Annotated in this window: 45 protein-coding genes and 1 tRNA gene (1 of these 46 only partly in view); 13 read left to right on the top strand and 33 right to left on the bottom strand. The window is 34.7% G+C overall.

What is annotated here, in order from left to right:
* The first annotated feature begins 501 nt into the window (after nt 1-501).
* From HMPREF9456_RS12990 to HMPREF9456_RS13025, 8 genes are all read left to right on the top strand, one after another.
* Nucleotides 502-1527, top strand: coding sequence for a helix-turn-helix domain-containing protein (locus tag HMPREF9456_RS12990; RefSeq protein ID WP_006843996.1), 1026 nt, complete (start codon nt 502-504; stop codon nt 1525-1527).
* A gap of 785 nt (nt 1528-2312) precedes the next feature.
* Nucleotides 2313-2900 (top strand): DUF3575 domain-containing protein, encoded by a 588-nt coding sequence (locus HMPREF9456_RS12995; protein ID WP_245531023.1) that lies wholly within the window; start codon nt 2313-2315, stop codon nt 2898-2900.
* 6 nt (nt 2901-2906) lie between these two features.
* A complete protein-coding gene (locus tag HMPREF9456_RS13000) occupies nt 2907-4370 on the top strand; it encodes a DUF3868 domain-containing protein (protein ID WP_006843999.1) in 1464 nt (487 codons plus the stop codon).
* A gap of 65 nt (nt 4371-4435) precedes the next feature.
* Nucleotides 4436-6070: an Mfa1 family fimbria major subunit gene (locus HMPREF9456_RS13005; RefSeq protein WP_006844000.1), complete on the top strand. Its 1635-nt coding sequence runs from the start codon at nt 4436-4438 to the stop codon at nt 6068-6070.
* A 98-nt stretch (nt 6071-6168) separates the two neighbouring features.
* Entirely contained in the window at nt 6169-7140 is a 972-nt protein-coding gene (locus tag HMPREF9456_RS13010) for a FimB/Mfa2 family fimbrial subunit (protein WP_006844001.1), read from the top strand.
* Between the two features lie 37 nt (nt 7141-7177).
* A complete protein-coding gene (locus HMPREF9456_RS13015; RefSeq protein ID WP_006844002.1) occupies nt 7178-8476 on the top strand; it encodes a fimbrial protein in 1299 nt (432 codons plus the stop codon).
* Between the two features lie 12 nt (nt 8477-8488).
* Nucleotides 8489-9427 carry a fimbrial protein gene (locus tag HMPREF9456_RS13020; RefSeq protein WP_006844003.1) on the top strand — a complete coding sequence of 313 codons (939 nt, stop codon included), beginning with the start codon at nt 8489-8491 and terminating at the stop codon, nt 9425-9427.
* Nucleotides 9428-9495: 68 nt separating this feature from the next.
* Nucleotides 9496-12951 carry a DUF11 domain-containing protein gene (locus HMPREF9456_RS13025; RefSeq protein WP_006844004.1) on the top strand — a complete coding sequence of 1152 codons (3456 nt, stop codon included), beginning with the start codon at nt 9496-9498 and terminating at the stop codon, nt 12949-12951.
* 309 nt (nt 12952-13260) lie between these two features.
* Here HMPREF9456_RS13025 and HMPREF9456_RS13030 read toward each other — a convergent pair whose 3' ends face one another.
* The 4 genes from HMPREF9456_RS13030 to HMPREF9456_RS13045 form a co-directional block, all read right to left on the bottom strand.
* Entirely contained in the window at nt 13261-14358 is a 1098-nt protein-coding gene (locus HMPREF9456_RS13030) for an LptF/LptG family permease (protein WP_006844005.1), read from the bottom strand.
* A 13-nt stretch (nt 14359-14371) separates the two neighbouring features.
* Nucleotides 14372-15502 carry a tRNA guanosine(34) transglycosylase Tgt gene (tgt, locus tag HMPREF9456_RS13035; RefSeq protein ID WP_006844006.1) on the bottom strand — a complete coding sequence of 377 codons (1131 nt, stop codon included), beginning with the start codon at nt 15500-15502 and terminating at the stop codon, nt 14372-14374.
* Nucleotides 15503-15515: 13 nt separating this feature from the next.
* Nucleotides 15516-16859 (bottom strand): hemolysin family protein, encoded by a 1344-nt coding sequence (locus HMPREF9456_RS13040; protein WP_006844007.1) that lies wholly within the window; start codon nt 16857-16859, stop codon nt 15516-15518.
* 107 nt (nt 16860-16966) lie between these two features.
* Entirely contained in the window at nt 16967-17347 is a 381-nt protein-coding gene (locus tag HMPREF9456_RS13045) for a VOC family protein (RefSeq protein WP_006844008.1), read from the bottom strand.
* Nucleotides 17348-17569: 222 nt separating this feature from the next.
* Here HMPREF9456_RS13045 and HMPREF9456_RS13050 point away from each other — a divergent pair.
* Nucleotides 17570-17643, top strand: a tRNA-Arg gene (locus HMPREF9456_RS13050).
* Nucleotides 17644-17760: 117 nt separating this feature from the next.
* Here HMPREF9456_RS13050 and HMPREF9456_RS13055 read toward each other — a convergent pair.
* The 8 genes from HMPREF9456_RS13055 to HMPREF9456_RS13090 are packed head-to-tail and all read right to left on the bottom strand — an operon-like array spanning nt 17761 to nt 27707.
* Nucleotides 17761-18324, bottom strand: coding sequence for a PepSY-associated TM helix domain-containing protein (locus HMPREF9456_RS13055; RefSeq protein WP_006844009.1), 564 nt, complete (start codon nt 18322-18324; stop codon nt 17761-17763).
* Complete coding sequence (locus HMPREF9456_RS13060) at nt 18293-18841, bottom strand: hypothetical protein (protein WP_006844010.1); 549 nt, start codon at nt 18839-18841, stop codon at nt 18293-18295. Before HMPREF9456_RS13060 ends, HMPREF9456_RS13055 begins: the two co-directional genes overlap by 32 nt.
* Nucleotides 18842-18850: 9 nt before the next feature.
* Nucleotides 18851-20080, bottom strand: a complete 1230-nt coding sequence (locus HMPREF9456_RS13065; protein ID WP_006844011.1) for a DUF4857 domain-containing protein — start codon at nt 20078-20080, stop codon at nt 18851-18853.
* Between the two features lie 30 nt (nt 20081-20110).
* Complete coding sequence (locus tag HMPREF9456_RS13070) at nt 20111-20782, bottom strand: hypothetical protein (RefSeq protein ID WP_006844012.1); 672 nt, start codon at nt 20780-20782, stop codon at nt 20111-20113.
* 23 nt (nt 20783-20805) lie between these two features.
* Nucleotides 20806-21681: an ABC transporter ATP-binding protein gene (locus tag HMPREF9456_RS13075; protein ID WP_006844013.1), complete on the bottom strand. Its 876-nt coding sequence runs from the start codon at nt 21679-21681 to the stop codon at nt 20806-20808.
* A gap of 49 nt (nt 21682-21730) precedes the next feature.
* Entirely contained in the window at nt 21731-23344 is a 1614-nt protein-coding gene (locus tag HMPREF9456_RS13080) for a DUF6850 family outer membrane beta-barrel protein (protein ID WP_006844014.1), read from the bottom strand.
* A gap of 12 nt (nt 23345-23356) precedes the next feature.
* Nucleotides 23357-24688, bottom strand: coding sequence for a DUF4876 domain-containing protein (locus tag HMPREF9456_RS13085; protein WP_006844015.1), 1332 nt, complete (start codon nt 24686-24688; stop codon nt 23357-23359).
* Between the two features lie 52 nt (nt 24689-24740).
* A complete protein-coding gene (locus HMPREF9456_RS13090) occupies nt 24741-27707 on the bottom strand; it encodes a TonB-dependent receptor (RefSeq protein WP_006844016.1) in 2967 nt (988 codons plus the stop codon).
* Between the two features lie 260 nt (nt 27708-27967).
* Here HMPREF9456_RS13090 and HMPREF9456_RS13095 point away from each other — a divergent pair, with 260 nt between their 5' ends.
* From HMPREF9456_RS13095 to HMPREF9456_RS13105, 3 genes are all read left to right on the top strand, one after another.
* Nucleotides 27968-29614, top strand: coding sequence for an ATP-binding cassette domain-containing protein (locus HMPREF9456_RS13095; protein ID WP_006844017.1), 1647 nt, complete (start codon nt 27968-27970; stop codon nt 29612-29614).
* A complete protein-coding gene (locus tag HMPREF9456_RS13100; RefSeq protein ID WP_006844018.1) occupies nt 29607-31205 on the top strand; it encodes an ATP-binding cassette domain-containing protein in 1599 nt (532 codons plus the stop codon). The genes HMPREF9456_RS13095 and HMPREF9456_RS13100 overlap by 8 nt, the downstream gene beginning before the upstream one ends.
* 165 nt (nt 31206-31370) lie before the next feature.
* The gene (locus tag HMPREF9456_RS13105; RefSeq protein WP_006844019.1) at nt 31371-31841 is read left to right on the top strand and encodes a pyridoxamine 5'-phosphate oxidase family protein; all 471 of its coding nucleotides are present in this window, start codon (nt 31371-31373) and stop codon (nt 31839-31841) included.
* Between the two features lie 137 nt (nt 31842-31978).
* Here HMPREF9456_RS13105 and HMPREF9456_RS13110 read toward each other — a convergent pair whose 3' ends face one another.
* Genes HMPREF9456_RS13110 through HMPREF9456_RS13120 form a run of 3 tightly spaced genes read right to left on the bottom strand, consistent with a single transcriptional unit; the run spans nt 31979 to nt 37416 of the window.
* On the bottom strand, nt 31979-33220 hold the full coding sequence (locus HMPREF9456_RS13110) for a TolC family protein (RefSeq protein ID WP_245531024.1): 1242 nt from the start codon (nt 33218-33220) through the stop codon (nt 31979-31981).
* Between the two features lie 32 nt (nt 33221-33252).
* Complete coding sequence (locus HMPREF9456_RS13115; protein WP_006844021.1) at nt 33253-36354, bottom strand: efflux RND transporter permease subunit; 3102 nt, start codon at nt 36352-36354, stop codon at nt 33253-33255.
* Between the two features lie 9 nt (nt 36355-36363).
* Nucleotides 36364-37416 carry an efflux RND transporter periplasmic adaptor subunit gene (locus HMPREF9456_RS13120; RefSeq protein ID WP_026177092.1) on the bottom strand — a complete coding sequence of 351 codons (1053 nt, stop codon included), beginning with the start codon at nt 37414-37416 and terminating at the stop codon, nt 36364-36366.
* A gap of 170 nt (nt 37417-37586) precedes the next feature.
* On the opposite strand from HMPREF9456_RS13120, the gene HMPREF9456_RS13125 reads away from it, so the two are divergent.
* Nucleotides 37587-38465 carry a helix-turn-helix domain-containing protein gene (locus tag HMPREF9456_RS13125; protein ID WP_006844023.1) on the top strand — a complete coding sequence of 293 codons (879 nt, stop codon included), beginning with the start codon at nt 37587-37589 and terminating at the stop codon, nt 38463-38465.
* Nucleotides 38466-39010: 545 nt separating this feature from the next.
* On the opposite strand, the gene HMPREF9456_RS13135 is transcribed toward HMPREF9456_RS13125, so the two are convergent.
* The 18 genes from HMPREF9456_RS13135 to HMPREF9456_RS13220 form a co-directional block, all read right to left on the bottom strand.
* Complete coding sequence (locus HMPREF9456_RS13135; protein ID WP_006844025.1) at nt 39011-39886, bottom strand: hypothetical protein; 876 nt, start codon at nt 39884-39886, stop codon at nt 39011-39013.
* 2 nt (nt 39887-39888) lie between these two features.
* Nucleotides 39889-40935 (bottom strand): Gfo/Idh/MocA family protein, encoded by a 1047-nt coding sequence (locus tag HMPREF9456_RS13140; RefSeq protein ID WP_006844026.1) that lies wholly within the window; start codon nt 40933-40935, stop codon nt 39889-39891.
* Between the two features lie 28 nt (nt 40936-40963).
* The gene (locus HMPREF9456_RS13145) at nt 40964-41923 is read right to left on the bottom strand and encodes a WaaS/CpsH family glycosyltransferase (protein ID WP_245531025.1); all 960 of its coding nucleotides are present in this window, start codon (nt 41921-41923) and stop codon (nt 40964-40966) included.
* Nucleotides 41924-41928: 5 nt separating this feature from the next.
* The gene (locus HMPREF9456_RS13150) at nt 41929-42882 is read right to left on the bottom strand and encodes a WaaS/CpsH family glycosyltransferase (RefSeq protein ID WP_006844028.1); all 954 of its coding nucleotides are present in this window, start codon (nt 42880-42882) and stop codon (nt 41929-41931) included.
* On the bottom strand, nt 42875-44011 hold the full coding sequence (locus HMPREF9456_RS13155; RefSeq protein ID WP_147591765.1) for a lipopolysaccharide biosynthesis protein: 1137 nt from the start codon (nt 44009-44011) through the stop codon (nt 42875-42877). Before HMPREF9456_RS13155 ends, HMPREF9456_RS13150 begins: the two co-directional genes overlap by 8 nt.
* Nucleotides 44012-44181: 170 nt before the next feature.
* Nucleotides 44182-45147, bottom strand: coding sequence for a WaaS/CpsH family glycosyltransferase (locus tag HMPREF9456_RS13160; protein WP_006844030.1), 966 nt, complete (start codon nt 45145-45147; stop codon nt 44182-44184).
* Nucleotides 45148-45152: 5 nt separating this feature from the next.
* The gene (locus HMPREF9456_RS13165; protein ID WP_006844031.1) at nt 45153-46376 is read right to left on the bottom strand and encodes an O-antigen ligase family protein; all 1224 of its coding nucleotides are present in this window, start codon (nt 46374-46376) and stop codon (nt 45153-45155) included.
* Nucleotides 46377-46378: 2 nt separating this feature from the next.
* Complete coding sequence (locus tag HMPREF9456_RS13170; RefSeq protein ID WP_006844032.1) at nt 46379-47212, bottom strand: NAD-dependent epimerase/dehydratase family protein; 834 nt, start codon at nt 47210-47212, stop codon at nt 46379-46381.
* 62 nt (nt 47213-47274) lie between these two features.
* The gene (locus HMPREF9456_RS13175; RefSeq protein WP_245531026.1) at nt 47275-47817 is read right to left on the bottom strand and encodes an acyltransferase; all 543 of its coding nucleotides are present in this window, start codon (nt 47815-47817) and stop codon (nt 47275-47277) included.
* Between the two features lie 52 nt (nt 47818-47869).
* Complete coding sequence (locus tag HMPREF9456_RS13180; protein ID WP_006844034.1) at nt 47870-48493, bottom strand: acyltransferase; 624 nt, start codon at nt 48491-48493, stop codon at nt 47870-47872.
* A 33-nt stretch (nt 48494-48526) separates the two neighbouring features.
* Entirely contained in the window at nt 48527-49591 is a 1065-nt protein-coding gene (rfbB, locus tag HMPREF9456_RS13185; protein ID WP_006844035.1) for a dTDP-glucose 4,6-dehydratase, read from the bottom strand.
* 54 nt (nt 49592-49645) lie between these two features.
* Nucleotides 49646-50239 carry a dTDP-4-dehydrorhamnose 3,5-epimerase gene (gene rfbC, locus HMPREF9456_RS13190; RefSeq protein WP_006844036.1) on the bottom strand — a complete coding sequence of 198 codons (594 nt, stop codon included), beginning with the start codon at nt 50237-50239 and terminating at the stop codon, nt 49646-49648.
* A 3-nt stretch (nt 50240-50242) separates the two neighbouring features.
* Nucleotides 50243-51127: a glucose-1-phosphate thymidylyltransferase RfbA gene (gene rfbA / locus HMPREF9456_RS13195; protein WP_026177089.1), complete on the bottom strand. Its 885-nt coding sequence runs from the start codon at nt 51125-51127 to the stop codon at nt 50243-50245.
* Between the two features lie 46 nt (nt 51128-51173).
* Nucleotides 51174-53588: a GumC family protein gene (locus tag HMPREF9456_RS13200; RefSeq protein ID WP_006844038.1), complete on the bottom strand. Its 2415-nt coding sequence runs from the start codon at nt 53586-53588 to the stop codon at nt 51174-51176.
* A gap of 18 nt (nt 53589-53606) precedes the next feature.
* Nucleotides 53607-54407, bottom strand: a complete 801-nt coding sequence (locus tag HMPREF9456_RS13205) for a polysaccharide biosynthesis/export family protein (protein WP_006844039.1) — start codon at nt 54405-54407, stop codon at nt 53607-53609.
* Nucleotides 54404-55561, bottom strand: coding sequence for an MraY family glycosyltransferase (locus tag HMPREF9456_RS13210; protein WP_006844040.1), 1158 nt, complete (start codon nt 55559-55561; stop codon nt 54404-54406). Before HMPREF9456_RS13210 ends, HMPREF9456_RS13205 begins: the two co-directional genes overlap by 4 nt.
* 33 nt (nt 55562-55594) lie before the next feature.
* Nucleotides 55595-56128, bottom strand: coding sequence for a UpxY family transcription antiterminator (locus HMPREF9456_RS13215; protein WP_006844041.1), 534 nt, complete (start codon nt 56126-56128; stop codon nt 55595-55597).
* Nucleotides 56129-56553: 425 nt separating this feature from the next.
* Nucleotides 56554-57671, bottom strand: the 3' portion of a protein-coding gene (locus HMPREF9456_RS13220) for a tyrosine-type recombinase/integrase (RefSeq protein ID WP_006844042.1). 91 nt of this gene lie beyond the right edge of the window; 1118 of the gene's 1209 nt are visible here — the last part of the coding sequence; its start codon lies off the right edge, out of view; the stop codon is at nt 56554-56556.

Consider the following 57671-nt stretch of genomic DNA (forward strand, 5'->3'; position numbering starts at 1 on the left):
TTAGGGCATATCTCGACCAATTATGAGTAATAACAAGCTTATATTTTAAACTATATCAACAATGTAGCCATTATCTGGTAAAAAATCAGAGGAAATTATCACTTTCCATCTATCATCCTCCTTCTATAGTTATTAATATTATAAAAACAAAGAAATCCTTATTTTTTTCAAAGTCAATATTTGCATCATAAAACTCATAAAACAACGATAAATGCATTTTAAGCAATACAAACAGACAAAACACGAATTAGGATTATATAAATAATACAATATGGTTTTAAAATTAAGAATAATAGGATTTTAGAAAAAAAAATATGTATAATACTCAAAAAATGAAACTACACATCATTAAGCAATCTGTATTTTTGCAATTAGACAAAAGAATACACTTTAATTAGTCACAAACATTTAAGTCTTAACTCAACTTAGGCATTGAGATTATAAAAAACACACTTTTTCTTTTGATAAAATACTAAATACTAATATTATAGAGGAAATAAAATGAATAATTTAGATTTTAATAATGTGAGGGAGACAAAAATAGATAACACAGTTCATAAAAAACTAATTAATGCCATCAGAACAGTAATTGTAGAAAAAGAAACACTAACTAAATCAGATAAAGAAAAAGTAGCTTCAGTTCTTGCAGATATCCTCTGCCTTGGAAAAGAGTCGGTCTATAGAAGGCTTCGAGGAGAAGTACGCTTTTCTTTTGACGAAGTAGCATTGATTGCCAAGACCTTATCCTTCTCAGTTGACAATATTGTTGGATCCCAAATAAATGAGAAAGCTATTTTTGAGATTAATTTAATAGATGCAAACCAAATAAACAGTGCATATACTAAAACATTGGAGAATGATATCAAGATTATCAAGAATATAAACAAAACTAGAGATTCAGTGTTAAAGTGTGCTTTTAGCAACCTACCTTATCTATTTTATCTACATCATCAAAACTTATCAAAGCTCAGACTTTTTAAATACGCTTATCAAATTAAGAAAAGTCAACCACTACCATTCAAAGACTTTATTATTGATAAGGAGGTTTTTAACACCCAAAAGATATTAACCTCGGAATTAAAAAAAATAAGACATTCGAGCGTCATCATCAGCCATGATATATTCTCGTCTATCATTAGAGAAATCAATTATTTCTACAATCTCAATTTGCTAGATGAACATGATTTAATCTCTTTAAAAGATGAATTAAACGATTTGTTAAACGAATTATATACATATACCGTATCAGGACAATATGCAAACGAAGCCGACCTCTTTCTTTATTTATCGAATGTGAATATTGAATCATCGTATGTACTACTTGAAGGTAATGGTATCTCTCTAGCACATCTCGCTATCTATGGAATCAGTGGCATGAACTCTCAGAATAAAAACATTAAAAATGTTCATAATGAATGGATTGAATCATTAAAAAGATACTCTACACTTATTACTTTTGGTGGAGAAATTCAAAGGCACAATTTTTTTAAAGAACAAAAAAATATTATTAATTCTATACATCCTTAATTCCACATTTTATCTATACGAAAAGAGAATCAGCGACAATATAAATCAATAACCTAATATTCGGTTTAAAGTTAACTAGACACACCTTGCACAGAATCTACACATAATAGTGCAAGGTGTTTTTATATACACATATCAATACCTATCCGTCACCATACAAGTAATACATTAATATACAAGAACTAATTTAAAATAACACAGCAAAAAGGCCATTCAAATAAATAGAGAAGACTTGACTTTGTGATATTTTTTTCTTCAGCAAAACTAAGGCTTCACTTTATCTAAATTATCTATAAAATAAATAAAAATACATATATGTATTAAAGAATTATAAAATGCATTTACGTACGCATTAATATATTTAAACAACATTTTTTGCATTTTAATAAACACGCAACATCTCATTATGCTATAATAACCAACAAATACATGGAAATTAGAAACTAAAAAAAGCAATATTATACAAAAATGTACATGAAATAAAGTTATATAAGTAGATATTTGCACAAAGCAAAATAACATAAACAGCCTTTTAATTATTTAATTTTCAATAATTTTTTTCTATATATTATGAAATACAAATAAATAGTGGCTACAAATAATAGAATAAAATATTAAGAATATGCGCAAATTTTATATTAGGTACGGTTTAAATACAAACTGTAAAGATAAATAAGGCTTTAACAATAAAAGAATAGAGTTAATTGATTTTATTTTTTATAAAATTACAGGAAATGCCTTTCGAGTTTACTAACAAAACACTGGTCATTATATATCTCAAAAAAATGAATATTTATCAACAATTAAGAAGTGCCTGTTTAGCCTTTTTGATTTTTTTTAGCTTTTCTACTGTTGCAAAAAGTCAGGAAATCGCTATAAAAACAAATCTAGCTTATTGGGCAACAACAACGCCTAACTTAGGGCTCGAAGTTGGTTTAAGTAAAAAGAGTACGCTAGAAATTGGCGGAGGATTAAATGTATTCTCTTTTTCCGATAATAAGAATTTTAAACATTGGCTTGTTCAACCCGAATACCGTTGGTGGTTTTGTGAATCATTTAACGGACATTTCTTAGGAGTACACGCGCATGCTTCTCAATTCAATGTCGGAGGCTGGGATATTCCTATCGGACGTCTAGATGCTCTTAAAGATAAAAGGTACGAAGGTTATCTGTACGGAGGCGGTATCAGTTATGGTTATCAATGGGTGCTCAGTAACCGTTGGAATTTTGAATTCAATATTGGAGCCGGTTATGCTCGTATTCACTATGATGAATATCCATGCGAAGAATGCGGTACAAAGCTCGATGAAGGAAATTATAATTACTGGGGAGTAACCAAGCTAGGCCTATCTTTTATTTATTTCTTAAAATAAAGATTCATGAAAAGAACAATAATCTTAAAAATATATTTGTTTGTATCGTTGGCGGGATTTATAATACCTGTACACTCACAAACACAATCTGAAAAAGTAAAAGTATCCGGGGAGCACTTTATTAAACAAGATAATAAAGTAGCCATTAAAATGGATGTCATTCTGGATGAAATACATGTAAATAGAAATGACATGGTTATTTTAACTCCAATACTTAAATCGAATCAAAACAAACTGGATAGCCTAAGTCTCCCTCCGGTAGTTGTAGCAGGAGGCTTACGAAATAAAATATTGAATCGTAACAGCACATTTGGAAAAGATCTTCCTTTTAGTACTGAGCCTAATGCTATTATAAAAAGGAATAATAATACAGCTCAAACTGTAGATTATAATATATCTGTGCCTTACAGAGCATGGATGGACGATGCTTCCATATCGATATTAAAAACTACCTCTGGTTGTGCTAATTGTTATACCGTATCAGACGATCAGCTAATAGCACAAAACATACTACCAAAAAGAGATCTAGCATCTTATCAACTTTCGTTTATTGTACCTGAAGTAGAGGTAAAAGCTCGAAAAGACCGACATACTGCAACATTTAATTATATTGTCGATCGTTATGAGCTACTTCGTGATTTCGGAAACAATCAGAGTGAGTTCGATCAAGTAGACAGAGTTATTGGCGAAATACAAAACAATAATGATCTACAGATAACTGAATTTAGTATCGCAGGATATGCTTCTCCCGAAGGCGGATTTGAGCATAACAAAGTATTATCAGAAAACAGGGCTAATTCTTTTGCCGACTATCTTGTTACAAAATTTGGTATCACCCGCAATAAATTTACTGTAGAGGGCTTTGGCGAAGATTGGGCAGGGTTGAAAAATGCTGTTTCTGCATCTAATTTATCTGATAAGCAAGCTATTTTAGACATAATAGATAAGACCTCAAATTCTGATGCTCGCGATGCAAAATTAAAGAAGCTATCGAATGGAGAAACTTACCGTACATTATTGAGTAACTATTATCCGCCATTGCGCCGCACAGAATATGCTATTGCTTATGTTGTTCGTCCATTTAATGTTGAAGAAGCGAGGCAGATTATTAAAACAAACCCAAAACTGCTTAGTCTGAATGAAATGTACTTGGTGGCTGACAGCTATCCGACTAGCAGCAAAGAATTTAGAGAAGTATTTGATATTGCAGTAAGATTGTATCCTGAAAGTGATATCGCTATAATGAACTCTGCCGCCGCAGACATTGAAGGCAAAAACCTAGATGCAGCAATTTACCGTCTAAATAAAATAGAACGTAATCCCAAAGCATGGAATAACCTAGGTGTAGCCCATATATTAAAAGGAAATACAGAAAAAGCTTTAGATTATTTTGCAAAAGCAGCCGATAGTGGCAGCATCGATGGAAAGAAGAATCTTGAAACACTAAAAAAAGCAATCAATATCAAATAAATATAAGCAAAATACATAATTGTAAAATTTCAGAAAGTAAAACATGACGTAATAATTTAAAAAGAATGAAAAAAACAAAACTATTCTTAATAGCTGTACTAGTCCTAGGGCTTGCTTTTACAGCCTGTAGCGATGATAACAATTTAAATTCACCTACAGAACAAGAGGCTACTACAAATGTTAGTATCACTCTTAGCATGTCTTCGAATACAAGAAAAAGTTTACCGGACGACTATCGTTTGATTGGAGAATGGGCCGGAAGAGATGACATTACCAAAGTCGCTATTTATCTTATTGACGGTGCTTCTGTAACTGCTCAGTCTTTTAATGTAGGAACTGATTATAAAAAAGAAGTAGTAAGTGGACAAGTGACTCTAGTTCCTCAAGAATCGGCTGCTATTAAAACAACTGCCGGTGTTAAAAAAGTTTATGTATTAATAAATGGAACAACAGAGGTTGAAAATGCTTTGGCTAAAACACCTGTTGCTGAATTCGAGAATGCATACGCTCAAGCGGCCTTGTATATAGCTAATTCAGGTACAAGTACAACAGTAAGTACTTCTGCCGAAAAATTAGCTGTAAAAAATGGAACAACAGACGAAAAAATTCTTATGACATGTGTTGAGCCTAAAACAATCGATGTCATTAACAATGTATCTGCTGCTGAAACTACTGCCGCTACATCTCCTAAAAACCGTGTTAGCCTAGTGGTAGAAAGAACTGTTGGACGTGTTATGGTATCCACACAAGGACTAACTTATAATGTTCCAGCAGGAAACGGATCGACTATCTTAGGTACAATCTCCGAAATCAAATGGGTATTGGCACAAGGAGAAAGTTCTCTTTATCTTCAACGTAAAGCTGATTTTGCAACACCTAATTTTGGATGGGTACCAACCACCGATGCACAATATTGGGGTACCGAAATTACAGGTTCTAGTTCGAAGTATGATTACTCAGGTTTGTTCGAAGAATATGATCCAACAACTCAGTTTGGAGGAACTAGTGTTGCTACGATGAGTGACTATGCAACAAATCCATCATCAGCCATAACTGATGAATTAGAAGCTAGTTTATCGGGTAAATTTATCCTACCAAACACTCACGCTTATGGAGCAGGAAATGATTCCGGTTACAAGAAAGGTAACACTGCATATGTTCTTATCAGGGCTAAATTCACTCCTTCTGCTGCGGCTTTTGCTGACGGAGAAACTTATACAGCAGGTGAAGATTTCTTCGTAGGAGCGAATGGTAAATTTTATGTGAGCGCTGCAAATGCAGTAACACCAAGCAAAGGTGGTGTAATCGGACAAACTGTAGCAAGATATGTAAAAGGCAAGGTATTGTATTATGCATGGGTTAATCCTGATAATATTCCTACATGGTATAATTCCCCGGTTGTAAGAAATAATGTATATCATATCCATATTACAGGATTTAAAAATTTAGGAACTAACTGGAATCCATTATTCCCTGAAGATCCGAATAATCCAAAAGGAGAACCGGTAGATCCATCAAATCCGAATGGTCCTAAAAAGCCATTGAATCCGGATCCTAAACCAAGCGTACCAGGTGTAGACGAACCGGAAAATCCAGTAGACCCAACTGACCCGTTGACTACTCCTGAAACATGGATGAGTGTAGATGTTACTGTATTACCGTGGAAACTTCATTCTTACAGTATTGATCTGGGAATCTGATTTATAGAAAATTTATAATTCTAATTATATCTGGGGGAAGTAAGGATTCCTTTTTCCCCCAGTCTTTTAAAACATCAATTATATACAAAATGCAACAAATGAAGAATTTGCGAATTAAGATATTGATGACCGCGTTAACATTAAGCGCAATTTTTTGGGGGTGCGATTCTCTTATTTATGACGACTTAGCAGACTGTCCCCAAGGTGTGTATGTGAAGTTTTTTTCAATGACACCTTGTGCTGTAGATTCAACGTTCATAGGTGAAGCATCATCACTCACAGTGTTTGCGTTTGATGAAGAGGGTAAACTTGTAACGTCAGTAAGCAAGCAGAATGTAACTCTTAACCGCGATTTTGAAGTGCTTGTTCCTGTTTCGAACGGAAACTTCTCATTTATTGCATGGACAGGAGTAAACGAAAACTTTACAAGAAGCACTTTCTCATCAGGCATTACAACTAAAAAAGATGTAATGTTAGCAATTAAGTCATCAGAAAGCAAAGCGGTCAGTTTAAGTAATACTGAACGCATTTGGCAAGGTGAAAGTCCTACGGTATTTTTGCCCGATCCTGAAAAAAGTGGATCATTATATAAGCATACTAAAATCAATTTGCGCGAGTTAACGAATCGTGTTAAAGTGATTGTCGAATTTGATGCAACAATCACAGAGTTGAAACCTCAAGATTTAGCTGTGGCTGTTTCATCTGCAAATGGAACTATAAATATAGATGGTTCTATGCCATACAATTCCCCTATAATATATTATCCTCTGCAAAATACTGTTTACACAAATAATAGTGTAACATGGAATTTCTCTATGTTGGAGCTTGTAACCGGATATCGTAATAATTTAACTATCAATTATCCTAAAACAGGTCAGCAAGTATTTAACGGTGACCTTATAGGTAGTATTTTGATGAATACTGTTAATGGAGGAATTAATCTGAATTGTGAAAACGATTTTACAATAAAATTTGTACTTAAAGATTACTGTGCAGAATGCGGAACAAATTTCAGTTGCGCAATCTATGTAAATAACTGGCTTGTACATAGCTATAGCACAGATTTATAATTATAAAGCATTCTTTGCTTTAATAATCTATATGATTATGACAAGATTATACTTAATATATATATCACTTTTAGGACTTTCTTTATCATTTGCAGGTTGTGATTCTCTAATTTATGATGATCAAAAAAAACCGCAATCCGAGCCGGTAGTTTATCTCTCGGTAACTAAAGCTCAGGCAGAAGGATTAGAGACTTTGAATGCAGATGATATAGAGTATGAAGACCGGGTTCATGACTTGGCTATGCTAGTCTTCGATTCATCTAGCGGTACAAAGGTGGGCGAATACTTTGATGAAAATATTCCTCTTTCAGAAAAAGATAAGTCTTTTATTGTACAATTGAATCCGGGACCGGGCCAACGTGATTTTTATTTTGTAGCCAATATGCCTATCGCAGCCTTAAAAAGCATAACCACGCGGTCTGCCATGGAATCATATATAAATACCTTTAGAGATTTAGACACAGACTTATATCTAAATGCTACTGAAACGAAAGGATTTCCAATGTCTCGAATATATAAGAATCAGACTATTACTCAAGGTGGAAATATTTACTCACCCCTACCCTTTCGTCCTAATGGCGAAGACAGAGTAAATCTTATTCGGGTATTGGCAAAACTTGAGGTAAAAATAGACGGTTCTACAACTAATTTGGGCGTAAAAAATATATATTATAAAAATGCTTACCGACAGTTTAGTTTACAGTCTCCATTAACACCAATCGTACCGATTTTTTACGAAGATAAACCTTTAAAAAAGGTAGATAACTCCTTTATATATTACATGCCCGAGGCTCTGATGTCAGCTCCTAGCTGGTCTGCAAGCTCTCATAAGCCTGTCAATTACTTTGTTATTGAAACATTGAACGGAACGCTATACGAAATTCCGATCATAACGTATGACGGTACCATAGCTGAGAGTGATTATTTGTCTTTTGCCACAGGAAATCAAACAGAAAAACCAGATTATAATATTTACCGCAATCGTCATTATTTTTTTAGTATAAAAAAATTACAAACAATCGAGATCATTTATAGTATAGACCCATGGAAGATTAAGCAAAGTGCAACTTATATGGGATATGGCTACAATGTAGGAATTGATGAGGACGGAAAAATAACAATAAGTAATACAATAGAAGCTTGTGCTCCACATGATATTGTACTAAAGACAGTTGCACCGTTCAAATTTTCGGATGATACGACCGAAAAATCGTTTAATAATTTTGACCCTACTGCATCTGTAGAATATGACCTAAGCTCTATTCCTAACGTAGGAGACGGATCGTACCTTCAGGTATATTACAACGATGCATTGGTAAAAACTTTTAGCAAATAAGAGATAAAGACTATGAAAAAAATAATATATGTAACATTCTTTCTGAGCCTTTTCTTTGTTGCTTGTTCAAAAGAAGAGACCCCGGAACCAGGCTTCGATAACAACAATATAGAATTGTCATTAAGTATAAATAATTACATTAAAAATATAACGAAAGCCGAAAGTAATGGAACGGAAGAAGAGCAGACTGTAAATGATTTATATGTATTCCTTTTCCCTACTACAGGTTCTCAGACCTTAATTAAATATTATATTTCAGGAGTGACATTTACCGGAGGCTCTTGGAATAGCAGCACTAAGAAAGTCTCATTGAATCTTACACAGGCTGAAGCTGGTAATAGAAATGTATACATAATAGCAAACTGCTCTACAATTAAAACAAACCTTGATGGAGTATCAGCGATAGAAGACCTACAGGCTATTTGGCAAACAGTAAATAATCCATGGTCTGCGAACATTACACCCCCATTGTTAATGTCTGGGAATAAGACTCATGATTTCAATACGAACTATCAACTCAATAATGTATCGTTAGTTAGGGCTCTAGCAAAAGTTCAACTGAATGTAAAACTTTCTGCACAGCATTATAGTATTCCTGTAGTAGACAGCAAAGCTCAATATAGTTACAAATACATTGATTTCGATAAAAATACGTATGTATTTAAACCATCTACAAAAACAGATAATCTCGTAAGTTCTAACGACTGGACAGCTTGGAGTGCAACGGGTTCAGTTTCATCCTATACTTTAGATCAAGGAAATGTTACAAACTTGACATTAACCACTTATATAAATGAAAGAGATAATGCAAGTAGTGCCATAGAGATAAAATTACCATATCAGGCTACGGGCGCATTACCTCCTCCTGAATTTGGTGATGAAACATATAAATTGTTACTGCCATCCAAGATTGAGCGTAATCACTGGTATGTATATGATGTGGAAATTTAAAATATAATAATATTCTCTAGCCCTTTATTAAAAACTTCAGAGTATAATGATTGTAAAATATCAAGAATATGAATAACTTTTATAGCCGCCTAATAGTCGGAATATTATTAATAATTACAAGTGAATTCATTTTTATACCGCAAGCAAAAGCCCAGTTTACAATTACTGAGAACTTTAAGAGCGGTAGTGTGAGTAGCAAAATTACACTTGGGGGAAACCCTACATCAATACTTACTTCAGGTATATATGATCCAATAAATGATGGTTGGTTACGGCTAACATCAGATAACAATGATCAAAGAGGGTTTGCTTATATTAATACCACCTTTCCATCTTCAATTGGAGCATATATTGAATTTGAATATAAAACTTGGCGTAGTAAAGCTGACAACACTTATTTTGGAGCCGATGGTATCTGTGTGTTTCTATTCGATGCTACTCAGACTTTTTCTATCGGAGCTTTTGGCGGATCATTGGGATATGCCAACAGAGTAAGTGGATCAACTACTGAAACTGGTCTTTCGGGAGGTTATATCGGTATAGGATTAGATGAGTATGGCAACTTTGTACGAAATAGTGAAGGAAAAAATGGTGGAACTGCTGATCTAGCTCCTAACTCGATAGCACTTCGTGGGCCTCAAAAAAACTCAAAACCATATAGATACCTAACACATACTCAACTTCAAACAAATAGTTCTAGTAATACTAATTCAATTGATTATAATACAGTAACCTCTACACGGCCAACAAACAGTCAATTTTATAGAAAAGTCAAGATATATATTGAACCGATAGGTACTATATCTGTCCCAAAATACAGAATTAGAGTCCTTTGGACAACAACACCTAATGGAACTGACACTCAGCATATTTCTTATGAGACAACAGATCCTATTCCTGCCTTGCTAAAACTAGGATTCGGAGCTTCCACTGGTGGAGGTTTTAATTATCACGAAATCAGAAATTTATACATAACAACACCAGGTAATGTACGCATAAATAAAGAAGTAGATAAACCAAATGTTATAATTGGAGATGATTTAACTTATACATTAACTGTAACCAACGAGACTCCTGCACCATTAACAAATCTAGTATTAAATGATACTATTAAAGATGGGAATGGAAATGCTTTAAGCCTCTCCGATTTTGAAATTTCGAGTATTACTTTTAATAATAAAGGAAACTCAGGCAATACCGCTAGCGGTTTCACTAGTGGTGTAGCTAAAACTTCGGGCTTTACAAATCCATTTTCTACTACTTTAGCAATGGCTCCAAACAGTACTGTATTCTTTACGGTTGTAGGAAAAGCCAAAAAGATGCCAGCTGGAGGGATTGTAAAAAATTCAGTAGAAATAGATCCTACGGGAAGTGGAATTAGTGACACAGACTTAACAAATAATTATGCCACAGTCAACACAACTATTCTCAACCCTAATGTTGACCTTAAAATAGAAAAAGGGGTTAACAACAACGGTATTGCTCGATTAAGCGGAAATACTTACACTATAACTGTTAGTAATGTGAGTTCCACAAATAAACCTTCCAGTGAAAGAGTTACTGTTACAGATAATATCCCAGCCGGACTCAATGTAACTAGTTATACAGCACCAGGATGGACTGTTTCTAACACTGGTAATAACTATACGTTCACCCGTACAGATGCTCTAGCATCAGTTTATGCTTATCCATCAATTGTATTAAATGTAACACCAACAGGTACAGGCCCTTGGGTAAATACTGCTAATCTGAGTTACACTTACGATACGGATACTAGCAATAATAGTAGCAGTGTAAGTTTAAGATGGTTGAATTATTGGCGAGGGAATATTGATACAGATTGGGCTAAAGATGCAAACTGGACAGCCAATTATGTTCCTATGTCGGGAGAAAACATTGAATTTGCAACAGTTTCCAACAACGGACCTTCAGGTAATGGAAATGGTGCGGGTGCAGCTGTTAATGATCTGTATTTAGACAAAGACCGAATTATTGGCGATCTTACCAATAACTCGGATATGAGTCTCGTAGTAACGACTCAAAATCAATTGACGATAAACGGAACTGTCAACGACAATAACTTTGATAAAGGAACTATCATCGTCAAAACATCTCCGGATGAAGCTACAGGCACACTTATTTTCACCAATCCTGCAACGAACTTAGCTGTAAATGCAAATGTCGAGTTCTATAACAAAGCATACGAATGTTCAACTTGCGGATACTATAAAAGACAGTGGCAATATTTCGGGATACCTGTTAATAGCTCTGAATTTCCTTCTACCGGACTAGAAACTGTAAACCAATGGGTAGAGCCTTACAGTGGAGACAAATGGCGTCCTGCACCATATAACCCGGATACTCAATTAAAAGCATTCAAGGGTTATGAGATGACAAATAGTGCGACTTCTTTACCTGACAAAATATATAATTTCACAGGTACACTAAATGTAGGTGATGCGATTGTCCCATTAACAAAAACATTGAATGTAAATTATTCTGGTATGAATCTGATCGGTAACTCGTACACAGCAGCAATTCCGATTTCAACAGATGCAATTACTTTTGGCACCGGACTATTGGAAGAAGAAACAGTATACTTATTCAATACCGGAACACGTGACCAATGGCGTAAGCTAAACGGATCTACTGCTACAGGTATTAGCGGAGGACAATACCAAGCTGTACCATTCAGCTTGGCAGGTCAGGCAACTTTACCTGATAGGATCTTATCGATGCACACATTCATGTTGAATGCTAAAACATCCGGTTCTATAACATTAAAATACGCTAAATTAGGAAAGAACGAATTGATTAATCAATCAGCATGGCGTTCATTAAAAAGTAGTAGTAGCGAAGCTTATCCTCATATTATTATGGACGTAATAGGTGATTCATCAGCCGACCGCGTATGGTTGTTCGAGAATCCGGCAACTACAAACGGGTTTGATAATGGTTGGGATGGATACAAGTTACTAGAAAATGGTTTGACTCAGGTTTACGTATCAGGTACAAACAAAGAGAAGTTTCAAATAGCAACAGTACCACAGATAACGGGTACAACCTTTGATGTGAAAACTTCAATAAATGAAAACTATACATTAAACTTATCTGTTACTCCGGATATAGAAAATCGTAAGCTATACCTTCGAGATTTAACAACAGGGCACATCTACCCTATTGTTAATAATGGAGAATATGCGATTAATGGAAAAAGTAGTTTAGATAAAAATCGCTTCGATATTGTTTCCAGCAACTCTGTACTAACTGACGATGATGAAGGTTCATCATTAATCAATATTACGGTAAACAACAATGTTATCGTAGTAACAAATATGTCTGAAGTAGATTGTCTGGCTATTGTATACGATCTGAACGGTAAAAAAATATTCAGTAAAAACGTTAAGAAATATAGCTTCGAAAGCTTCACAGACGCCTACTTTATTCAAAACAGCGTTTATATAGTTAAAGTAGCAGATAATAAACAAACAGTAAAAAAGACTAGCAGGATATTTATGAAATAAAAGCTAGAGTTATAGTTCTGATTAAAACGGAAAATAAAGAAAGAGACATTCTTAAAATATACTATCAACCAAGATAGTAGTGTAGTTTTGTAAAAGTTTTTGAGAACCTATGAGTCGTGAGATTCGTAGGTTCTATTTTTATTATTAACGAGTAGATATTAAGGATGATGAGCTATATCTAGATCTCTATTCACTAGATAATCTATAGCATATCTTTAACGCCATCACTTACCAGTGACAGAGAAGCTTAATAAAACAAACTTAGATGAGAATCAGCTATTCGTAAGAGCTAAAAGAAGAAAGTAGATATTAATTTGGTGCCTTAGAATATAAGTATGCTGCTATAAACATAAATACAATATTCGGTATCCATACAGCTAGCATTGGTGGCATTGTACCTGAAACAGCAAAAGAGGAGCTTACCGTCTGAAACATGATATAAGTTACACTCAATCCTAATCCGATTCCTATATTAAGCCCCATTCCGCCCTTCATTTTCCGAGCAGATAAGGATGCGCCTATTATGGTGAGTATAAATGCTGAAAATACTGATGCAAATCGCTTATGGAATTCTATCTCGAATTGAGTAATACTTACACCTCCGACATTTGCCAATCCCTTTTCTTTTTGTCGTTGTATATACGAATACAACTTAGGCGTTGACATTTGCTCAAAATCATTTACCGACACAAGAAAATCACTCGGTATAACATTCAGTGTGGTATCTATCCGAGTCCCGGTTGTGATTTTCTCTTTCATACCATGAAATTCGCGTATAGAATAATTATTAAGAACCCAGTGATATGCTGTATCATATTCTATTCTGCTTGCAACCAGCCTCGATTTTAGTTCTTTGCCTTCAAATTTATCTAAAGAAAGATTATATCCTAGTCGTGTCTTATTATCAAAACGTTCGATATAAAGAATAACCCCTTTATCAACTTGCATTTGTATACGACTTGCATAATCGACACTTTTATCCTTTATATATTTGTTCTGAAATTTTATACGCGTTTCGTTGGCTGGAGGAATTATAAAACTACTTAGAATGAATGATCCTACAGCGATAATACCTGCTGAAATCATATAGGGCTTCATCAATCGTTTGAAACTCATCCCATTCGATAGCATTGCTATAATTTCAGAATTATCAGCAAGTTTGGACGTAAAGAATATTACCGCAATAAACACAAATAATGCACTGAAAAGATTTGTGTAATACGGTACAAAATTCATGTAGTAGTCGAATACGATTGCTTTTAAGGGAGCATTATTACTTAAAAACTTATCAAGTCGTTCGTTTATATCAAACACTACAGATATAGAAATAATAAGAATAATTGAGAATATGTATGTTCCCAAAAATTTCTTTATTATGTACTTATCAAGTATTGATAGTATTTTCATTCTATTCAGTTAATCACAAACGTCTTGAAACATTCTCAATCATCATTCTTTTCCAACTCAAAAAATCACCTGCTATTATATGCTGACGGGCTTCTTTGACAAGCCATAAATAAAAAGCCAGATTATGTATAGAAGCTATCTGCAATGCTAGAATTTCATTCGTTATAAATAAGTGACGAAGATATGCTTTTGTGTACAAAGTATCAACAAATGAAGCTCCATTTTCTTCTATTGCAGAAAAATCTTTAGCCCATTTCTGATTCCGCATATTCATAATCCCATTGCGAGTAAATAATTGTCCGTTACGTCCATTACGTGTAGGCATTATACAGTCAAACATATCTACTCCACGTTCTATAGCTTCGAGAATATTAGCCGGAGTACCTACCCCCATCAGATAACGAGGTTTGTCTTTTGGTAAAATTTCATTTACAACCTCTATCATTTCGTACATCTTCTCTGTAGGCTCTCCAACAGCTAACCCTCCAATAGCATTCCCGTCTGCACCTTTAGACGCTACATTCTCTGCAGCTCGTCTGCGTAAATCAGGATATACACATCCCTGTACAATAGGAAATAATGCTTGTTTGTAGCCGTATTCACATTCGGTTTCATTAAAACGTTTTATGCATCTATCAAGCCATCGTTCTGTGAGGTCTAGTGATTTTTTTGCATAAGTATAATCTGCATCACCTGGTGTACATTCATCGAATGCCATCATTATATCAGCGCCGATAGTACGTTCGATATCCATCACGTATTCAGGGGTAAATATATGTTTCGAGCCATCGATATGAGAGCGAAAAATGGCGCCTTCTTCGGTAAGCTTTCTATTATGAGCCAAAGAAAAAACCTGAAATCCCCCACTGTCAGTCAAAATAGGTTTATTCCAGCTATTAAATCTATGTAACCCTCCTGCTTGTTTTAAAATATCTAACCCCGGACGTAAATACAGGTGATATGTGTTTCCTAAAATTATTTGTGCCTGTATATCATTCTCGAGTTCAGTCATATGAACGGCTTTTACCGCACCTTGCGTCCCGACAGGCATGAATATAGGAGTCTCTATTTGTCCATGATCTGTCGTTATCAACCCTGCGCGAGCACTAGACTGATCATCGGTATATTGAAGTTCAAAATCCATTCTATTTTTTTATTCAAATCTGAGATGTTTTGGCTTGTTCTGTATCTTCAGATTGTTCATCTTGAGCCAGATCTTTGAGTTGCACTAAAACTATCGAAGCCTTATTTTTCTTTACTACAGTAAACTGATAGTCTTCGGCCTCAAGCTTGTCGTGAGTATTAGGAATACGACCAAACTTATCTATTAAGTAGCCGGCCAATGTATCGTATTGCTTATCCTTATCGATAGGATGTGGTAGTTCATCATTAATATCGGATATAGCTGCCGTAGCAATTACGGAATATGTATTATCTCCGGTTTGTTCTACAAAAGGAATTTCATTGTCATACTCATCTTGAATCTCACCTACCAATTCTTCGAGAATATCCTCCATCGTAATAACCCCTTCTACCCCACCATACTCGTTAAGCACCATTGCTATTTGCTGATGCTTTACTTGAAATTCTTTCAGTAATTGACCAATCCTTTTAGTCTCAGGAGTAAATGAAACAGGACGAATAATAGAACGTATATCTACAGTTCCATTTATCCGCATCTTTTTCAATATATCTTTTAGATGAACAACACCAATCGTGTTATCTATATTATCTTCATAACATGGAATGCGGGAATATCCTTCTTCTATTACAAATTCGAGGGTTTTCTCATCATAATCGTTAGCATCAATAGCCACAACTTGAGTGCGAGGTACCATTATCTGACGTGCTGTCCGTTCTGAAAAATCAAACGCATTTTGAATAATATCAAATTCGGCACTATCTACATTTCCGCTTTCCTTAGCCTGATCAACAAGGTAGCGCAGCTCATCACTACTATATACTTCTTGCTCCGAAACGGTATGTAAACCAACTAGTTTCAGTATAAAATTGGCAATACCATTTAGCATCCATATAAATGGTCGACATAACCAATAAAAAGCATGCAAAGGATATGCTACAGCCAATGTTGTTTGTTCCGATCGCTGTATTGCTAACGATTTAGGAGCTAATTCACCTAAAACAATGTGGAGTATAGTAATAATAACAAATGCCGTAATAAGAGAAATAGTTGAAAGAATATTCGGTGCAAGCTCCAATCCGAATAGTCCTATCAATTCTTTTATTATTTTAGAAACAACAGGCTCACCAATCCACCCTAAAGCCAAGCTGGCAATAGTAATACCAAACTGAGTAGCTGCAAGATATGCATCAAGATGTGAAACTATACGCTTTGACAAGATTGCAGTACGACTGCCTGCCTGAGCTTTCAGTTCCAGTTGAGAAGATCTTACTTTGACAATTGCAAATTCGGCTGCAACAAAAAAACCATTAAGAAAAACAAATAAAAGTGTAATTAGTATCGATACGACAATGTCCATATTTTTATATGAATGGTAATAGCTACAAAGATAATATAAATGTATATTTGTTTAACAAAAACGAATAAATCAATATCAATTAGTATTAATAAATTGTTGGAAATATATTATCTATTGATAGGTAAAACTTCAATCCAGTAATCATCGGGGTCATTTATAAAATAGAGTCCCATGCTATGATTTTCGTAACAAACACATCCCATCTCTTTGTGAAATTCTCTGATTTTATCATAATCACCATCGACTCTTATACATAAGTGGCTTTCATTTTCTCCCAATTCATAAGCTTGAGGATGGTCTCTCAGCCATGTTAATTCCAAAGAAAAAGGGCTAACACCATCTCCCAAATATACAAGAATAAAAGATCCGTCTGAAGCCTCTTTACGTCTCATCTCTCTCAGCCCTAATGCTTTTTTATAAAAACTGATGCTTTTATCCAAATCTGTTACATTTATATTGAAATGATCAAATCTTCCTTTTATTTCCATAATTCTTTTTCTTTTAATAAAAATACAAATATAATATGAATAAAATAAACGGTTGACTTTATCTCTTGTCTTTTGATAATCTTTTACATATAGATTATTATAAATATTTGATTTAGATGACTCTAATTTATTTAAGCACTAAAAATTGAAAACTTTTGAAATAAAGTCTTTTTCTTTTTATAAAAAGTACTATCTTTGCACTCGCTTAAAAGCAAAAGGTGAGGTCCCGTAGCTCAGCTGGATAGAGCAACAGCCTTCTAAGCTGTGGGTCAAGCGTTCGAATCGCTTCGGGATCACTTGATTTATTCAGAACAGCTATATATTTTGTTGATATATAGCTGTTTTTTTAGGCGGGAATATTAACTACAAAAAAAGAATATGCTCAAAAATAAACATACTCTTTTACCTAGAAATCAAGAAAGCACGATATAAAGGACTGGAATTATAAGTCCCAGTAGTAGGTACCATTTACCCCGTCCACTAATACCATTTTTCCCTTTTACCATAATAAGACCTGAGAAAGCAAAGAAAATGAGAGATAGGGCAAAGAAATCTGCCATAACACTCCAGCCCTTTACTTTATTGTAGTGAAGCTTATTTATCCAATAAATGAACTGTCGTTTGCTATGCTTTTCGTAATCCAGTATTCCACTGTCCGAATTATAAACGCCAACTCCAGCGTCTAGCATCAATCTAAGATGCTGATCATCTATTGATAGAATTTTCCGCAAAGGCGGAACATCATTCCTATCGTTCCACCAATATGTCAATTCTTGTGAACTGAGTCCTTTTTCAGCTTGTAGTGTTATCTCTTCGGTATGGAAAGCCGGATCTTTTCCGTTCATATGGTTCAGAAGAATTCCTGATATCGCATAAACGAGACTTACACCAACCATCAGAAATCCTAAGTCCCTATGAATAATCCTTGCCCAACGGCGCAATGTTCTACTGCTCGACGATACTGAATTCTTCTCCATCTAAATAGTAAATGGCGTAATAATCTTTATTGTTTTTCTTCATCCAATCACGCATCTCGCTAATATTAGCAAGTTCGGCCTGGCACGTTTCGGCAGAACCGTCTTCTCTCACTTTCTTTTCGTTTACATCCTTTTCGTACTGATCTATATATTCTTTAGTCAAGCGACGTTCTTTTAATACTCCGGTGATTGCTAATTCAGATCCTACCAATTCGCGATTGAAACCACCTATATTTCCTTTAGCTTCTACCCGCATAGATACATTTTCGTTGTCACCCACAATAAAACAACGTTTACCCGAATGCTTACATGTGTGCGTTACACTACCTTTAACTATTACTTTTTTATTTACTAATTGGTCTGCCTCAGCCAATAAGCTATCTAATGGATACATGGCAAGACCCGATACTTGAGCTACAGATGCCGAATCTGCATTATTTCCTTTATTTTCTGTGTTCTTGCTTGTGCAAGAGACTAAACAAATAGCCATATAGGCTAATAACATAATTTTTTTCATATACTTTATTTATTTTTTTGGATTAGGCAAGATTAACAAGGCTACTAAGCCAGCTATACCGGTTAAAAAGATATATATTCCATTAAAAATCTTCCTTTTAGGTGAACCCGTTATAAAAATAACTGTCAAGAATGCTATAATTAGATTTACTGCAAAGCCATAAATCCCTATATAGTGAAAATAGGGTTGTATATAGCTAGTCTCTGATTCTTCGAGAGTTAAATATACAGGAAATGTCCATTTAGAAACAGCATCCCATCTACCCGGTGTACGATCAATAGTATGCTCTCCAATTCTTTTTAGGGTTTCGGCATCTAATGCATAAATCCTTTTAGCAAAAGGAGTCACGACGGAAACAGTCCAATCGAACATATTGCCCATCAAGATTACTTCGTCTTTTTGCATATCTATCGGATCTATATCGAATTTCACCGTTTTATAATTAGCTCCATCATTTTCGATAATAAATAGTTCGCCTTTTTTGCTGAAAAGAAATCCATAGAATCTTTTATCGGCAACTTCCAGCATCGAGAAATATGAAGCCTGTATCTTTTCCCCGATTTTTGTATTCTTTATATAAGGACGGTTGTTAACCATCTTCATATGGAATAATTGATTGTTAGCATCCAACACAAAATATCCTTCATCGTAAGGCTTACGTGGATTTGGATTTCCTATAAGCCATTGGGCGGGATACTGAAACTCTTCTTTGTCGAGAGCCTCTTGAAAAAGCCTACTTTTTTCAACTTCCAATGTATTGGTTTGCGCATCAATAAACTCAATGTTATTTTTAAGACGAAACACATCGTTCGGAATTTCTAACCCTACACGCTTAGGCATAGTTTCTAATAAAATATAAAGCCCATTGACCGGAGTATTTATATCTGATGGCTTATATTTATAAACAAGCGATTTAGACCGAAGTAATTGTGGGGTTATTTTTTGCCCATTGATACTATCCGGCAATTTCCCATCAGTCATCAACTGACGATAATTCAACATTGGCATCAGGGAGTCGAACTGCGCTGTATTATATTTGTTCCCCTTCAAATCTTCCATGGGGAATTTTTTGTTTTTGTAATCTATTAGGCCAATATCTTTCAGTATTGTACTGTAATAGGCAAAGGGATATTGGTCAGAGTTATATGTTGCTTTATTTACCAAAGCAGGAATTGCCCACATTCCTATTAAGGTTATGAACAGCAGTATAATTATATAAATAATATTTTTAAACTTCATTTCTGTAACTTTCTATCAATTAATATTCCGTTATTGTGCTCCATCTTTAAACCGATACATAGAATAGAAGGGAAAGAAAAAGCAAAGAATAATTAAAACTACAAGATATGGCATAAATGGTACATAGGCTCCTGAAACAGAGCGGATGAATAGGAAAGAAAGAAAACCAATAGAGGCCAATGTATATCCTATCCGTTGACGCCATACGGGTTCAAGGCTTATCCATGCAGCAAATAAGTATCCAAAAATACCTGCAAGCAAATAGGGTAGATTACTCCATATCATTGCTTTTATTATTTCTAAAGGATAATAGAAGGAAAAAGAAAACGATAATATAAGATAGCTTAATAGAAAGATAAACAATAAAATGCCTATTCCAAAAAAGAGTAAGACAGACATAATTTTTGTTTCTAACATCGGTAAATGCAAAGTCAATTTAAGACGCTTGTCATGCATTTCAGGGACAAATTGAGAGATACCTAATAAAAGACCTGCCAAAAGGGGAATCCATTGTGCAAATCCGGGGAGAATGGGCATGTCTTTAAGTATCACTGTCGACCAAATTTGTACAGCACCTCCAATACGAAATTGTTGTCCGGTATTTATCAGTGTGTAAATAATCAGAGCAACGAAGATAATCCCTATTAAGGTAACTACACGTCGGGTTTTAATCCATTCTTTAAATAAAAGAGCTTGTATCATATTTGTTTTTATTCTATTTCTTATTAATATTTACCTGTCAAACCTATAAAAGCATCTTCTAACGTCAATGCTTCTTCTTTTACCTCAGCAACAGCAAAAGGAGCTAATTTTTGATTCACAGCTTCTATTCCGTCAAAGGAATAAGTTTCCCAGAAGGATCCGATCTTTTCTGTATTCCATAATCCATCTACAACACCTACCTCTTCCCTCTTGGTTGTAAAGCGATAGCGTTTAAATTGATTCATGATGTAACTTGTAGGTTGGTGAAGTAATATTTTACCATAATCAAGAATAATACAATCATCGATAAGCATTTCCATATCTTGTATTATATGGGATGTAAGGAAAATCGTTTTATCTTCGGCTGTGGCATATTCTTTCAAATATTCGATGAACAAGCGGCGATAGCCGGGATCTAATCCCATGGAGAAATCGTCGAGAATCAACAAATCGGGATTTTGCGCAAATAGTAATCCGAGAGCTACTTGAGAACGTTGCCCGCAAGACATCGTACTTATCTTCTGAGTTTTAGTTACCTGTAGTTTTTTCAGCAATTCATAATACGCATCTCTGTTCCAATTCGAGAAGAAACTACTATAGAATTTCTCTATTTGTACAACATTAAAATACGTATGCTGTATATGCCCTTCGAGCAAAAGACCTATACGAGCTTTGGTCTGTGGCGTAAAGTGATCCATCTCTTCACCAAAAATTCGACACACACCTGCTTGTGGACGTAGATATCCGTTGAGGATATTTATAATTGTGGTCTTTCCCGTTCCATTTTTTCCGAGTAACCCTAATATCTTACCTTCCTTGACTTCAAAACTCAAGTCTTGGTAGATAAGTTTTGTCCCATAATAGTGTGTTATTTTGTCACACTGAATAATTGTATCCATAATTGGTTCTTTTATGATAGTTGTTCTTAGTGATTCCTTATTCTATTTATTAAAAGCCAACTCCTACCGATAGAGCCAGCTCATTAAAAGTTTTACCAATGTATTTGGTAGAAGAGGCATTTGTAAAAGCATAATTAAATTGTGCATACCCTTTTATCTTGCCTGGAAAAAGTCTTGAATAACGAAAGCTTACATTTCCTCGGACACGGCCTGTCGTCAGATATTCGAATTCCCGGTAGATATAACGATCTAAACTAACAGAGGTAGATCCTTGAGTGGAAGAATCATAAGCCCCATCTTTCTTTTCGTTACCTCCTCCTGAAATATAACCGAATCCAAGAGTTAAACTATACTGATTTAATGATTTTAGAATATTACGACTCGCGGACATTCCTACACTCCATTGATTTATATCTTGTTTGCGGTAATTCGGATAAATAGAAACAGTTTGCTTCATATTATTTGCTTCTCCATTAATCTTCAATATCCATATAGGAGAATAATCTTTTACGCCAAGATATGCCGTATATCCAGCACTAAATTTCCATATTGTCTTATTCAACATTTCTTCTTGGCTCGAATAGTGAATCACCGTAGTTCCATTTGATAGCGTACTTTTTTGATATGAATTTTCATAGTTCTTGAGCAATTCTCTACTTATATTAAATGAGAGTATGTGGCGATCGTTACTATTTAGCAATGTCAAATTACCCCGATACTCATTTATTTTAGAAGTATGTTCTGTATATACGACGGACGATGTGCCACGCTTCCCATAATATCCGTCTCTCCACCTCAAAGTCAATTCATTAAAAAACAAAATATTAGGAGATAATGTGAAATTTAATTGAAGGGATGCTGCTTGAAACTCTTCAAATAGAGGTTTGCGAGTATTAGCCTCAGTATAACTATCATTTTTACTGAATCGTACTTGATGCCCATAAAAAACACCAAAGTCTATCAATGAGTTAAACTGTTGATCTGTATTGCCATATGATTGAAAACGTATTTCTTCGATCCTACGTCGATATGTGTAATTAATACCAGCTTCCCAAAATGGAGATATCCGATAAGCAGCTCCTAATGTAAGAATTAAGTCCATTTCTCTGTTTTCATGACGAAGATCTTTAAATTTGGCATAATTAGAAGTTTTATAATCTAATTTTGTTCCTACATTAAATCCTCTCGCAAGTTCCGTACTAAATGCCCCTATCAGATGATATATATCCAACGCCTTTTTCCCCTGCGTACTATCTGCATATTCTACGATGTTGAATGGGGTTACATAAGGATCAATAAAAGTAGCTCCCCCCATATTTTTGCCTTCAAAATGGCTATAATTTACATTTCCATAAAATATTGTTTTGGAATTTAATCGATATAAAGATTTCACATCTGCTCCAGATTCGAAACTATTATCAGACTGAAAGTAGTTTCTTAATTTACCGTTTTTCTTATTAAAATAAGCTTCGGCATAAGAGAGATTGTCGATAGTAATAGTATGAAGCCCGGCTGCATTATCAGAATGCAGCCAGGGATTTGATTCTTGTACATACTCATAACTTTCCCATCCTGTTTTTTCGTATTGGGCAATTAGCTTCTTTGGTATACAAAATCCAACAAGAAGCAAAAGAATCGTTATATTATGTACTTTTTTAGCCATTATTTTTGTGTATTAATCTTTCAGCGAAGCTTTCTTACGTTGATGAAAGTCGTTTGTTGAATTATTGGTATCTTTATATATAATGCGCGCACCATTTTTTATTGAGGCTTCGGCATCGATTGTACTTGGATCGGTTGTTCCATCTTGTTGGTCAATTGTTCCCAATGAATAATTATAAACCAACTTTCCTGCATTACTTTCAACTGCCTCCGTTGCTTCTTTATCTACATTACGGTATATTGAGTACCCAAAACCATTAATCATTGTTACATAGCCCGCATCAACTGTAGAGGTTAATCGCTTAACGCCATCAACTCCTTGTCCTTTTATTTCTACACCATCAAGAACCCATTCTACCGGAACCTTTAAGCTTACTAATGCCGTACTTCCGAAATAATCTTCTCTTTTTGTTGCATCACTGGCAAATGCTGCCGGAGTTGTTTCTTGTGTATTAAAAATAAAGAATGCTGGAGATATAGTACTTAGAGGCCATGCATTACCCGCTCCATAAACAGATGCTGACAAGTAATGACTTGTAGGAATAACAGAAGCCGGGGAAGGATAAGAAGTTGTATTTGTATATTGTCCCGAGATATCATATGTACAATAATATTCAGAGTTCGCTAAATTTACCGAATTACTATAGGTCGTAGTATTATCAACTGCATTTTTTAACGCAATTACAATTTGTTTTCCGGATGCTATTTTTACCGGATTCTTAAAATACCAGATAGCTGCTCCTGCCGGAACCCATCCCTCTGCCTCATACGAAAGTTTTCCGTTCGAATAGTATTTATTAGCAGATGTAAAATTATAAGGTATAGTTGTACCTAACGCCGTATTTTCTAAGCTCAAATCAATACTTGAGTTATTATACAAAACAACATATGCATCATTCTGAAACTTTCCCGATCCATCATTCTTTTGACATCCTCCAACATATAATTCTTTGATAACTATTTGTCCTGTCTTGGATGCATTCAATTTTAATTCAACAGGAGCGGTACTAACCCAATTATTACCAATCGTAAGATTCGATTGACCATTCAAAACATAAGAGCTTCCACCAACTGCCCTATTATCAGTCGCTGTCACCTGATAGATGCCTGTAGAGACTTTAAAGGATGCCACTCCCGAAGCGTCTGTAGTAGCGGTATATGCTGCAGTGGTAGTTGTATTAACCAGTTTAACAATAACATCATCTGATGAAGTGTAATCATCCGGATAAACCAGCTTAACAGCCACATCATAAGTTTGATATTTATCATTATCATCAGTGTCATTACAAGAAGTTCCTATAGTAAGAACTGCTATTAGTAAGAAAAATAATTTTTGTAAATTCATAAGTTACTTTTTATATGTTTATATTTATTTTGCATATTCCTCAATCATCCTTTTACAGTTTGATACGGAGAGTCAGTCCGTAATAAAATTCAGGTAAATAACCTGAGCCGAATAAGGAATATCCACTGTTACTTTGTTTATTCTTAACCTTAGCAACATTATTAAAAAAGTTATTTGCCAGAAATGATATTGAAACATGGTCACCTAACTCTTTCGTCACATTCAGATTTGCTGAAAAATATGCGGATATATCTGTGGGCTTGAAATAATAATTGACATTTGACCGAACCACCATTCTTGCCAGCTCGTTGAATAAAGCGGAATCATTATCTTTGGCCCATAAGAACTTTTCTTTAAATGGAATTTTTGTATTCATATCATCCAAGCTCACATAATATAAAGGATAAAGAGCAACGAAATAATCCCCTTTATAGATATTTGTCTCTGAATTTGAAGGGATGTAATCACTTCTGTTGTCTATTACAAAACCTCGTGAACCTGTAGATGATTCGCTCAATTTTTGCTTATAATCATACAAGCAACTTTCCAATCGAAGAGATACTATGAGGCGTATTGCTGGTATATGAGTACTTATCGAAAGATTATTTGTTATTTTTTTAGAGAGGCTGCCATTAGCAACTTCATCTGTACCTTCATATAGACCGATATATTTATAAGGATTTCCATCAGCCATATTTTGAGAAAGGCTAGGCGAATATGCTATCAACTTTGTTTTTAACCCCTTATAATAGTTATAAGATCCATCTACTTGGAATGAAGTATGAATAGAGGGGATTTTTCCGAAATTAATTACCCATTCCAGCCCTCTTTTCGAAAAATCAGATTCATTGTAATAATAACTATTGGTCTTAAATGTATTCCTTTCTTTATAAGCTAACTGTTGGCTAGGCAAATTTCCTGTCAAATCTGAGACGGTAACTATTCCGGTAGTCTTATCTATTGCGTATGAACGGTTAGCTTCAGGAATTAAATTATTTTCAAGTGCTGTCTGATCTGTAAATTTATAGGAATACGGAGTGTATAGCGTAGCTTCAGCATAGGGATTTATTGTCTTACTATTATAGGCTAGTAACGAAATATCTACTTGTCCAATACGAGCATTAAATTCTAATTCTATTAAACGGCTTCTTTGCCATTTAAGATTCGGATTGTAAATAGTTGTACTGGGCATCGTACTGTATGCGTAATACGTTGTGTTTCCTGCCGTTGTACCTGGTGTAAAGACTAATCTATCCTGATAGGTAGGAGTTGGATTTAATATATAAGAAGAAGGAAGCTTTACAGCATCTCCAAATCCTGCACGTAAACTCATTAAAGAAAGAGTGTTTTGGGGGCGATTCCAAAATATATATTTTGCACTAATCCGAGGTGACAAACTATTAATTGTTCCGTACTCGGATTTACTTATATATGTTAAATCACTTCGAAGACCAACTGATGCCTTTAATGAAGTTTCACTAGGTAAGAGAAAAGTTACCTCATTTTCGGCAAAAAGAGCCAGATTATTTACTGCAGACTGATCGCTATATTTATATTCTCTCCATGTAGGAGCATAGCGCATATCGGTATAATATATTCCCTTGCCTAGATTTGTAGTCCGATTAAAATCTGATCCTAGCATGAAGCGATTAGTTACATCCCCGAATTTTCGTATCCAATTAGCTTTCATCTTTGTTGTAAACAAAAGAGGTTTACTATCTTCTCTTCTTGTTGTATACCAATATCCTCCGGGGATCAGTATAATCTCAGCATTCGGGTTGATGTCATAGAAAGAACCGATAAAATAACCAGATTCTGATGTATGAATAGCAGCAGTTGAAGTATTACTGTCCTTGTTTTCTTTCTTCTCACTTTGTAGATCCGAATAATTAAGAGTTCCCGAAAATTCTAATTTAGTAATCCACGGTTTGTTAAGCAGCCAATCTAGCTTCATGTTCAACCGAAGTGCATTATCCCTTTCTTTTGTATAAGTATCTACAAAAGCATCCGGATCTCCTTTCGAATTATAGCCTCCAACATTCCCTGTCAAACCTAAAGAAAAATTCAAAGGATTATTCCGATACGGATTAAATGCCTTGGAATAAATCAGAGATAGATTATTTCTTACATAAGTTGTATAAGGAGAAGCTATATCGGAGTTGGATTTTGTATGCTCAAAACTCGTATTAAGTATCCCCCACTTCTTCCCTAAAAGGAAGCCTTTATCGAAAGCGATAGATTTTGTATTCGGCTTAGTACTTAGTTCTATATTTAATGGCGATTTGCCTTTCTTCGAATTTATACGTATCATTCCATTGGATAAGTCTCCATGCTCGACAGAAGGAACTCCCGTTATAACCTCTACAGACTCAATATTATTTGAAGCGATATTGCGGGTATCAGCTCCCTTTACTTCTTTTATAAATTGACTATTGTTGGATATTCGTACACCATCGACTTCAACTACTGTTCCAAAAGAAGATAAGCCTAGTTCACTTCCTCCGTTAGAGCGAAGATTAAAGCGGTCGGCACCTGCACGACTAATAGCTAAATTTATTTTTTTACTTGTTTGGCCTCCGGGTAAAAGAGCTGCTATTTCAGTAATATTCAACACTTGTATCTGATCCAATGCTGCACGTTCGATAGTATAGGCTGTTGTAAGATCTTCCACTTTCTTCTCGGCAGTAACAACTATTTCTTTCAATAGTAAGTTATCCTCTGCCAAATAAAAAAGCAGATCGTTTTTATTCTTATCTACTTGTATTTTGAATGCTTTTTTCTCATATCCCAAAATAGAAATATTCAGCTCAAAAAATCCAGCCGGAATATTTTTAATAGTGAATTTCCCTTCAATGTCGGAAATAACAGCTAAGCCAAGATCTGAGATAGAGATTGTAGCATACTCTATGGGCGTTTGATGTTTCTTGTCTAAGAGTTTTCCCGATATAGTGTAGAACTGGCAATATGCAGATTCAATAATGCATAAAAATAAAAAGCAGAGTAATAAACTCTTTTTCATTGATTTTATAAAATATTAGAAATGCAAATTTAGTTGTTGAAAGAAAGGCCTTCAATCGCATTTTCTTGGTATTTTAGGTCTAATTAATAACATATAGTAGGTATCTCGACTCTGTTTTTATAAAATAGCTATTAATATTACCTAATTTGTTTCTTGTAGTATAAAACCAAGATTGAGGAAAATCATTACTATATGTTGTAACAACATGGAGTAATTCATTATCTTTGTTGATGAATGAACCAAAATTATAGATAATCATTATGAGTTCAAACCAAGATAATGCATCCCGATGGCTGAGTAAAAAAATAACAGAAGCTAAAGGTTCATATATTTTAGCTGCAGTATTTACTATTTTAAGTGCGGTATCTTTTATCGTTTTTTGCTGGTATTTATCTGAATTTGCAGCCTTATGGCTCGATCGCGGATTACTTTTGCCACATCCTCTCCTATATGCATTAGTATTTCTTACAGCTAGATATATCTTTGCTCATTTTGCTTCGATATTCAATTATAAAGCGGGAAATACGATTGTATCCAAAGTCAAAAAAAATCTATATCCAATATTATTAAACAACAATAAATTAGACTCTGTAGCAAGCACCCTCTACATTACCAGAATTTGTGAGGATTTGAAACCTTTTTACGCCTTTTTTATTCCATACGCAATGGCATCCCTTTTGGTTAGTGGGATGATACTGATTGTTAGTTTTTGGATCGAAAAATGGGTTGGCCTTACACTCTTGGTTTCATTGATTGTTATCCCAATGCAAATGATAATAATAGGCATAGGTGCTGAAGCTCTTCATAAAAAACATATTAATCTCTTTTTGAAATATTCAGCTGTATTTTACAATCGTCTTCAAACTATAGCCGAAATAGTTAATTTAGATAACTTCAGACCTCAATATAATTTTTTGTCGGAAAAAAGTAAGGAGTTAAATAAAGCAACGACTAATGTCATGCGAGTAGCTATTTTATCGTCAGCAGTATTAGAGCTATTCGTTACTATTTGTATTGCTGTCGTTGCAATCTATTTAGGGATGAGTCTTCTTGGTATTATGACAGGACCTAATTACGGAAAAGGTTACGACTTTCAGATTGCATTATTTTTACTTATGATGTCTCCTTATTTTTTCTTTTATTTGCGGAAATTCGTGAGTGCCTACCATGACAGAAACAGAGCTGTGGCTGCAGCAAAATTATTAATACCAATATTAAATGAAGGCATCGACACAACTTCAATCAATATTGATCATCAGTTTAATAATTTAACTATTAACAATTTAAATTTCGCTTATCCCGATTCACCAGTAAAAGTTCTACACAATATTAATGTACAATTTCCTTTAAAAGGACTGGTATTAATAAAGGGAATTTCGGGCTCAGGAAAATCAACCTTGCTTAAAATATGCTCCGGAAGCTTGTATGTACAGGACAATAGCATTTCTGTAAATGGAAAGGATACTAAATATTCGCAAAAGTGGCTTAGAAACAATTCTTCATACATGAATCAATTTCCTTTCGTTTTTGACGAAACTTTGAGATATAATGTTTTCTTAAAAAATGAAATGAATAAATCACAAGAATACCCTGAGTTTTTAGATAAAATACTTGCTAAAAAGGACGATGGTTGGGAAACTAAACTAAGTCATAATGGCAAACAACTGTCAGGAGGAGAAAAACAATTAGTTACACTAGCCCGAATGATGTTGTATCCAAAACCAATAGCAATATTGGATGAGCCTACAGCCAATCTGGATCCCGATACAATCGAAATCATCATTCCGGAGATAATGAAATTAGCAGAAGACCGATTGGTTATAGTCGCTTCTCATGAGAAAATGTTCGATAATGTAGCTGATACAATCGTAAACTTAAATTGGGGAGAGCAAATGAGTCATGAATAAATTTATAAGAGTATATATATTAAAGCCCTTAGCTGGCAAATGGTTGAGAGGAACATTTCTTCTAATATTGTGGACGATCTCTTTTATTGCCCTTCCCGCTATATCCGGATGGTTTTTGGCGATCTGTAGTGTGGTGTTTGTTACTGCAAGTACTACTTTTTCGTATCTGGTACCATCTGCTATAATACGTTTAATGGCATTTTTCAGAACGGCTGCAAGATACTTTGAACGATTAGAAAACCACAAAGCTACACTAGACGCTCAGCAGAGCTTGCAATTGAGAATTTTTCAGTCCGTAGCCAGATTTCCCTATTTCAAAAAACAGGTAAATAATAATTCAACACTACTAGAGAACAGTACACATGGAATCGACCAGATATTGAATCACATTCTTTTGTGGCTTTTACCTTTTACGGCACTAATCATTTCACTCAGTATATATTTTTTCTTTCTTATTGTCTTTTCTCAAACGATTGCAATAGAATTTTTGATTTCATCAGCCATTCTTTTATTTATTATTCCTCAATTAATTTTCAGGAAAAACAGAAAACTCTATGAAGAACTAAAGATGTGCCGAGAAGATAACAATCAGGTTCTTATACAAAGCTTTAGAGGGAGAATTGAAATATCGAAATACAGTTTGGAAGAGAAAGTTATCAGACAATACGAACAACGGCTATTAGGCCTCGAGCAATTGGAAGACAAGTTACAAACCAATTCATTCTGGTTGCAGCTAATTGCGGGACTCGGTTTTAGTTATATTGCATCGCTTTTACTATGGAGTTCATATGGTAATGGTATAGATGCACCTACAGCCATCGGGATATTTTTCGGTATTATGGCACAGGCCGAATTGGCAGAAATGCTATTTTCGGGAAAATCAGAAAAAAGTGCTGTTGCTCATCAAGTTGAAGATGTTGATAGAATTATCAAGGATGGGGAGAAACCTCTGAAAACTGTAATCGTACATTCAAGAATGGAGAGCCTAAGTCTTAAGAATGTGAGTGCAATGATCCCCGAGACATCTGTGACTACCTCAGAGGTGTCATTAGAAATAAAGAAAGGTGAATGGATTTCACTATTCGGAGAGACAGGAAAAGGAAAAACGACTTTATTAAACAGCCTTTTTTATCCTGAATATCGTAAAAGCGGATCGTTAGTATGGAATAACGATATTGAAATATCTCATCTACCTGTTCCGGAATGTATTTATGTAACCCAAAAGGCTTATTTATTAACGGGAACATTGCGAGAAAACTTTGAAGGCAACCCGGATGAAGCGATTGAACAAGTATTAGATACAGTAGATCTTACTAGCTGGCGTTTATCGCTTCCCGATGGATTGGATAGTTGGTTGGGAGAGAATGGTGAAATTCTGAGTGGTGGGCAGCGTAAGAAATTGCTTCTGGCCCAGGCCTTGCTTAAAAAGCCACAACTGTTAGTTGTAGATGAACCAACAGCCGGTATTAGTTCCGAAAATGCTATTACTATATTTCAGAACATAAAACGTGAATATCCCGACATTACAATTCTAATGGCGACTCACCTAAAAGATTTTGAATATGTATCAGATAAAATTGTAAGGATATAAACGCTCTTAGACAGTTATAAATATTTACTTAAGGTTTTTATTCTTTTTTTCAAGTTATATCCTGAGGTCACAACATCTGGCCTATCATTTTTTATTATATCTGCACCATAAAGACAATCCTAAAAATAAATATTTTTGTAATATACTAATATAAAAACTATTATCATGCAAGGAAGAATGAAACATCATCAGTTGTCGAAGATAGAGATAGATGATGTATTGAAAAAAGCAGAAGTTGGACGCATAGGTACACACAATGAAAATGGGTATCCATATGTTGTCCCTGTACATTTCATCGTCTATGATGAAAAAATATATATCCACGGACTGATCAAAGGACAAAAGATTTCAAACTTGACTAAAAATGATAAGGTTGGATTTGAAGTGGATGAAATGGGTGCAATCATTCCTGACAACGAAAATGTTTGTGATACAAATACTGCATTCAGAAGTGTAATCATCTTAGGTACAGCCAAAATGGTGGAAGATAAATCGCTCAAAGAAAATGTACTACATGCTGTTGTTTCAAAATATACCCCTCAATTATCTCATTTGGGCTTTCCTGAAAAAATGCTGAAAGCAACGGGTATTATAGAGATAAATCCAATTGAAATTACAGGGAAATATTATAAATAAAAGGACATTTAATAAAAAATGTCCTTTTACCATCAAGGGATTTTGTAACAATCTCGATATTTTAATTCATTATCAATGAAATGAGTTATTATATAAGATCATACAGCCCTATCAAAAACAGGTATTAAATAAAAAAATTAGCGCCCGGTTACTTGCAAATACTCAATCCGTTTCTTTTGATAATTAGCGTACGATTCAACATACTTATCGCGATTCTGTTGTAATAATGTTTGGGCATCTAATACATCCGTAAGGGTTACTGTGCCCACTTTATAATACTGATTATTAAGACGCAAGTTTTCTGTAGATTGCTCAACACCATCTTTTGCCAACAATATTTGCTTATAAGTATTATCCAATTCATTTTTTACATTCTGCATTTGTAACAACAGTTGTTCTTCAATATCTATCTTATTATTTAATGCTATCTTTTCTTGTATTTTCTGCTGCTTGATAGCATGAGAACCACCCCACCATCCGGAGATTGGAATATTGACAGAAACAAAAACGGCCCCATTCGTATTCCATTTATCCATAAAGTTATCTCTGGAATATGTTGCACCAACAGCCACTGTGGGTAAATAATCAGCTCTTTTTATTTTAGTCTGCAGCTTCGAGGCTTCTACGTTTTTATCAAGGAGTTTTGCTTCTGCTCTATTGGGTAAAACATTTTTATGATCCACATAATATTTCATAGGCGATTCAACGTCTTCAATATTAGGAACCTGTATATCTAAAGATTCTGCTGAACTCAAATCCATAGCCATTTGCTGACACAAAGACATTTTCACCAATTTGATATTATTATCTAGATTAATACGATTACTTACGACTTCATTCTTTTTTAATTTTACCTTCAAAACATCATTATTGGTAATCATTCCTGTCTGATAAGACAACTCTACATCTTTCAACAACTGATCTACCTGACTGTCTATAACGTCCAAAGTTCTTCTTTTTTCATACAAAGAAACCAATTGCCAGTAAAGATTCTCTGTATTCAGCAACATATCATTTTCGGATAGTTTAGCCTGATATTGGCTTACCTGAATTCCTAAGTCAGCCAATTTATTGCCATTGATTATTTTGCCTCCGGCAAAGATCGGTTGCGTCGCTGTAATACCAGCACTCATACCATTTTTAAGAAATCCGATCGGAGCTCCTCCCATGTTCATCGTAACCAAAGGATCTTTAGCCGAAAAACCAAATGCTGAAGCACTGACCGATGGAAAATAATTAGTAAATGCATCTTTTTTCGTTTCCTTGGATGATTCGATTTCCAACCGACTATTTTTAATTTTTCGATTGTTCTCGATAGTCAATTGCTTACAGTCTTCGAGACTATACTTCGTCTGTGCAGATATAAATACAGTTATCATACACATTGTTACTATTGTTATATATTTTTTGATCATAATTGTTCGGTTTCGTCTTTAGATATATCTTTATCTTCATGCTTGTAAATAAGCCAATAAGCAAGGGGTAATAATGTAAGGATGAATATCATGGAGAAAATAGTTCCAAAACTGATAACTGTTCCCATCGGACACCAAAGCGGGCTCTTACTTATGATCATAGGAATAACCCCCATAGATGCAGCAGCTGATGTAAGGAATATAGGGCGCATCCGTCGTTTTCCGGCTTCCAAAGATGCTTCAAATACTGTTTTACCATGTTTATGCCTTAACTCTTCGGTGTAATCGTACATAATAATTCCATTACGAACGATAATACCAATTAGGCTCACAATTCCCAACACAGCCGTTATACTAAAGTCTACATTCATCACCTTTAAACCAATAGCCGCGCCAAAAATGCTCAAAGAGGTAGAAGCCAAAACGAGTGTAGCTAAACTTATCTTTTTGAAGTGAAACACAAGTATGAAAAAGATGATAACGATTGAGATAGAAAGAGCTTTAATCAACTTTGGCATTGTCTCACCATCCGACTCCTTCACACCTCCGTATGAAATAGAAACACCTTTAGGTAATGATTTTGCAGTAACTACATTCACTATCTCCTCTACCTTTGATTGAACTAGCGCTGGTCTTTCGCCCCTTTTTATATCTACGAAAACGGATAGGGTGCGTACTCCGTTTCTTCGGTTAATTTGCCCTTCAGTCCAGTTTGCCGAAACATCTGCTATCTGGCGTAAGGGGACACTAGGCGATAGCAAACCGGCAACATACTCATTCGATATATCCTCGGCAACAGGATCTTTATTCTCCCATTTAGATTTCAATACAACAGGCAATGAATAATCATTTTCCCATATGTTGGTGATTGGTGTACCGCCAAAACGGGAAGCTAAACCCAACCCCAGAGTTCCCTCATTTACGCCCAGACGATTAGATTCTACGGGGTCTAGTGTTATTTTTATACCGGGCAACGGTTCTTCATAATTTGTATAAACCCTGATTGGCTCATCCAGTTTCTTTAATTCTGTCATTAAAGTGTCTGCCACTTTCTTCAGATCGGATATATTCTCTCCCGATATACGAACGTCAATGTCAGCATCTACTGATTCATACTCTAATTGTTTGAATTTCACAAAGGCATTCGGATAATGATAGGCATATTGAGTGGAATACTTATCCAACAACAATTCTGTATCTTCATTCGATGTTGTATTTACAATAAACTGAGCAAAATTAGTACCTCCTACTTTAGGTGCATAAGCTGTTTGAAAACGAGGAGATCCCGATCCTATAAAAGATGTTACAGAAACGACAGTTTCCTCCTTTCTCAATATTTTTTCAAGATCCTGCGCTATTGCTTCTGTCTGTTCGAGGGAGCTGCCGTTGGGTAAATATATTTCAACAGCAAACTGGTTCCGTTCAGCTATAGGCATAAGCTTCTGAGGGATATTAGCAAACATATAAATACCCGATATGATAGAAACGAGACCTATAGTAAGAGATATTTTAGGGTATTGAAATACTTTTTCCAATAACCAATTATATCCCTTTTGCAATTTATCTAAGAATGTTTCTTTCTGCTTTTTACCGGGCTGATGCAATCCATTGCGTATAAAGAAATATTGCAGGAATGGGATAAAAAGAACAGCCACAGCCAAAGATACACCCAACGTAATAAGTACAGTCCAAGGAAAGAGCTTTACAAAATCGAGAAACTGTCCTGTAAGCATCGCTAAGAACGGAAAGAACGTGAGGCTGATTGCCAATGTTGCCGAGATGATGGCTTTGGCATATTCTTTAGCACTTTCTATCGATGCCTGCCAACGAGGAATACCATGATCCAATTTTTCAAGATAGCTGTCTACAACTACAATCGAATTATCTACAATCATACCCAATACCACTATGAGAGCAGCTAACGTCACCGTATTTAGCTCCATGCCAAAAGCAAGCATCAATCCTAAAGAAATAAAGATAGATATAGGAATAGAAGATGCCGCAACTCCTGCAACCCGCAAGGGTAACAATATCATAGTTACCAGTATAACAGCTACAATAGCAATCATCAACTCTTTTAAGAAAGTAGTGATAGAATGAGCCACAACTTGAGGCTGATCTGCTACACGATAGATATGAATATCACTCGGAATATCATTTTGAAACTGTTCGAGAACCTTTTCGACATCTTTTCCGTATTGAATAACGTTATATCCCTCACGCATTTCAGTAGATAGAACAAGACACTTTTTACCATTGTTAGTGGTATAACTCGTAGCCTTAGGATATTCCCGAACGACTTTCGCTATATTTTTCAAGCGAATATGATTTCCCTGAGCATCAGAATAAATGATTTGTTCTTCCAAATCTTTTTCAGACTGATAAGGTCTCTCAATATGTATCGGAACATTCATATCCGAATTGTCAATCTTACCTGCAGTAGTAATAAAACCTTTAGTAATCAGCGTCTGATATAAGTTCAAGATATTAATTCCGTACGCTGCCAGCTTTTCTTTTTCAACATATATACTTATCTGTTCATTTTGTTCACCATAACGACGCAGATTGGAAACAGATTCTATAGTTCGTAAACGGTCTTCGAGATTCTCTAAATATGTTTCCAATTGACGATAAGTTTTCGTCTCCGATTCAAGCGTTATTAGCAATGCCGAAGTATCTCCAAAATCATCATTGGCAATAAGAGCTAAAACACCTGATGGCAATTTGGCTTTAAAAAACATCAATCCATGTTTTATTTTTGACCATACTTCGTCCTTGTTATTTACATCATCATTCAGCTCTACATATACATAGACAATCCCATCTTTAGAATGCGAATATGTTTTCGATTTCTTTACTTCCTTATATGTAAACAAGAAATTCTCAAGAGGTTTAGCCAATTGCTCCTCCACTTCGGCAGAAGTGGCTCCGGGATATACTCCCACTACAACTCCCTGACGGATAGTAAATACAGGAAATTCCTGTTTGGGCATTACATTGAGAGCATAAACTCCAAATAAACTCAATACGATTACAATGAGCAATATAATCTTATTATACTTCATTGCCCAGTCGATAATACCAGATTCTGATTTCATACCTTCTTCTTATTTAGCAATTTCGACTGTTACACCCGGACTAACATTCTGATAGCCTTCAATAATCAGGTTATCTCCATCTTGTAATCCTTTCTCTATTACAACTCCATTGCCGATCAGCTTTCCCTGGGTTATTTCTCTATATACAGCCTTATTTTGATCGTTTTTTATCCAGACAAATTGTTTACCTGAAAAGTCTACCTGTATTGCCTTCAATGGAATTATAATATTCTTTCGATCTGAAACTCCTGATGGATTTATTAGATAAGCTTTGCACACCATCCCTGGCATAATCTGTGATTTGGGGTTATTTACCTGCACCTTAATATCGTAGGTATGTGACAACGGATTTGCAGATACTCCTTTCTCCTGAATCTTACCTTCAAACTCAGCATCATTTAACGCAGATATTTTTATGCGAGAAGATTCACCAATTTTTATTGCTGAAATTTCATTCTCGGGAATAGCTATTTTTATTTTCACCGAATTTATAGTTACCACATTATAAATTGGAGTACCCGGAGCAACATTAACTCCTGCTTCTTGATAGCGTCGACTTACTACTCCAGACATGGGAGCATACAAGTTACAGTCTTGTAAATTCTTACGGGTAATTTGCTCATTAGCTTGCGCCTGCTCTAACTGAGTCTTCGCCTCTATGTATTTTATTTCCGGAAGGCTGTTGTTCTTGTACAGAATAGACAAGCGGTTATATGCATCTTGTGCCTGATTAAGGGTCGATTTTGCTGCATTGTGCATACTTTCAATAGCACTTGTATTCAATCGGGCTAACAATTGTCCTTTTCGAACATTTTGTCCTTCCTGTACATATACTTGTTCAATATTTCCATTTACTTGAAAACTAACATCAACTGCATTCTCACCTTCTACAGTTCCTATATACTCTTGTTGGTATATATCATCACTATACTTTATTGTTTGTATTTTTACCGGAACAGGCCTTGAATTAGCTTCTTCACTCTTTTTTGCGGAACAGGAAACCATTCCTAAAAAGAGGAGACACAATACCGATCTACTAAAAAATAATTTCAATTTATTCATAACTTTCATTAAAAAGCAATTTTACAACTATTTATTTCCGTCGCAAAGATCTCTTTATAATATGGTTCTGTCTAAATCAATACTACGACAAAAATGTTCAAAAATTCGTTTTTTATGTAGTTATCAACATTAATTTATATTTTTAGGACTGAAATGAAATATATAGGATTATGAATAAAGAAAATTATGCTAAAATATCACTGGATGACTTTAAAGATCAAACCTCAAATCACGGAATAAAGAACTTTGTCATATCTGATGAAAGTGCCAATATTGATGATTATGCTTTTGATTTCAGATATCCGCAAATTATGGAAGGAATAGCTTTTGCGATTTGTGTGAAAGGTACCGGACGAATCAAAATTAACTTACGAGAGTACAAAATTGAGCCTTGTTCGATTATTGTTGTTCTGCCTAATTATATTTTAGAGTTAGTAGAGCAAAGTGAAGATTTAGTTGTAGAATTCTTATTATTTTCTTTTGACTTTATTTCGGATATCAAGTTGATTATAGATATTGATATTCCTAAAAAAATAGATCAGATGGCTTGTTTAAAGATAAGTGAGGAGGAGACGAATGATCTATTGGAATTGCATGCCTTTATTGTAAAGCGTTATAGAAGAACAAATTTTCTTTACAAAGAAGAAATTGCAAGAAGTTTATTGCAGACATTAATTTATGAAGTTTTGCAGCTATATCAGGACAAAAAGATTGAATATAAAGTATTGACCCGCAAAGAAAAACACTTACAATCTTTCATCAGTTTGTTATTTGAATATCATATGAAAGAACGTAGTGTGCGTTTCTATGCTGATAAAATGTTTATTACACCTAAATATTTATCTCAAATAGTGAAGGATGCAAGTGGTATACATATTCAACAGTGGATAGATGATATGGTTATTATGGCAATTAAAGCTTTATTGAAGAGCTCGAATATGACTATCTTACAGATATCAGAAGAGATGAATTTTCCAAATTCTTCTTTTTTTGGGACCTACTTCAAAAAGAGAACTGGCCTGACGCCCTTACAATATAAAAAGAGCTAAGAGTTTCGAGAAAATATGTTGGACATTGACCTTATATAAATAATCTTTAAAAATAAAAAAACCGTCCTACTTATCACAAGCAAGACGGCTAGAATAATTTAAATTCAAATTTGCGTAAGAGAATATAGTCGAATTTCTGTTTTTCTTGTATTGGAGACTATTTTGATTCTATACGAGATCTGATTAATTATTTAATTGATCGGTTATATATATGTATAATAATGGAATAGTCACTTATTTTAAATTATCTTAACATACGTGGGGGCACCAAAAGAGGTTCTTTCCAAAACCTTGATTTCGCCATTCAGTTCCATTTTAGTTATTAAGCTGTATACCCTCAATTTTTCTGCTCCTGAATATGTTATTATATCAATAACAGAAGCTTCATTACCGCACCTCTCAAGATAATCCAGAATCTTGAGGCGGTCTAAATTTGCATAATTCATATTTCAGTGTAATTCTTGCTTATTTCGTTTTTAATCGTAAGCAATTTCTATTCAGACAAACAGAGATTAAACAGTAAAATAATTATAATCAAAACAATATCAGTTTATTAAACTCACGGTTTCTCTGATATTCCTTTCTGAAGAAGCACCAAAAACAACAGACTGTATATTCAGAGCATTAATAAATTCATAGGCTTCGGGGGCACTGATTGCTCCGGATGCAAGCGTACTCATTGCCATAAGTTGATATTTTGAAGAATCATTATTTCGAATTGTATCAACATACGCTTCTACCGAAGGGGACATAAGGTAACCTATCTTATTAATAGAGCTGCATATAACAACCTCTTCTATTCCCCACTCAGATAGTTTTTGTTTCAAATAAGGCATATTCTGAGTAATAAGTCCCGGAATCAATTTATATTTTTTACGAACATAGTCGCAATATGCCTCAAAAATATCTTTTGTTCCATATCCGAGAAGAAGATCTGTTATGATGTTTTGCAGGAATAACACTTTAACATTTAATCCCTTGAACATTTTCACTTCGGCATCTATCAACATCTGCATCATCTTTATAGGATCTTTTCCTAATACTGCCATCCCTCCTTTGGCAATCATAGACAATGCTCCTACTGCTGAGTTATTAGAAAATATCACTTCATTGATTGCAGGAAATATTCCTTTTTCTGCCACTAGATTTGCATATTTGTGCGGATAAGGAATTGACGGATACCATACAATATCACTGTATTTAGACTTATTCTGACGAAAATATTCGCATATATCTTTTGCGCGATCATTACTATTAAGCATAACAGCTCCAATGCCATTTTTAAAAGCAAGATCATATACTTTGTAGATATTCTTTATGTCATGGAATTTTTCGGAAAGTTGTTGGGCTTTCTCTTGTGACATGTGATTAATCCCGAAAAACTGATTATCTCCAAAGATGACTTTATCTATTCTTTCCATATTTAATCTTGTTTATTTTTATTTTCATAGTCATTGAACATGTCGTGTACCAAACGTTGCGTATTATATCCGTCTTCAAATGTACACTGAGTAGGTCCAACAATCTTACCATCTAAAACACTGTCGGCAAAATGATACAATTGTCTTGTAAATTCATTCCCCCGAACATAAAAAGGAACCGGCTTGAAGGTATCTGTGATATATATAGTATTCCAACCTTTTCTATAATTATGACCTGAGGCCGGTTCGTTTAAAAATATCTTCATTTCGTACTGGTCTACCAGCAATTTTCCATTTGTACCAAATATTTCAATTTTGTTACTGGGTTTTCTATAACTCGAATCACTCCAATTCACGTATAATGTCCCAACACACCCATTATCGTATACTAAAGTACTTGAAACCATATCCTCCACATGCTTCGAATATATTTGGTTCATACTGGTACCAATAACTTTATTGGGAACGCCTATTATATAATTAATAAGGTCTAATACGTGGACAGCCATTTCATAAACAGCCCCGCCCCCACTCTCTCTTTTACCACGCCAGCTCTCACCTGTTTCGGGTTTTGAAATAGTGCAACTAAACATCTCCGTTTTAAACCTGACAATATCACCAAGCAAACCTTCTTTTACATATTCTCGAGCTGTTGTAAACATATCATTAAAGCGATTTACATACCCGACTTGATTGATCAATCCTTTTTTGTTGAACATTTCTTGTAGTTCATTCGCCTCTTTGGTAGAAAGAGTAAATGGTTTTTCACAAAAAACATTAATTCCCTTCTCACAGGCATATTTACATATTGCATAGTGATAATTAGGAGGAGTACAGACTATAATAGCATCCGGCATTGTTTTGTCAATCAACTCCTTGTAGTCCGTAAATACTTGAAGCGATGGTATGTATTTCTTCAATAAATCCAATGTAATTTTTGAAGTATCAGAAACTGATACAATATTTACATTGGGATGTGAATTGATAATAGAGAAATGAGTAATACCCATTCGCCCCATTCCGATAATAGATAATTTTATTTCTTTCATTGTGAATTTATTAAAAACACAGAACTATTTATTGGATTATTTCTTTTACGAAATCTATAATATTTCGCCGCCGAGATATTACATCAGAAGCCAACATCTGCGTGTATTTTTCGATTATTTTATTATCCACGACAGACGAATTATCGCATACGATTGTATTCTCTTGATTGAAATATCCGCTTTTAAATATATTTCTGTTATTCGTTATTATTTTTGTCCCACAGCTCACAGCTTCAAAGCATCTCATAGTAATACCACTTTGTTTGGGATGAGCAAAATCAAGGGTGTACTTTGATTTATGTAATACATCTACATATTGGTAATACGACAATGGTTTAAGATGTATATATCGTCGTAGTTTAATGTACGTAAACGGATGCCTGATAAAATTCAGAATCATTGTCACATAATTACTTTCATGTAGATATACGTATGAGTGGCTGGGCTGGAATAGATGCAATATTTTATTGGTATATGACAAGCGTTCGGAGTGTATCTTTTGTATTACAGATATATCATATACTCTTTCTACATTTTTCTCCTGTCTTTCTATTGCCGAAAACAATTCTATTATTCTGATATCATAGCTCTTTGCATCATGATAATCAAACGTATAAAAATTATCGACCAAGCGATACCAGGACAGTGATAAAGGATGAAAGGCAAAAGAATCGAAATTATAACCAACTATAAATGAACACTTTTTATATATTTCATCTATTAATTTTTTATCTATTCCGTATCCTTTCATAATGATACAGATATCATATCTTTCGTCTTGAAGGAAGTGGCGAGTTATATAATTGTATGTTTTTCTATATAACGTTTTAGTTATGCCTATTTTCCACAGTACTTTTGTGAATAAATTATCAGGATAACGATCATTACAAATTCTCACATCATAACCACATTCATTCAATCCTGATATTATCTGATTGGCCATCGAATAAAAACTTAATGGCATAATGAGTAAACACCTCTTTTTCATTTTATTTATATTGTTAGCAAGGTGCTGACAAAGGACTGTATAGAAAATTTATCGAAACTAACGTTCGTATCTTTCATCGGCTCTTGTATGAATTCTTTTATTCCTTCGAAGTTCAATTCGTCAAAAACGAAAAAGCGACTGGAAGAATAAAAAGGCTCACCAATAGCACGTTTGTTATTAGTAATGATCTTTTTCCCGGCACACATATTTTCGATAAATCTCATTGTGTATCCAGACTGCTTATGATTGGCAAAGTCGAATGTAGCTATTGAATATTGTAGTAAATGGATAAAATGAGACTGAGAAATACTCCTTAGCTTAAGTCCCCTCGGAATAAAACCTTTAATCAATAATTGAATTATTACAACAGGTGTACACTTAATATATTTCTTGAAACGAATATTATTTTCTTTACAATATCTTTCGAATGCAAGAATGGCTTTATACCGATCGGATTTAACCAAATTCCCGACCATATATACATCGATATCCGGCTCTACAATAGGCAGATTCTGAAAGTCTCTTACACAAAATAATGGCAGATAATCCAGTCCATAGTTTTTAGCATCTGTAGGATCGAAAGTACAAACTTTATCAAAGTATGGAATATAAGGAATATAATTAAACACAGGAGATAAAGCATCCCATGTGTATAATACAAACTTAGACTCTGGATGATTTTCTCTCAATTTCAGAATGTTGGGGATGGAAAATAGACGAATATGCAGGAATATAATATAGTCATATCGGTTATTTTTTTCCTGCTCTATTATTTCAGCGTAATACTTCTCATGCTTGTTCTGATATGCTTCAGTTGACAATGTGCGTAGAATTTTATCTTTTATTTTACGTAATTCCAAAGGATAGTAGGAGACTGAATGTCCTTGTGATTCCATTTCTTCTGTGAGCGCCTTTACATAATTATGGTAAGGCAACCCTATAAATAATATTTTACCCATTTTTTGTTTTAAACTTGTTACGATTCTTGTAAATATAAATTGCTCCGAAAAGGGTCGGCAATAAATAAGATATATTCTTAATATACACCATAATTGTTAGGTTAAACAGATGCATAGAGCCAGTTAGGGCGATGATTGTAATAGTAGAAAAGACTCCTACAATTCCAGACATCAACAATGATGTGAAATTTTTCCACGCATTTAAGATAGCAGATACCGAATAATACAGTAATTGTGCTATTAAGCCAGGTACCAGTAAAAAGACATAGTGAGTATTGCCCGAATGAGTAGGAAATAATATATCCACCAATGGTTGAAGTGAAGTAAGTACGGCAAGAACTACACATATACCATATCCCATCAAGACTAATGTATAATTCCGTACATGTCGCCTGAATTCTGCCATTAATTCATTTTCGTATGAATAAATGATATTGGGAAGGAAAAGGTAATTAATGGATGTCGGGACTAAAACAAATAAAGAAGAGAATATAAAAACAAGATAAAAATTACCTAATTCTTGCACATTCAATATATATGCTATAGACCAACGTTCGATCTGAATATTGACAATTGTAAATATTCCAATCATAAATGGGACGAATCCTAACGATAGAATATATTTAATTTCTTTTCTGTCAAAACATATACTATCCGGTCTTAAACTTTTATGCATTAATAATGCGAGTACAACAAAAACTACAGGCTGCATCATAATACTAATAATGCCACCGATAATACCGTAAAAATAGGCAAGAGGAATTAAAGCTATAGATATAGTGCCTGAAATGAGATTTCTGATATTAATATCTTTAATCATCTTTTTCACCGTCATGGTATTTGTCAGCCAAGTAGATATCAAAGAAAATAAGCCTGCAATAAAAGTTAAAATCAGATACTGGCGACTGATTAGTAATTCAATATCTAATAGACTTAATATAATCCATATTAGAAATAATGCAAGTGCAATAATACCAAAAAGGCTAAATAGAATGTTATTAATCTTCGTTTGATCACTCGTCTTCTGATAAGCTAAAACTCTATATCCACCGTTTAGGAACCCAAACTGAAAGAGTCCAATAAACATTATACATGTTTGAATGAGACTGATTATACCTAGTTCTCTCATATCTAGAACACGCATAAATACCATAGAACGGAAAAAGTTGATGGCAGAAATAAATAAATTTATTATAATAAATAAGGAGCTTGAACTAAATATAATCCGCTTTATTGCTTTAATATTTATTGACATTTTAATTTAAATACGTGTTTTTAGTTTCAGTATAATTAAACGAATCACTCCGAAACAAGCTTTTTTATAAAAGAGCTTAAGTAAAATTCTTCAAATCTGGCAGATGGATCAGATAATGGTGTCTTCAGAAATTCTTTTACACCATTAAAATCTAAATCATCATAGACAAAAAATCTGTCAGGAGAGTAAAAAGGCTCATTTAAAACATTCCGATTGTTAGTGATTATTTTCTTTCCGGCACACAAATTCTCCATTACTCTCATCGTATAGCCATCTTGTATGTGGTTTGCAAAATCAAATACAGTTGATGAGCGTTGCATCATCTCTATAAATGTATTATTGCTAATTGAAGATGTATATAAGTATTTGAGTGATTTCCCTTGTAATAAGAGCTTTATATTTTTCCGCAGTGTTCCTTTTAAATACCAGTTAAAACTGATTTGCTCTTTTCTGCAATATTCTTCAAATTTTTTAATCGCATCATACCGTCTGAAATCAGCAAGGTTGCCGACCATATATACATTATTCCATTCGACTTCGTTTTGCTTTAGATTCTGAAACTTCCGTACGCAAAAGAGTGGTAAATAGTTTATGCTATATTGTATTGCATCTTGTCTGTCGAAAGTGTATACTTTATCAAAACAGCCCAAATAATCAGATATATTTATTCCCTTTCTTATATATCCATTAGCTGCATCCCACAAATACAAAACAAATCTTGCATGAGGATGGTCATTTCTTAGGTTTTGCAAGCAATCGAAAGAGAAAAAAGGTAATAATAAAAATACAATGTCATATTTATTGTCTTTTTCTTTTACAACGATTTCTTGATGTTTGGAATGCTGTATTTTTTTATTCCATTTTTTAGAGATTAGATTTCTTAGCTTCATAGCCGGAGAAAATGATACAACATTATAAAATGTAACATCATATCCAAACATCTTAAACTCTTCTATCATTTCTCGCGTATATATTTGATAGTCCCAACCGATAAACAATAGTTTTTTCATAACAGTTAATTATTTATTGTCTTTGAATCCAGTCCCGAATAAACGAAAAGTAAAAAAAACGGAGTCATAGCCAAAGGCTCAGAGCTTAGAGATAAAATCAGGAGAATAGCCATTAGCCAGCGATTCTTGTGTAAGATATTCTGTTTTATTAATGCCCATAAATACCATAAAGAAAATGGTATACCCCATATATACATTAGACTTATTATGCCATTTGTTGTTCCGCTATCTTTTGTTTTTGAACCACTCAGCTTACCTTGCCAAGCGATCTTACTCCTCATTTGCTTAAATCGATCGGTATTAGCACCAATCCCAATTACCGGATTCTCGACTGCAATGCTCAATCCGGCAATTACGTCAGCCTGACGAGCAAAAAAAGAACCGGACTGAGCACCAGCAACTTTTTCCTCAACATTTACAGATACAATATTATTCCATACAAAAAAAAGCGCAATAATAGTTGTACAAAGGATAGATATAGAACTGTACAGATTTCGTTCTTTATAAAAGAAACGAGCCGAAATATATCCCAGAATGATAATGGCGATAAAATATCCTGTGGTAGATTTTGTCAAATAGATAGCCAATAATGTTACTACAATCCATGCTTTCTGTCTGAAATAGAATATCTGAATTAACAAAAAAATATTTAGGTATATTTGAAAAATTCCGGGCTCCCAGAAAAAGCCATAAAGTCTCGATGATAAACCTTGAATATCCAATCCTTTATAAAATAGAAAAGCGATATGACTTACCGATCTTTTATCCCCATAACTATCTATAAATGTATATTTTGAAAAAAGATCAGGGGTAAAAGTATAAAGTAAAAAAGAGAGCAATCCTAAAATGATGAAAATCTTTAATAAAACAGTAATATCGGCAATCAATACATCTATTCCTTCATGCTTATAATAAGTATAAACAAACAGACCTGCAATAACGCTGGATAATGCGGCTAATGCAGCACTATCGAGATTCCCACCTAGTATCGTTTGTAATACTATTATTACAAGAAATATTGTTATGAATAACCATAATTTTGAGGAAACATACTTCAATGTTATACCATTATTGAATCTGTATATTTTCAGACTATATCCGGCTATTATCAACAAACAGATAGGATTTCGAGGAAACAAATGGTTACCGCCACTGATCATCATCACTAAGAATAACAGGATGATTCCAAACCAATCTCTTCTCTCTATAACAAGTGGACTAGAAGTCATATTTATTTATTAGATAATATCATTCTGATTTTGCTATCGCTGCCATAAACACATGGAGAATCATAGTCTCTATCCGGAAACACTCCATATTCTAAGCTGATATCTAAGTTGTTTTCTTTAAGAAAAGCTTCTACGCGCTCGCCTAAACTCATAGGTTTGCCTGAACAGCAATTGATTATACCTGAAACATCTTTCTGAGTAATTACGGCTGAAATCTGTAATGCTAATTCATCAATTTCGATAAAATCATATTTGTTTTTACCCGATGTAAACGGAAAGCTTTTCTTTCCTTCAAGGACGGCTGTTCTGATTTTAGCGAATATAGAATTGCTCTTCAGATCATCACCCACAATATAGTATGCCCTGATCCACTGCAAGATACAGCCGTTGGATTTGGCATATAATTGTATGCTGCGGCGTAAAGCATCTTTTGCTATTCCATACGGCGATATTGGAAAACAAGGAGTGTCTTCATCAATAGCACCTTCATAATAACCGACTTCATGCATCGTACCCATTACAGCAAACTGTTTCAATCCGCCATCAATCAACGAACACATAAATTTGTAATGATTAGACAGGTCTCCCATATGATTAGAAGAATTATGGACAAAACCATCGCGCCATGCCATATGCAAACAAACGTCTGGGCTTCCAAGCTCGTCATAAACATTAAGATATGAACCCGATAAAATATTATATTCTAGCAAAGTGGCACGCTTATCCACTTCAGTCAATCGAACATCGCAAGCCGTAACTTCATGCCCTTGATCCAATAATTTGCACACGACGTGACGACCAATGTAACCATTGGCTCCGGTAACTAAGATTTTCATATTAAAACAATTTTGTGATTCTAGGAATATTATATGTGTAGAAAGACAGAGAAGAAAGTATATTAAATAAAATTACCGTCTCTGTCCGTTTTTTCCCAATTCTGAGTATCGGGGTTATAACGTTTTACGATGCGGGCAGGATTACCGACAACAACGCAATAATCAGGAATATCGTGTTTAACAAATGAATATGCACCAATGATACAGTTTTTTCCAATTCTGCAGCTTACAATACATACATTACGCCCAATCCAGGTTCCACTACCGATAACAACCTCTCCGGTATATCTAACTTCTTGATCCCGTATAAACCTGTTTATATCATTATATGCATGGGTATTGTCTGAAATATAGACATTTTCAGCAGCTATAACTCCATCTTCAAGAATAATGCTTTGTAGTGCATATATCTCGGAAAATCGACCAATCCGTACCTTGTCTTTAATTACAAGCCTTGAATCGGTTCGATTCGAAGATACTGCAAGCCACACCTTGTCTCCTATCCATAAATTGCTCCCGAGATGTATACGTTGAGGATTCCAAACTTGAGGATCAAAAATGAAAACATTTTTCCCAAATTGTGCGAAATTATGTTTATTCAGCAAAATAAATATTTTGCATCTTAACTTTCGTAATTTTTCGTGTAACATAATTTCTTCAGATAAAATTTCCCTTTTTATCGGTCTTTTCCCATTTTTCAGTCTCGGTATTGTAACGTTTTATTATATAAGCAGGATTACCAACAACGACGCAATAATCAGGAATATTCATTCTGCTAACAAATGCTCCGGCTGCAATAATACAGTGTTTTCCTATCGTTGACCCGATTATACAAACATTCCTTCCAATCCAACTGTATTCTCCTATCTCAACAGCATTTACAAATTTGATCTCTTGTTTGACTATTGGGATATTGATATCATCATAAGTATGAGTATTATCAGAAATGTATACATTGTCGGCAGCTCGGACTCCTTTATGTAACGTAATTGATGTATGCGCAAATATCTCAGAAAACCGTCCGACTTTGACTTCATCTTCTAGTATCAAATACGGATTTTTGACTTTTGAATAAAACTGTCGAACGACACCTAACCATACAAAATGTTCTATTGAACAATTCCGACCTATATAAATACGACGCGGATTCATAATCCTGGGCTTAATAATATTTGTACCTTTACCTAATGATCCGAAAAAAGGTCGCCAGATAGTTCTATATAGTAAACTATTAATCTTTATAATTCCATAATGATATATATCAAATAAATTTGCTTTCATAAAAATGTTAAAATATAAATAAGTATTTGAATTTTATTTTTCATTATACATGCTTTCGTAGTATTTCTGATACTCTCCGGAAGTGACATTATCCATCCATTCCTTATTATCAAGATACCAACGCACTGTAATCTCTATGCCTTCTTCAAATTGGAGACTAGGCTCCCACCCTAGTTCGCTTTTGAGCTTACTTGAGTCGATAGCATAACGTAAATCATGTCCTTTACGATCGGTTACGTATGTAATCAGATCGAGAGAGTGATCTTCGGCATTACCTAATAAACGATCAACGGTCTTGATAATAACCTTGATGATATCTATATTTTTCCATTCATTAAAACCTCCTATATTATAGGTTTCAGCATTTTTCCCATGATGGAATATAACATCAATCGCACGGGCATGATCCACAACATAGAGCCAGTCACGTACATTTTCGCCTTTTCCGTATACAGGGAGTGGCTTCCGGTGAATAATATTATTGATAAATAAAGGAATCAACTTCTCCGGAAATTGGTATGGACCGTAATTGTTAGAGCAGTTTGTTACTATTACAGGCATGCCATAAGTATCGTGAAATGCACGTACAAAATGATCGCTACTAGCTTTAGATGCTGAATATGGACTATGAGGGTCATACTTCGTATCTTCTGTAAATAGCGTATCGTCAAACATCAGAGCACCATATACTTCGTCGGTAGAGATATGGTAAAACTGCTTACCTTCATAACCTTCGGGCAATGCTTCCCAATATGATTTTGCGGCTTGTAACAGGCTAAGAGTACCCATCACATTGGTACGAGCAAAAGTAAATGGATCTTTGATTGAGCGATCAACATGGCTTTCAGCAGCCAAATGAATAATACCATCTACGTGATATTCCTTTAATAGCTGCATAACCAAATCGAAGTTGCAAATATCTCCTTTAATGAACGTATAATTGGATTTGTCTTCTATATCCTTGAGGTTGGACAGATTGCCGGCATAAGTGAGGTTATCGAGATTGATGATATTGTATTCGGGATATTTGTTCACAAACAGACGGACAACGTGTGAACCTATAAAACCAGCGCCTCCGGTAATTATAATATTTTTCATTTTTAGAATCAATTGATTGTTTGTTAAAATAATATACTATCAGAATAGGTATATTTATATACTTTCGGATGTTTCGGTGTAGTAATCGATATTATAATCAAACAGTTGGGTTGCATCCTTGAGAAATGGATGTCGAGTATCTTTTTCCGAAAGAATTATATCTTCAGGAGCTACAATCCAATCAATACCAATCTCCGGATCATTCCATGCAATAGCCCCCTCCGATTGCGGTGAATAAGAATTATCACATTTATACTGAAATACAGCTTCATTGCTTAGTACGACAAAACCATGTGCAAAACCACGTGGAATAAATAGCTGACGGTGATTCTCTCCCGATAGTATCACAGCAACATGTTTACCGAATGTAGGCGAATTGCGGCGTATATCTACCGCCACATCCAATACTTCGCCTTCGATAACACGTACCAGCTTACTCTGTGCAAAGGGTGGTTTTTGAAAATGCAGTCCCCTTAAAACTCCGTAACACGATTTAGACTCATTGTCCTGCACAAAATGCACTGTGCGAATGGATGTATTAAATTCAGCCTGATTATAGCTTTCAAAAAAGTATCCCCTATCATCTCCGAATATTTTAGGCTCGATGATTACTACATCTTTTATTTGAGTTGTTATTATATTCACCATTGCTTATTGTTCTATTTCTTCTATCATTTTCATTAAATATTGTCCGTATTGATTTTTGATCATTGGTGCAGCCAAAGTACACATCTGTTCTTGGTTAATCCATCCTTTTTGCAAAGCAATGCTTTCAAGGCAAGCGATCTTCAAACCTTGTCGTTTTTCTATAACTTCCACAAAAATAGATGCTTCGGCTAGTGAATCGTGAGTGCCGGTATCGAACCAAGCAAATCCACGTCCCAGCGTCTTCACTTTAAGGCTTTTATCTTGAAGGAACTTTTGATTAACGGTCGTGATCTCCAACTCTCCACGAGCAGATGGTTTGATATTTTTTGCAACGTCTACTACTTTGTTTGGATAAAAATAGAGTCCTACAACTGCATAGTTGGATTTAGGCTTCTGTGGTTTTTCTTCAATCGATAAACAATTTCCCTCTGAATCGAATTCGGCAACACCGTATCGTTCCGGATCATCAACCCGATACCCAAATACAGTAGCAACGCCTTGGTCCTCTGCATCTCGTACTGCTTCCTTGAGTGATGCGGAGAAACCTGTTCCATGAAAAATATTATCTCCAAGTACAAGACAAGCTGAATCATTTCCGATAAATTCTTCACCGATAATAAAGGCTTGTGCCAGCCCGTCGGGTGAGGGCTGTTCTGCATATTGAAAATGCACACCATAATCTGATCCATTGCCCAATAAGCGTCTGAATCCGGGTAAATCGACAGGGGTTGATATGATCAATATTTCTCGTATTCCGGCAAGCATCAAAACCGATATGGGATAATAAATCATGGGCTTATCATAAATGGGAAGGAGTTGCTTACTTACTCCCTTGGTTATCGGATATAATCTTGTACCCGAGCCACCAGCCAATACTATTCCTTTCATCTTAAAGTTTTTTAAAAATTTTCTATTATGTGTAAAAATCAAATTATTATTTTCCTCTTTTCTTTGTTTGACTATTGAATCCGTAATAACCATATTGATAGCCATAACGATAGCCATATTTATGGTATCCAATACTACTGGTTGTACCATTCAGGATCAGAGCCATATTTTTGAATCGTTCTTCCCTGTAGATGTTATTCAAATCGGAGAGCATGCTTCGTTCCAACAATCCTGCACGAACAACAAAAAGAGTTCTATCTGCAAGCCTTTCAATAATTTGGGTATCTGCTACAATATCTATTGGTGGACAGTCGATAAATATATAATCATATTTACCACGCATATCGTTTATCAATATTTCTAAACGTTCTTCGAATAGTAATTCTGTAGGATTCGGAGGAATAGTACCCACCGGTAAAATACTAAGGTTTGTATATTTTTCGTCGACAATAATTGTATCATTTATATTGTCGATTTGTTTCCCTAGATAGTTACTCAAACCCTGCTTGGGTGAATTAACAAAAGAGGAAGTAGAACCATACCGCAAATCACCGTCGATAACCAATACTTTTTTACCTTTTATAGCCAAACTGATAGCCATGTTTATTGTCAGGAATGTTTTACCACTACCGGGATTAAACGACGTTAAAATAATGACATTCAAATTGTCCTTCTTCGCTGTCATAAATTCAAGATTGGTGCGTAAGACACGAAATGCTTCATTGATGACATCTCTATTCTCTTCTTTTACGACCACTTTACTCTCATCGGGTTGTTTTTTCCAGAATCGCCAACCACGTTTCGGAGGATAGAAAAGCGGAATTTCACCTATAAAAGGTAAGATTAGATTATCTAAATCTTTTCGACCCCGTATTGTAGAATTCGTATTCTCTCGGATAAATATTATGACTAGCGGAATAAGGAGACCTAATACAAAAGCAACTAATAATATATTTCTTTTTTGAGGTGCTATCGAATTCAAATTACCATAAGGAGGGGTTATCATACGTGTATTGTATGCAATAAAGGCCTGAGATAATTCATTTTCTTCGCGTTTCTGTAATAAAAATAAATAAAGAGCCTCTTTTACTTTCTGTTGTCGTCCTACAGAAAGTAGATATTTTGCTTGATCAGGGTTGGCGGCTATTTGAGCAGTTGTCTCTTGTTCGTTACTCTGTAAATTTTTTATTTGAGTATTTAAGCTTACGGTAAGATTATCTATCGATGAAACAATCGCTTTACGCATAGATTGAAGAGACTGATCTAAATCTACAACCAAAGGATTCTGTTCGCTACTATTAGAAACCAAATTGTTACGCTGCAATTGAATGGTATTGTATTCCGTTATTTGATTTTCAACGCTAGCACTCTCGATACCTGAATTTGCAGGAATCAGCTGGTTGTTGTTCGTAGAAGTCATCAAATGATTGCGCATGTAACGAGCCATCGATAATCGGGTATTCAAATCCAGCATAAGATTACTTGTCTCCCTCGACTGAGCCATATACATACTAGAGGCAGCATCTACATCCGGCACCAGATTTTGTCTTTTATAAGAAGAAATATCTTCATCCACATCACCCAATTCGCGTTCAATTCCACTCAGACGATCAGTGATAAAGAGGCTGGTACTAACAGTTATAAGATTCCTGTCTTTCACCCAATTTTCTTTATAAACGGATATTAATGTATTCAACACATCTTCTGCCCGTTGTGTGGAAACATCTTTATAAGAGAGGTCTATAACGGTTGCTTTCTCCTCACTTAAAGATGCTGTCAAATTCTGTTTGAACAAATCTGTAGCACTGTATAAGTTAGTACGGGAAATATAAATCAGAGGCATCTCTGTTTTAGTGTAATACGAAGTTGGGAATACTATTATTTTTCCTAATGGAGTATCAATTGTATCATTAAGCTTGCCTTTGATAACGTTGTTTGCAATATCCTTATTGTCGCATGCAAAGTCTGAGCATTCAAATGTCCCATCAGCCAACAATTTTATAATAAGTTCCGCAGATTCATTATCTGCCAGATCGGTAAAAGAAACTGTGATTGGGAGATCTGGACCATATAAGACTTTTTTATAAAAAGCATCTTTAATCTGATAGTTTACATCCAAATGTAATCGCTTTACTGTTTCCAGAATGATAGCGGGAGACTGTATAGCTATTAATTCATTGTTTACGTTTGTATTGGGTTGAGACAACCCAAAGTCAGCAAACATAGAAGCGACATCGCTCGATATGGATTGACTTTTCGAGTCTTCTTTTATAAGAATAGACGCCGAACGAATATATATTGGAGGAGTTGTTAATATATAAAAGGTTGCAATACTAAGTGTTATAAAAAGAGATATTACAAACCAACGCCATCTGAAAAGGCATAAGTATAATAAATCTTGTAGACGGATAAGATCTTCCGTCTGTTTCCGCTCTGTTTTATTATGCTGAACTGAAGTCATTTATGTATTTTTTCTTTTTTATTTGACAATGAGTACAGTGAGTGTAGTTATTAAAGAGGCAACTGATAGCCAAAAAGAAGTGGATATGACATTGTTGCCATTAACGGTTGACTGACGTGCCCGTGTTTTATTAGGTTCCACATAAACTACATCATTTTGTTGCAGATAATAAACAGGTGAAGCATACATATCATGCCCCGAATTTAGATTTACCTTATAAGGAATCTGCTTACCTGCCATCTGACGTAAAACGAGAACATTTTCACGTTTTCCATAAATTGTTAGATCTCCTGCCATTCCGAGGGCATCGAGTAAAGTAACTTTATCTCGGTCTATATTATACCGTCCTGGAGTATTTACCTCTCCTAAAACTGAAATAGAAAGGTTGGAGAACTCTACAGTCACCACCGGATCTTTAAGCAGGTTCTTTGATAACAGTTCATTTTTTATATAACCAGCAATCTCTTCTCGAGTCATTCCATCAACATGTATTTTGCCTAATACCGGAAAATCGATTTCCCCCGATGAGCTTACTGTATAATTTGATATTTGCTGATTTTGATTCAATGACGGGCTTTGCGACTGCCCTACACGATGGGCAACGATAGGTAAGTTAAATAGTTCTGCTAACTGAGAATCCTTACTACTTATCACTATTGATATCTTATCATCTGTCTTTATTGTTATTTTTATCGGGTTCAGTATTTCCCCCGGTACTTCTTGCTGTAAGTCTTGAAAGTAACTAATATTTTGTGTTGATCCACAAGAATTTAAGATGACGGAAGCCATCAACACAAATAAGAAATGTTGTATTCTCATAATTTATAAATGGATTGTTTTTTGAGATTATTGTCTGTTTCGAGGATAGAGAGCTTTAGTTCGCGCCTTTTAATTTTGAATGCCAGCCACATATTACCCAGCATCCATAAAATGATGTTGATAATCAAAAGTAGGCTTACGTCAACATATTGCGATAGGATGATATTATACAAAGTAAATATTAACGATACTGAAATTATAATTATCATTGCTGCTCGCTGACAGATTCCTGCCGCCAGAAGCTTATGATGTATATGACTTTTGTCAGGCATAAAAGGATGCTTTTTCATACGTATGCGACTTATAAAGACTCTCATTACATCAAAGCATGGAATTATTAAAGGTGCAAATGCCAATACAGCAGGATTGAACGAAGCTGCACTATCTACGGGTTGGTTTAATATCTTTATACTAAGAATACATAAAATGATTCCTATTGTTAAGCTACCAGTGTCTCCCATGAATATTTTCTTGCCATGGTTAACATTGCCAAAGACGTTGTAATAAAAAAATGGTATGAGAGCTCCCAATGCAGCAAAAGCCAGCATAGCAAAAAGCCACTGCTCGAGGTAAATATAAATTAGTCCGTAAAAAAGCAAAGCTGCTCCACTCAGTCCGGATGCTAGACCGTCAATACCATCGATAAGATTGATTGAGTTGATAACAAATACAATGACTAAAATAGTTAAAGGATATCCTATCCATTCCGACAATCCGTAAACACCACATATACCATACAAATTGTTTATCCACACTCCTCCGGCAATTAGTATAACGCCACATAGTATCTGGATAATAAATTTAGTACGATAACGAACCCCTATCAAGTCATCCGCGATTCCGACTAAATAGAGTATTGTGCTGGCGCAGAAGCCAAACAGCAATTCAGGAACGTTACTTCCTTGTTGCATAAGAATATCTGGTTCTCCTAAAATAAAATCAAGACCAAGCAATAAAGAAATGGAAAAGAAGATAGCAGGATTGAAGGCTAGGCCTCCAAGTCTGGGGATCATTCCATGATGAATTTTTCTCTCATCCGGTAGGTCAAACAACTTTTTTCGAAAAGCAATAAGCAGAATATTTGGAATGAGTATCCCTGCAAAAAATATGCAAAGGAAGAAAACCAAACCGATATTTATGATCCAGTAATACATTCTATTAAAATTAGATTAGTTTATTCTTCTATCTTATGATATAACTTCTATCAGGTCAGTTTCTATCTCGGCAGTTACAACAGCAGCAATACCTTGTATAAGAACTACCACCCGCCTGCTTCGCACACCCTTTACTTTCACAAAAACACCTTCGATGCCATCAAAAGGACCACCAAGTACCCGCACCAATGTGCCTTTTCTCAAATCGACTTCTTCTGGTTTTAGGTAAGTCATTTTTTCGTGGCAAATACTAGCTACAGCAATGAAACGTTTCATTTGATCATCAGGAACTATAATTTTTTCTTTACTCCTCGAATCTGTAATGTACTGAAGGTATTCGGTTTTTGACTTGACTTCTTTAATAACTGTTGGGGTGGCGTGAACAAAGATCAAATTCGTAATAGCAGGAACCAGTTCTCTGACTTTACGACCATTTTTCATGGTAAGTGTATAATGCATAGGAATGAAACTCCTAATACATTCCTTATCCAATATTTTTTTCGTATCCATTTCTTTGCGGAATATCGCACGCATAGCGTACCAACTTGGAATCTCTTGCTTATACATAAGAATGAATAGTGTGTTATTATCTGGGACTTTATAGGTTTTATTTCATATACGAGCATAGCTCTGGTTCCATGAAATATTACAATACAATGTATTTCAATTAGTTATAGATACAAAGTATATAATACAGCAGATTTTTTATTTATTTACAACACACTTATGTGTTAAATAAAGTTCTCTATAAGTAGTTATGATCTAGCTGTATGTACATCTCTTGCTAAGAGATATGTTTTTATTGTATTAGATTATTTATCAAGTATATACACAAACAGATAGAAAGCTTTCACTAAACATATTTATATTTTAAATAACTTCCTTAAAAAAAAGCTTCAGAACTATCTTCTTGTTTTCAATATTTTGTATACTTTTGCAGTATTAAACATATCTCTTAGCAAGAGATACCTAGTTAAAAAATCATTTTAATACTACAAAAGGGATTTAAGTATCATATTGTTAGCCCTATCTATTATAGATGTATCTAATGCAGCTAGATAGATCTGTGTGGTTATTTCTGAATCATGCCCCATTCCTTCACTTATTACCGTAACAGGAATATTCTTACTTTTAGCTATGCTTGCCCATGAATGACGAGCCACATACATAGTTAAAGGAATGGATAGTCCTAATTTGCTTCCAATAATTTTCAGATTACGGTTTACAAGGCAAGAAGCATTCTTATATTGAGTTCTCTCTTCTTTGTCCGCACGTCTAATAATGGGAAGCAAATATGAGGATTCATTAGGCGGGTACTTATCTACTATATCCTGCATACACTGTTCCCATTTAATAAATAGTTGCTGCCCTGTTTTTTTTCTACGATATGATAGCACTCCTCCTGAGAGATCTTTCTTCTTGAGGTAAGCCATATCCACAAATGACATTCCTCTTGTATAGAAACTAAATAGAAACATATCACGTACATAATCCAATGTTGAAAAAGGAGCCAGATTCAAATCTCTGATTTGCTTAATAACTTTAAAAGAAACTGCTCTTTTAATCGTTTTTTCAATGCCGGTATATACATATTTGAATGGATATTTTTGTTCAGCCAGGCCTTTCTCAACACTACGATTATAGGCAGCTCGAAGTATCCTCATATAAAATGATGAGGTATTCTGACTTACACCACTTGATCTTAAGTAAGCCTCATACTCTGTCATTAGTTCCGAATTAATGTCGTAAGGATATAAATCTTTTCCATTTCTAAAATGCATAAAACTATTTAAGGTAGTTTTATATGTCTCACTTGTTCTAATTCTACCAAATTGTTTGAATCGAACAATCAACTGCTGCATAAAGACAAAAAAGGAAGTCCCTTGAATCTGCTTTTCAAAACTTGAGACAACCTCATCTGCGGTATAAGAAACTCCTCTTTTACTAAATACCTCTATAATATTTGCAAGCCTTTCAGTATCCCATATTATCTTTTCTTTTATAGACAGAAGATAATTCTTTCTGCTTTCATCAAACAGAGGCAAGATAATATTTGCACTACGCTTGTTCCACTCACCAGGAAAGATTTTATAATCTGTATTTATCTGCC

The organism is Dysgonomonas mossii DSM 22836, from assembly GCF_000213575.1.
In the GTDB taxonomy this organism is placed as follows: Bacteria; Bacteroidota; Bacteroidia; order Bacteroidales; family Dysgonomonadaceae; genus Dysgonomonas; species Dysgonomonas mossii.

Bases quoted from the DNA above. Each gene is read 5' to 3' on its own strand.
- HMPREF9456_RS13160 (WP_006844030.1), bottom strand. From the start codon at position 45,147: ATGAAAAAACTATTGTTTATCGGTTGGGACTATCAAATATATACGCGA.
- HMPREF9456_RS13140 (WP_006844026.1), bottom strand. From the start codon at position 40,935: ATGAAAGAAATAAAATTATCTATTATCGGAATGGGGCGAATGGGTATT.
- HMPREF9456_RS13010 (WP_006844001.1), top strand. From the start codon at position 6,169: ATGAAGAATTTGCGAATTAAGATATTGATGACCGCGTTAACATTAAGC.
- HMPREF9456_RS13155 (WP_147591765.1), bottom strand. From the start codon at position 44,011: ATGAGAGAACTAGGTATAATCAGTCTCATTCAAACATGTATAATGTTT.
- HMPREF9456_RS13045 (WP_006844008.1), bottom strand. From the start codon at position 17,347: ATGGAAATAAAAGGAAGATTTGATCATTTCAATATAAATGTAACAGAT.
- HMPREF9456_RS13040 (WP_006844007.1), bottom strand. From the start codon at position 16,859: ATGGACATTGTCGTATCGATACTAATTACACTTTTATTTGTTTTTCTT.
- HMPREF9456_RS13110 (WP_245531024.1), bottom strand. From the start codon at position 33,220: ATGATAACTGTATTTATATCTGCACAGACGAAGTATAGTCTCGAAGAC.
- HMPREF9456_RS13180 (WP_006844034.1), bottom strand. From the start codon at position 48,493: ATGAAAGCAAATTTATTTGATATATATCATTATGGAATTATAAAGATT.
- HMPREF9456_RS13145 (WP_245531025.1), bottom strand. From the start codon at position 41,923: ATGAAAAAGAGGTGTTTACTCATTATGCCATTAAGTTTTTATTCGATG.
- HMPREF9456_RS13015 (WP_006844002.1), top strand. From the start codon at position 7,178: ATGACAAGATTATACTTAATATATATATCACTTTTAGGACTTTCTTTA.
- HMPREF9456_RS13075 (WP_006844013.1), bottom strand. From the start codon at position 21,681: ATGGATACAATTATTCAGTGTGACAAAATAACACACTATTATGGGACA.
- HMPREF9456_RS13135 (WP_006844025.1), bottom strand. From the start codon at position 39,886: ATGGAAAGAATAGATAAAGTCATCTTTGGAGATAATCAGTTTTTCGGG.
- rfbC (WP_006844036.1), bottom strand. From the start codon at position 50,239: ATGGTGAATATAATAACAACTCAAATAAAAGATGTAGTAATCATCGAG.
- HMPREF9456_RS13080 (WP_006844014.1), bottom strand. From the start codon at position 23,344: ATGGCTAAAAAAGTACATAATATAACGATTCTTTTGCTTCTTGTTGGA.
- HMPREF9456_RS12990 (WP_006843996.1), top strand. From the start codon at position 502: ATGAATAATTTAGATTTTAATAATGTGAGGGAGACAAAAATAGATAAC.
- HMPREF9456_RS13055 (WP_006844009.1), bottom strand. From the start codon at position 18,324: ATGGAGAAGAATTCAGTATCGTCGAGCAGTAGAACATTGCGCCGTTGG.
- HMPREF9456_RS13005 (WP_006844000.1), top strand. From the start codon at position 4,436: ATGAAAAAAACAAAACTATTCTTAATAGCTGTACTAGTCCTAGGGCTT.
- tgt (WP_006844006.1), bottom strand. From the start codon at position 15,502: ATGGATTTTGAACTTCAATATACCGATGATCAGTCTAGTGCTCGCGCA.
- rfbA (WP_026177089.1), bottom strand. From the start codon at position 51,127: ATGAAAGGAATAGTATTGGCTGGTGGCTCGGGTACAAGATTATATCCG.
- HMPREF9456_RS13165 (WP_006844031.1), bottom strand. From the start codon at position 46,376: ATGACTTCTAGTCCACTTGTTATAGAGAGAAGAGATTGGTTTGGAATC.
- HMPREF9456_RS13120 (WP_026177092.1), bottom strand. From the start codon at position 37,416: ATGAATAAATTGAAATTATTTTTTAGTAGATCGGTATTGTGTCTCCTC.
- HMPREF9456_RS13095 (WP_006844017.1), top strand. From the start codon at position 27,968: ATGAGTTCAAACCAAGATAATGCATCCCGATGGCTGAGTAAAAAAATA.
- rfbB (WP_006844035.1), bottom strand. From the start codon at position 49,591: ATGAAAAATATTATAATTACCGGAGGCGCTGGTTTTATAGGTTCACAC.
- HMPREF9456_RS13000 (WP_006843999.1), top strand. From the start codon at position 2,907: ATGAAAAGAACAATAATCTTAAAAATATATTTGTTTGTATCGTTGGCG.
- HMPREF9456_RS13090 (WP_006844016.1), bottom strand. From the start codon at position 27,707: ATGAAAAAGAGTTTATTACTCTGCTTTTTATTTTTATGCATTATTGAA.
- HMPREF9456_RS13060 (WP_006844010.1), bottom strand. From the start codon at position 18,841: ATGAAAAAAATTATGTTATTAGCCTATATGGCTATTTGTTTAGTCTCT.
- HMPREF9456_RS13020 (WP_006844003.1), top strand. From the start codon at position 8,489: ATGAAAAAAATAATATATGTAACATTCTTTCTGAGCCTTTTCTTTGTT.
- HMPREF9456_RS13085 (WP_006844015.1), bottom strand. From the start codon at position 24,688: ATGAATTTACAAAAATTATTTTTCTTACTAATAGCAGTTCTTACTATA.
- HMPREF9456_RS13105 (WP_006844019.1), top strand. From the start codon at position 31,371: ATGCAAGGAAGAATGAAACATCATCAGTTGTCGAAGATAGAGATAGAT.
- HMPREF9456_RS12995 (WP_245531023.1), top strand. From the start codon at position 2,313: ATGAATATTTATCAACAATTAAGAAGTGCCTGTTTAGCCTTTTTGATT.
- HMPREF9456_RS13030 (WP_006844005.1), bottom strand. From the start codon at position 14,358: ATGAAAATACTATCAATACTTGATAAGTACATAATAAAGAAATTTTTG.
- HMPREF9456_RS13210 (WP_006844040.1), bottom strand. From the start codon at position 55,561: ATGTATTACTGGATCATAAATATCGGTTTGGTTTTCTTCCTTTGCATA.
- HMPREF9456_RS13205 (WP_006844039.1), bottom strand. From the start codon at position 54,407: ATGAGAATACAACATTTCTTATTTGTGTTGATGGCTTCCGTCATCTTA.
- HMPREF9456_RS13100 (WP_006844018.1), top strand. From the start codon at position 29,607: ATGAATAAATTTATAAGAGTATATATATTAAAGCCCTTAGCTGGCAAA.
- HMPREF9456_RS13115 (WP_006844021.1), bottom strand. From the start codon at position 36,354: ATGAAATCAGAATCTGGTATTATCGACTGGGCAATGAAGTATAATAAG.
- HMPREF9456_RS13170 (WP_006844032.1), bottom strand. From the start codon at position 47,212: ATGAAAATCTTAGTTACCGGAGCCAATGGTTACATTGGTCGTCACGTC.
- HMPREF9456_RS13215 (WP_006844041.1), bottom strand. From the start codon at position 56,128: ATGTATAAGCAAGAGATTCCAAGTTGGTACGCTATGCGTGCGATATTC.
- HMPREF9456_RS13070 (WP_006844012.1), bottom strand. From the start codon at position 20,782: ATGATACAAGCTCTTTTATTTAAAGAATGGATTAAAACCCGACGTGTA.
- HMPREF9456_RS13065 (WP_006844011.1), bottom strand. From the start codon at position 20,080: ATGAAGTTTAAAAATATTATTTATATAATTATACTGCTGTTCATAACC.
- HMPREF9456_RS13150 (WP_006844028.1), bottom strand. From the start codon at position 42,882: ATGGGTAAAATATTATTTATAGGGTTGCCTTACCATAATTATGTAAAG.
- HMPREF9456_RS13125 (WP_006844023.1), top strand. From the start codon at position 37,587: ATGAATAAAGAAAATTATGCTAAAATATCACTGGATGACTTTAAAGAT.
- HMPREF9456_RS13025 (WP_006844004.1), top strand. From the start codon at position 9,496: ATGAATAACTTTTATAGCCGCCTAATAGTCGGAATATTATTAATAATT.
- HMPREF9456_RS13200 (WP_006844038.1), bottom strand. From the start codon at position 53,588: ATGACTTCAGTTCAGCATAATAAAACAGAGCGGAAACAGACGGAAGAT.